General features: G+C 68.3%; 40 protein-coding genes. 25 read left to right on the top strand and 15 right to left on the bottom strand.

The window, feature by feature from the left end; all coding sequences use genetic code 11:
* Positions 1-1,709, top strand: a 1,709-nt coding sequence (recD, locus tag C662_RS15705; protein ID WP_037984827.1) for an exodeoxyribonuclease V subunit alpha, incomplete at its 5' end; no start/stop codon positions are given.
* A 7-nt stretch (positions 1,710-1,716) separates the two neighbouring features.
* Here recD and modC read toward each other — a convergent pair.
* Genes modC through C662_RS15685 form a run of 4 tightly spaced genes read right to left on the bottom strand, consistent with a single transcriptional unit; the run spans position 1,717 to position 6,597 of the window.
* A complete protein-coding gene (gene modC / locus C662_RS15700) occupies positions 1,717-2,931 on the bottom strand; it encodes a molybdenum ABC transporter ATP-binding protein (RefSeq protein ID WP_232433294.1) in 1,215 nt (404 codons plus the stop codon).
* A gap of 1 nt (position 2,932) precedes the next feature.
* Positions 2,933-3,622, bottom strand: a complete 690-nt coding sequence (gene modB, locus C662_RS15695; RefSeq protein ID WP_002931227.1) for a molybdate ABC transporter permease subunit — start codon at positions 3,620-3,622, stop codon at positions 2,933-2,935.
* An 18-nt stretch (positions 3,623-3,640) separates the two neighbouring features.
* Positions 3,641-4,402 carry a molybdate ABC transporter substrate-binding protein gene (gene modA / locus C662_RS15690; RefSeq protein ID WP_002931226.1) on the bottom strand — a complete coding sequence of 254 codons (762 nt, stop codon included), beginning with the start codon at positions 4,400-4,402 and terminating at the stop codon, positions 3,641-3,643.
* Complete coding sequence (locus C662_RS15685; RefSeq protein WP_002931225.1) at positions 4,399-6,597, bottom strand: OsmC domain/YcaO domain-containing protein; 2,199 nt, start codon at positions 6,595-6,597, stop codon at positions 4,399-4,401. The genes modA and C662_RS15685 overlap by 4 nt, the downstream gene beginning before the upstream one ends.
* A 221-nt stretch (positions 6,598-6,818) precedes the next feature.
* On the opposite strand from C662_RS15685, the gene C662_RS15680 reads away from it, so the two are divergent.
* The 5 genes from C662_RS15680 to C662_RS15660 all read left to right on the top strand — a co-directional run bounded on the left by C662_RS15680 (position 6,819) and on the right by C662_RS15660 (position 11,307).
* Positions 6,819-7,718: an LOG family protein gene (locus C662_RS15680; RefSeq protein ID WP_002931224.1), complete on the top strand. Its 900-nt coding sequence runs from the start codon at positions 6,819-6,821 to the stop codon at positions 7,716-7,718.
* 114 nt (positions 7,719-7,832) lie between these two features.
* Entirely contained in the window at positions 7,833-8,846 is a 1,014-nt protein-coding gene (locus tag C662_RS15675; protein WP_002931223.1) for a TRAP transporter substrate-binding protein, read from the top strand.
* 3 nt (positions 8,847-8,849) lie between these two features.
* Entirely contained in the window at positions 8,850-9,377 is a 528-nt protein-coding gene (locus tag C662_RS15670; protein WP_002931222.1) for a TRAP transporter small permease, read from the top strand.
* A complete protein-coding gene (locus C662_RS15665; RefSeq protein ID WP_002931221.1) occupies positions 9,374-10,639 on the top strand; it encodes a TRAP transporter large permease in 1,266 nt (421 codons plus the stop codon). The genes C662_RS15670 and C662_RS15665 overlap by 4 nt, the downstream gene beginning before the upstream one ends.
* A gap of 86 nt (positions 10,640-10,725) precedes the next feature.
* Positions 10,726-11,307, top strand: coding sequence for an alpha/beta fold hydrolase (locus C662_RS15660; RefSeq protein ID WP_198291908.1), 582 nt, complete (start codon positions 10,726-10,728; stop codon positions 11,305-11,307).
* Here C662_RS15660 and C662_RS15655 read toward each other — a convergent pair.
* Positions 11,300-12,094 carry a caspase family protein gene (locus C662_RS15655; RefSeq protein WP_002931219.1) on the bottom strand — a complete coding sequence of 265 codons (795 nt, stop codon included), beginning with the start codon at positions 12,092-12,094 and terminating at the stop codon, positions 11,300-11,302. The two genes, C662_RS15660 and C662_RS15655, sit on opposite strands and share 8 nt — an antisense overlap.
* 297 nt (positions 12,095-12,391) lie before the next feature.
* Here C662_RS15655 and C662_RS15650 point away from each other — a divergent pair, with 297 nt between their 5' ends.
* The 3 genes from C662_RS15650 to C662_RS15640 all read left to right on the top strand — a co-directional run bounded on the left by C662_RS15650 (position 12,392) and on the right by C662_RS15640 (position 18,584).
* Positions 12,392-14,125: a diguanylate cyclase gene (locus C662_RS15650; RefSeq protein WP_002931218.1), complete on the top strand. Its 1,734-nt coding sequence runs from the start codon at positions 12,392-12,394 to the stop codon at positions 14,123-14,125.
* Positions 14,126-14,182: 57 nt separating this feature from the next.
* Entirely contained in the window at positions 14,183-16,450 is a 2,268-nt protein-coding gene (locus C662_RS15645; RefSeq protein WP_002931216.1) for an ATP-dependent helicase, read from the top strand.
* 136 nt (positions 16,451-16,586) lie between these two features.
* On the top strand, positions 16,587-18,584 hold the full coding sequence (locus C662_RS15640; RefSeq protein WP_002931212.1) for an acyl CoA:acetate/3-ketoacid CoA transferase: 1,998 nt from the start codon (positions 16,587-16,589) through the stop codon (positions 18,582-18,584).
* Between the two features lie 17 nt (positions 18,585-18,601).
* Here C662_RS15640 and C662_RS15635 read toward each other — a convergent pair whose 3' ends face one another.
* Complete coding sequence (locus C662_RS15635; RefSeq protein WP_002931209.1) at positions 18,602-21,484, bottom strand: AMP-binding protein; 2,883 nt, start codon at positions 21,482-21,484, stop codon at positions 18,602-18,604.
* A gap of 292 nt (positions 21,485-21,776) precedes the next feature.
* Between C662_RS15635 and C662_RS15630 the strand changes: the two genes are divergently transcribed.
* The 3 genes from C662_RS15630 to C662_RS15620 are packed head-to-tail and all read left to right on the top strand — an operon-like array spanning position 21,777 to position 24,761.
* Positions 21,777-22,655 carry an alpha/beta fold hydrolase gene (locus C662_RS15630; protein ID WP_002931208.1) on the top strand — a complete coding sequence of 293 codons (879 nt, stop codon included), beginning with the start codon at positions 21,777-21,779 and terminating at the stop codon, positions 22,653-22,655.
* The gene (locus tag C662_RS15625; RefSeq protein ID WP_002931207.1) at positions 22,652-23,524 is read left to right on the top strand and encodes a methyltransferase domain-containing protein; all 873 of its coding nucleotides are present in this window, start codon (positions 22,652-22,654) and stop codon (positions 23,522-23,524) included. The genes C662_RS15630 and C662_RS15625 overlap by 4 nt, the downstream gene beginning before the upstream one ends.
* Entirely contained in the window at positions 23,517-24,761 is a 1,245-nt protein-coding gene (locus C662_RS15620; protein ID WP_002931206.1) for an Eco57I restriction-modification methylase domain-containing protein, read from the top strand. The genes C662_RS15625 and C662_RS15620 overlap by 8 nt, the downstream gene beginning before the upstream one ends.
* Before the next feature lie 12 nt (positions 24,762-24,773).
* Here C662_RS15620 and C662_RS15615 read toward each other — a convergent pair whose 3' ends face one another.
* The gene (locus C662_RS15615) at positions 24,774-25,826 is read right to left on the bottom strand and encodes a patatin-like phospholipase family protein (RefSeq protein WP_002931205.1); all 1,053 of its coding nucleotides are present in this window, start codon (positions 25,824-25,826) and stop codon (positions 24,774-24,776) included.
* Positions 25,827-26,112: 286 nt separating this feature from the next.
* On the opposite strand from C662_RS15615, the gene C662_RS15610 reads away from it, so the two are divergent.
* The 4 genes from C662_RS15610 to C662_RS15595 all read left to right on the top strand — a co-directional run bounded on the left by C662_RS15610 (position 26,113) and on the right by C662_RS15595 (position 32,765).
* A complete protein-coding gene (locus tag C662_RS15610; RefSeq protein ID WP_002931203.1) occupies positions 26,113-27,684 on the top strand; it encodes a PAS domain-containing sensor histidine kinase in 1,572 nt (523 codons plus the stop codon).
* A complete protein-coding gene (locus C662_RS15605; RefSeq protein WP_002931202.1) occupies positions 27,681-28,322 on the top strand; it encodes a response regulator in 642 nt (213 codons plus the stop codon). The genes C662_RS15610 and C662_RS15605 overlap by 4 nt, the downstream gene beginning before the upstream one ends.
* Positions 28,323-28,474: 152 nt before the next feature.
* Complete coding sequence (locus C662_RS15600) at positions 28,475-30,100, top strand: methyl-accepting chemotaxis protein (protein WP_157354573.1); 1,626 nt, start codon at positions 28,475-28,477, stop codon at positions 30,098-30,100.
* Positions 30,101-30,110: 10 nt separating this feature from the next.
* Entirely contained in the window at positions 30,111-32,765 is a 2,655-nt protein-coding gene (locus C662_RS15595) for an EAL domain-containing protein (RefSeq protein WP_002931200.1), read from the top strand.
* A gap of 31 nt (positions 32,766-32,796) precedes the next feature.
* Here C662_RS15595 and C662_RS15590 read toward each other — a convergent pair whose 3' ends face one another.
* The 7 genes from C662_RS15590 to putA all read right to left on the bottom strand — a co-directional run bounded on the left by C662_RS15590 (position 32,797) and on the right by putA (position 42,749).
* Positions 32,797-33,699, bottom strand: a complete 903-nt coding sequence (locus tag C662_RS15590) for a DMT family transporter (RefSeq protein ID WP_002931199.1) — start codon at positions 33,697-33,699, stop codon at positions 32,797-32,799.
* A gap of 94 nt (positions 33,700-33,793) precedes the next feature.
* Entirely contained in the window at positions 33,794-34,507 is a 714-nt protein-coding gene (locus C662_RS15585; RefSeq protein WP_002931198.1) for an ABC transporter ATP-binding protein, read from the bottom strand.
* Entirely contained in the window at positions 34,507-35,340 is an 834-nt protein-coding gene (locus C662_RS15580) for an ABC transporter ATP-binding protein (RefSeq protein WP_002931197.1), read from the bottom strand. The genes C662_RS15585 and C662_RS15580 overlap by 1 nt, the downstream gene beginning before the upstream one ends.
* The gene (gene livM / locus C662_RS15575; RefSeq protein ID WP_002931196.1) at positions 35,337-36,677 is read right to left on the bottom strand and encodes a high-affinity branched-chain amino acid ABC transporter permease LivM; all 1,341 of its coding nucleotides are present in this window, start codon (positions 36,675-36,677) and stop codon (positions 35,337-35,339) included. Before livM ends, C662_RS15580 begins: the two co-directional genes overlap by 4 nt.
* A complete protein-coding gene (locus tag C662_RS15570; RefSeq protein WP_002931192.1) occupies positions 36,677-37,591 on the bottom strand; it encodes an ABC transporter permease subunit in 915 nt (304 codons plus the stop codon). The genes livM and C662_RS15570 overlap by 1 nt, the downstream gene beginning before the upstream one ends.
* 132 nt (positions 37,592-37,723) lie before the next feature.
* Positions 37,724-38,818, bottom strand: a complete 1,095-nt coding sequence (locus C662_RS15565; protein ID WP_002931191.1) for a branched-chain amino acid ABC transporter substrate-binding protein — start codon at positions 38,816-38,818, stop codon at positions 37,724-37,726.
* Between the two features lie 205 nt (positions 38,819-39,023).
* Positions 39,024-42,749, bottom strand: a complete 3,726-nt coding sequence (putA, locus tag C662_RS15560; RefSeq protein WP_002931190.1) for a trifunctional transcriptional regulator/proline dehydrogenase/L-glutamate gamma-semialdehyde dehydrogenase — start codon at positions 42,747-42,749, stop codon at positions 39,024-39,026.
* Between the two features lie 176 nt (positions 42,750-42,925).
* On the opposite strand from putA, the gene C662_RS15555 reads away from it, so the two are divergent.
* The 8 genes from C662_RS15555 to C662_RS15520 all read left to right on the top strand — a co-directional run bounded on the left by C662_RS15555 (position 42,926) and on the right by C662_RS15520 (position 50,457).
* Positions 42,926-43,390 carry an Lrp/AsnC ligand binding domain-containing protein gene (locus tag C662_RS15555; RefSeq protein ID WP_002931188.1) on the top strand — a complete coding sequence of 155 codons (465 nt, stop codon included), beginning with the start codon at positions 42,926-42,928 and terminating at the stop codon, positions 43,388-43,390.
* A gap of 133 nt (positions 43,391-43,523) precedes the next feature.
* Entirely contained in the window at positions 43,524-44,822 is a 1,299-nt protein-coding gene (gshA, locus tag C662_RS15550; protein WP_002931187.1) for a glutamate--cysteine ligase, read from the top strand.
* Between the two features lie 193 nt (positions 44,823-45,015).
* A complete protein-coding gene (gene gshB, locus C662_RS15545; protein WP_002931186.1) occupies positions 45,016-45,975 on the top strand; it encodes a glutathione synthase in 960 nt (319 codons plus the stop codon).
* Between the two features lie 80 nt (positions 45,976-46,055).
* Positions 46,056-47,054, top strand: coding sequence for an FAD:protein FMN transferase (locus tag C662_RS15540; RefSeq protein ID WP_002931184.1), 999 nt, complete (start codon positions 46,056-46,058; stop codon positions 47,052-47,054).
* A gap of 25 nt (positions 47,055-47,079) precedes the next feature.
* Positions 47,080-47,838: a YhcB family protein gene (locus C662_RS15535; RefSeq protein WP_002931183.1), complete on the top strand. Its 759-nt coding sequence runs from the start codon at positions 47,080-47,082 to the stop codon at positions 47,836-47,838.
* 127 nt (positions 47,839-47,965) lie between these two features.
* Positions 47,966-48,838, top strand: coding sequence for a DUF6279 family lipoprotein (locus C662_RS15530; RefSeq protein WP_002931180.1), 873 nt, complete (start codon positions 47,966-47,968; stop codon positions 48,836-48,838).
* An 89-nt stretch (positions 48,839-48,927) separates the two neighbouring features.
* Positions 48,928-49,812 (top strand): DMT family transporter, encoded by an 885-nt coding sequence (locus C662_RS15525; RefSeq protein ID WP_002931178.1) that lies wholly within the window; start codon positions 48,928-48,930, stop codon positions 49,810-49,812.
* Between the two features lie 39 nt (positions 49,813-49,851).
* Positions 49,852-50,457, top strand: a complete 606-nt coding sequence (locus tag C662_RS15520; protein ID WP_002931175.1) for a 2-hydroxychromene-2-carboxylate isomerase — start codon at positions 49,852-49,854, stop codon at positions 50,455-50,457.
* An 8-nt stretch (positions 50,458-50,465) separates the two neighbouring features.
* Here C662_RS15520 and C662_RS15515 read toward each other — a convergent pair whose 3' ends face one another.
* Positions 50,466-51,188: a hypothetical protein gene (locus tag C662_RS15515; protein WP_002931173.1), complete on the bottom strand. Its 723-nt coding sequence runs from the start codon at positions 51,186-51,188 to the stop codon at positions 50,466-50,468.
* Positions 51,189-51,274: 86 nt separating this feature from the next.
* Here C662_RS15515 and C662_RS15510 point away from each other — a divergent pair.
* On the top strand, positions 51,275-52,852 hold a 1,578-nt coding region (locus C662_RS15510; protein ID WP_037984829.1), incomplete at its 3' end, for an ATP-binding cassette domain-containing protein.

Here is a 52,852-nt window from a genome sequence, read left to right as displayed (position 1 = left end):
CGTTGGCGCGCGCCACGGCCGCCGGCCACGTCTGCGTGCCGCTGGCGGCGCTTGGCGCCTCACCGGCCCCGCCGGCCGCGGCGGACGACCTGCCCAGCCTGCGTGCGGCATTGCTCGACAGCGGCGTGGTGGCAGAGGCGCAGGTAGCGCGCACGGGGGCGTCGGCGCACCCGCTGGTGCTCGACGCCGACGGCCGCCTCTACCTGCGCCGCCACTTCGACCAGGAGCGCGCGCTCGCTGCCGCACTGCGCGCCCGTGCCGCTGCGCCATCGGCGGCGGTGGTGGACCGTACGCTGCTCGACAGCCTCTTCCCGCCGCGCGCCGACGGCCGCCCCGACCAGCAGAAGCTGGCCGTGGCGCTTGCCCTTGGCAGCCGGCTCACCGTCGTGAGCGGCGGCCCCGGCACCGGCAAGACCACCACCGTCGCCGCCCTGCTGGCCTGCCTGCTCGACACCGACCCGGCGCTGCGCATCGCGCTCGCTGCGCCCACCGGCAAGGCCGCGGCGCGCATGCTCGAGGCCTTGCGCCGGCGCGCGGATGCGCTGCCGCCCCACCTGCGCGCCTTGCTGCCGGGCGAGGCCTACACGGTTCACCGCCTGCTCGGTGTCACCCCCGAGCCTGGCCGCTTCCGCCACCACGCTGGCAACCCGCTCGCACTCGACGTGCTGGTGGTGGACGAGGCCTCGATGCTCGACCTCGCCCTTGCCGCCCGCCTGGTAGACGCCCTGCCCGCGGGGGCGCGCCTGGTGCTGCTCGGCGACAAGGACCAGCTCGCCGCGGTGGAGGCGGGCGCGGTGTTTGCCGACCTGTCGGCACAGCAGGTGTTCGGGGCCGGCCTGCGCGCGCGTTGCGCAGCGCTTGGTTTGGCGCTGGCCGAAGAGGCTCCGGCGCCGGCTGCCCCGCTGCAGGATTGTGTGGTGTGGCTCACCGAGAGCCATCGCTTTCGCGCCGACTCGGGCATCGGCCGCCTCGCTGCCGACATTCGTGCCGGCCGCGGCGAGGGGGCGCTCGAATGGCTGCGTGCCGCCGCCGACGCCGATGCGCGCTGGATCGAGGATGAAGATGAGCCCCCGGCCGCGCAGACCGTGGCCGCGATCGAGGCCGGCTATGCCGCCTTTTTTGCCGCTGTCGGGGCGTTGGGCGTGAAGGGCGGCGCACCCGAAGCCGTGTTTGCCGCCTTCGACCGCTTCCGCGTGCTGGTCGCCGTGCATGCGGGCGGGCGCGGCCTGGCAGCGCTCAATGCGCACCTCGAACGCCGCCTGCGCGCAGCGCTCGGCCTGCCGCCCGAGGCCGGTGCCGCCTCGCCCTGGTATGCCGGCCGCCCGGTGATCGTGCTGCGCAACGACTACCTGCTCGGGCTCTACAACGGCGATGTCGGCCTGTGTCTGGCGGACGACAGCGGCGAGCTCGCAGTGCATTTCCCCCAGGCCGATGGCAGCTACCGCCGCGTCGCGCCCTTGCGCCTGCCCGAGCACGCGCTCGCCTTCGCGCTTACGGTGCACAAGAGCCAGGGCTCGGAGTTCGACGAGGTGCTGATGGTGCTGCCCGCGCAGTCGGTCCGCGTGCTCAGTCGCGAGCTGCTGTACACCGGCGTCACCCGCGCCGCGCGCCGGGTCACGCTGGCCGGGCCGGGCGCGGTGTTCATCGACGCCTGTGCGCGGCCGACGCAGCGCAGCTCGGGACTGCGCGCGCGGCTGGAGGGGCGCTGAAGGCGATTCAGCCCAGCAGCGCCACCGACTTGATCAGCGCATAGACCTGCTGCCCCGGCGCGAGGCCGAGCTGCGCGACCGACCACGGTGTGACTTCGGCAAGCAGCAGCTGGCCATCGGCCATGCGGCAGGAGACCAGTGCCCGACCCGGTGCATGGGTGTCGATGCGCTCGATGGTGACGCGCAGGTGGTTCTGGATGCTGATGCGGGTGGGGTCGTCGAGGGCCAGGCTGACGTCGCGTGCCAGGATGCGCAGGCGCTGCAATCTGCGCGGCGACGGCGCGGCCGTACCGGCCGCCGGCGGCTGGTCCGAGAAGGCTTCGTCCGCCTGTCCCTCGCCGGCTACCGCAGCGCTCGCCGACAACCACAGGCGCGCGTCCTCGGGGCCGAAGGCGCGCAGGCCGTGGGCGCCGGCTGCGCCGGGCAGACCTTCGAGCACCGATACCGCGCCCGCGTCGGCGAACAGCGGCGAGTCGGCGCGTGCGAGGGCCTGGCGCAGGGTTTCGATGCGCTCGATGCGGCCGGCGTGCATGAACACTACGCGGTCGGCGAGGCGCTCGACCTCGTCGGGGGCATGGCTGACCATCACGATCGGCATGCCGGCCTCGGCCGCCAGCCGCGACAGGAAGGGCATGATCTCGCGCTTGGTCGCCGTATCCAGGGCTGACAGCGGTTCGTCGAGCAGCATCAGGCGCGGGCTGGTGAGCAGCGCGCGTCCCAGCGACACGCGCTGGCGCTGGCCGCCCGAGAGCCTGTCGATGCTGCGATCGAGCAGCTCGCCGATCTCCAGCATGTCCACCACCTCCTGCAGGTGCAGGCGGCGTTCGGCGGGCGGGGTGCGCCGATAGCCGTAGAGCAGGTTGTCGCGCACGCCCAGGTGGGGGAGCAGGCTGTGCTCCTGGAACACCAGCCCGATGCGGCGGCGGTGCAGCGGCACGAAGTGGCGCCCGTACTGCCAGAGCGCGTCGCCAAAGCGCACTTCGGCGCCTGCGGCGCGGTCGAGTCCGGCGATCACGCGCAGCAAGCTGGTCTTGCCACAGCCGGAGCGCCCGAACAGTGCGGTGACGCCGGCAAGCGGCAGTGCGGCGTCGACATCGAGGGTGAGTCCGGTGCGCTGCAGCAGGGCGCGCACGGACAGCATGGCCGACGCCGGCTGCGTGCAGGGGGCTTCTGCAGGGGCGTTGGCGGGGGCAGCGGCGGGAGCAGGTGAGGTGGTGCTCATCTCAGCCCACCCTGGCGACGCGGAACCTGCGGTTGATGGCATACACCACGAACAGGGTCAGGAAGGAGAACACCAGCAAGCCGAGTGACAGCCGATGCGCGGCGTCGTAGTTGAGCGCTTCGGCGTGGTCGTAGATCAGCACCGACAATACCTTGGTCTCGCCCGGGATGCTGCCGCCCAGCATCAGGATCACGCCGAATTCGCCCAGCGTGTGGGCGAAGGTGAGTGTGAAGGCGACCACGAAACCGCCGCGGGTCAGTGGCAACACCACGGTCAGGAAGCGGTCCACCGCGTTCGCGCCCAGCGCGCTGGCCACCTCCACGGGGCGACGGCCCAGCTGGCTGAAGGCCTCGTGCAGGGGTTGCACGGCGAAGGGCATCGAGTACAGCACCGAGGCCAGCAGGATGCCCTCGAAGGAGAAAGCCAGGTGCGTCAGGCCGAGGTCTTCCAGCGTGCTGCCCACGAAACCGCGCGGGCCGAGCGCGACCAGCAGGTAGAAGCCGAGCACGGTGGGCGGCAGCACCAGCGGCAGCGCAACCACCGCCTGTACTGCGGTGCGCAGGTTGGAGCGCCCGGCCGCCAGCCACCAGGCGAGCGGCGTGGCGATGACGAGCAGGATGAGGGTGGTGTACAGGCAGAGCTTGAAGGTGACTTCGATTGCCTGCCAGTCCTGGGGGCCGAGTCCGAGCATGGGGCGGGAGGGAAAGGTTCAGCGTCCGGGCATCACGAAGCCGTAGCGTTCCATGATGGCGTGTGCAGCGTCGGTCTCCATGAAGTCGGCGAAGTCCGTCACCGCCGGCTTGCGCGCGCCGCGGGTGGTGACCACATAGCCCTGGGTGAGCGGTGCATGCAAGGCATCGTCGATCAGGTGGTGGCGGTGCTCGGCCAACGCGGGAAATCTTGCCAAAGATAAGGCGATGATGCCCACCTCGGCGGCGCCCGACTCCACCATCTGCGCGGTGTGCGCGATGTTCTCGCCGAACACCAGCTTGCCCTGCACCGCCTCCCACACGCCGGCTGCCTGCAGCGCTTCCTGGGCACGCTGCCCGTAGGGTGCATGGGCGGGCTGGGCGATGGCGATGCGGCGGATGCGGGGGTGGGTGGGCAGGTCGGCCAGGGTCAGCGCCGAGGCGTCCACGGTGTTGCTCCACAGCACGATGCGACCGAGCGCATAGACCGCTGGTTCGGTCGCGGTGAAACCCTGCGCGTGCAGGCGCTGGGGGAAGGCGATGTCGGCGGAGAAGAAGATGTCGAAGGGCGCGCCGTTGATGATCTGCGTGCTCATCTTGCCCGACGAGCCGTAGATCACTTCGACCTGATGCGCAGGATGGGCCTGGCGATAGAGTGCGATGATGTCGTCGAGCGCAAAGCGCAGGTCGGATGCCGCGGCAATGGTGAACTTTTCCGCCTGTGCCACGCCCGTGCTCGCCAGCATGACGAGCACGACCAACAGACTCCGGAGCCACTTCATGCTGCCGCCACCGCGGCGCGCGCCGCGTGCAGCTTGCGGTAGCTGTCGATCAGGCGCTGGTGGCGGTCGAGCCCTTCGAGCTTCATGCTCGTCGGCGTCAGGCCGTGGAAGCGCACGCTACCATCCACCGAGCCCAGCACCGCATCCATGCGTGCGTTGCCGAACATGCGGCGGAAATTGGCCACGTAGTCGTCCAGTTCCAGTTCGTCGTCCAGCACCACCTCCAGCACCACGTCGAGGGCGCGGTAGAACAGCACGCGATCGACCGTGTTCTCGTTGTACTGCAGCAAGGCCTCGACGCACTCCTTCGCCTCGTCGAACTGCTGCAGGGCGAGGTGGATCAGCAGTTTCAGCTCCACAATCGTCAGCTGCCCCCACACCGTGTTCTCGTCGAACTCGATGCCGATCAGCGTGATGATGTCGGTATAGTCGTCGAGTTCGCTCTCTTCCAGGCGTTCGAGCAAGGCTTCGAGCGCGTCGTCGTCGAGGCGGTGCAGGTTCAGGATGTCGGCGCGGAAGCGCAGCGCCTTGTTGGTGTTGTCCCAGATCAGGTCTTCCACCGGATAGACCTCGGAATAGCCCGGCACGAGGATGCGGCAGGCGATGGCGCCGAGCTGGTCGTGCACCGCCATGTACGCCTCCTTGCCCAGGTCCGCGAGGATACCGAACAGGGTCGCGGCCTCGTCGGCGTTGGAATTCTCCCCATGGCCTGAGAAGTCCCACTCGACGAAGTCGTGCTCGGCCCTGGCGCTGAAGAAGCGCCACGACACCACGCCACTGGAGTCGATGAAGTGCTCGACGAAGTTGTGCGGCTCGGTGACTGCAGCGGTTTCGAAGGTGGGCGGGGGCAGGTCGTTGAGGCCTTCGAAGCTGCGCCCCTGCAGCAGTTCGGTCAGACAGCGCTCGAGCGCTACCTCCAGGCTCGGGTGGGCGCCGAACGAGGCGAACACGCCACTCGTGCGCGGGTTCATCAGGGTCACGCACATCACCGGATAGACCCCGCCCAGCGATGCATCCTTCACCAGCACGGGAAAGCCCTGCCGCTCCAGCTCCTCGATGCCGGCCATGATCCCAGGGTACTTGGCCAATACTTCCGCCGGCACGTCGGGCAGCGCGATCTCGCGCTCGATGATCTCGCGCTTCACTGCGCGCTCGAAGATCTCCGACAGGCACTGCACCTGCGCCTCGGCAAGCGTGTTGCCGGCGCTCATGCCATTGCTGAGGAAGAGGTTGTCGGTGAGATTGGTGGGGAAATACACCACTTCGCCGTCGGACTGGCGGACATAGGGCAGGGCGCAGATGCCGCGCTCGATGTTGCCCGAGTTGGTGTCGTAAAGGTGCGAGGCGCGCAGTTCGCCTTCGGGGTCGTAGATCGCCCGGCAATAGTCGTCGAGCAGGCCGGCCGGCAGCGCGTCCCTGCGGCCGGGCTTGAACCAGCGCTCGTTCGGGTAATGCACGAAGGCCGCATTGGCGATGTCTTCGCCCCAGAACTGATCGTTGTAGAAGTGGTTGAAGTTGAGCCGCTCGATGTATTCGCCCAGCGCCGAGGCGAGCGCGCTTTCCTTGGTCGCGCCCTTGCCATTGGTGAAGCACATTGGCGAGTGCGCGTCGCGGATGTGCAGCGACCACACGTTGGGCACCAGATTGCGCCACGACGCGATCTCGATCCTGATGCCCAGGTCCGCCAGCACCTTCGACATGTTGGCGATGGTCTGCTCGAGCGGCAGGTCCTTGCCGAGGATGTAGGTGTGGGCGTCCGCATCCGGCTTCAGCGTCAGCAGGGCCTGGGCATCGGCGTCCAGGTTCGCCACCTCCTCGATCACGAACTCCGGCCCGGTCTGTACCACCCGCTTGACGGTGCAGCGCTCGATCGAGCGCAGGATGCCCTGGCGGTCGGCGGCGGAGATGTCCTCGGGCAGTTCGACGAGGATCTTGAAGATCTGCTTGTAGCGGTTTTCCGGATCGACGATGTTGTTCTGCGACAGGCGGATGTTGTCGGTGGGGATGTTGCGCGTCTCGCAGTACAGCTTCACGAAGTAGGCCGCACACAAGGCTGACGACGCCAGGAAGTAGTCGAAGGGGCCGGGCGCCGAGCCGTCGCCCTTGTAGCGGATCGGCTGGTCGGCGATGACCGTGAAGTCGTCGAACCTGGCCTCCAGGCGGAGCTTGTCGAGAAAGTTGACCTTGATTTCCATGGGGGAGCCCTGCAGCGGCGCGCAAAAACGAAATGGCCGTCATTATCGCGGGTTTCCCCGGGATAGGGACTGCGGGAGCGCGTCGGGACCGAGGTGGCCTGCTCGATGGGCTCTGCCGCCGCCCGGGTTGCGGCGCTGCGCTCGGGTGAATTGCCCAGCTCGATGGCGCGCGCCCCTTGCCCGGTGCGAAGATGGCGGTCCCTCCACACCAGGATCGCCACATGACCGACAAGTCGCCCATCCGTGCCCGCAACTTTCCGTCCGCCGAGGACGAGGCGCGTGCCGTCCAGCCGCATGGCCGCTACGACGGCCCCGGCAGCGCCTTCCGCATGGCCTTCACCGACACCGAGTTCCTGCTGCGCGACGAGCTGCGCCCGGTGCGCCTTCAGCTCGAACTGCTCAAGGCCGAGCTGATCCAGCAGGAGCAGGGCGTGGAGTCGAGCGTCGTGGTGTTCGGCAGCGCGCGCTTCAAGGCGCCGGACGTGGCGGCGAAGCTGCTGGAGGAAGCCCTGGCGGGCGGCGACGAGGCTGCGATCGGGCGCGCTCGGCAGATGGTGAAGAATGCGCGCTGGTACGAGGAGGCGCGCCGTTTCGGGGAGCTGGTCACGCGTGAGCCTGACGCGCTCGGCGAGCCGGTGATCGTCGCTACCGGCGGCGGGCCGGGGATCATGGAGGCGGGCAATCGCGGCGCCTTCGAGGCCGGCGGGCGCAGCATGGGGATGAGCATCTTCCTGCCCTTCGAGGAAGCGCCCAACCCCTACATCTCGCCCGAGCTGTGCTTCCAGTTCCACTACTTCGCCATCCGCAAGATGCACTTCCTGATGCGCGCGGTGGCGCTGGTGAGCTTTCCCGGCGGTTTCGGCACGCTGGACGAGCTCTTCGAGGTGCTGACGCTGACGCAGACGCGCAAGATCCGCCGCCGCCCGATCATCCTCATCGGCCGCGACTTCTGGCAGCGCCTGCTCGATTTCGACGTCCTGATCGAGCACGGTGTGATCAGCCCCGAGGACGTCGGCCTGTTCCACTACGCCGAGACCGCAGAGGAGGCCTGGGATGCGATCAAGGCGGCCTACAGCGGCGATAATCCCGGGCTGACGGCGCGCCAGGTGAAGGGCGGCTGATGTGCGTCTGGCGCGGCGCACGGCTGCTGCGCTCCGGAGGCTTCGTGGTATTTTGGTCGGCCGCCACGCGCTGAGCGGGAAGCAACCCCGAAACACTAGAAGGAGAACAATTGCATGAAGAACAAGATTTTCGGAAGCCTTGCGGCATTCGGGTTGTCGGCTGGCGTCCTGTTCGGCGCCCCCCAGGCCGCGGCATCGCCCGAGGCCTTTGCCGGCATGAAGCCGGCCACCATCAAGCTCGCGCACGTGGTGAACGAGCGTGACAGCTTCCATCTGTCGGCCGTGCGCTTCAAGGAGATCGTCGAGGAACGCAGCGGCGGCAAGCTCAGCGTCGAGCTGTTCCCGAATGCCGTGCTGGGCGATGAGCGCACCCTGCTCGAAGGCATGCAGATGGGCACGGTCGACATGGGCGTGATCACCAACGGCCCGGTCGCCAACTTCGTCGAACAGATGGCGGTGTTCGAACTGCCCTTCCTGTTCCCGACGCCCGAGGCCGCCTACAAGGTGCTCGATGGCGAGATCGGCCAGGAGCTGCTTGGCCGGCTCGAGCGCGTCAACCTCAAGGGCCTGGCATATGCCGAGCGTGGCTTCCGCAACCTCACCAACAGCCGCCGTGCGGTGCATGGCCCGGCCGACGTGCAGGGCATGAAGATCCGCGTGATGGAGAACCCGGTGTACATCGACACCTTCCGTGCGCTGGGTGCCAACGCCGTGCCGATGGCTTGGACCGAGGCGCTGACGGCGATGCAGCAGGGCACGATCGACGGCCAGGAGAACCCGGTCAATGTCATCCACTCGTTCAAGCTCTCCGAGACGCAGAAGCACATGTCGCTGACGCGCCATACCTACGCGCCGGCCATCTTCGTGATGGGCCTCGACCGCTTCAAGCGCCTGCCCGAGCCGGCCCAGGCGCTGGTCAAGAGTGCCGCCCAGGAAGCGGCCGAGCATGGCCGCCGCATGAACGCCGAGATGCAGGCTGCGCAACTGGCCGAGCTGCGCGCCGCGGGCATGCAGATCGATGAGTCGCCCGACGTCGCTGCCTTCCAGAAGGCGATCGAGTCGGTGTACGCGAAGTACGAGTCACGCTTCGGCGACTACCTGCCGCGTATCCGGGCTGCCCTGCAGTAAGCCGTGTTCGGCCATCTCAAACGCACCGAAAAGCTGATCGACGCGATCGTCCAGCGAGCCGCCTTCGTGGCGCTCGCCGGGATGATCGCGGTGATCACGCTGCAGATCGTCTCGCGCGTGTTCTTCAATGCGGTGAGCTGGTCCGAGGAGTTGGCGCGCTACCTGCTCGTGTGGACCAGTTTTCTCGGCGCGGCGATGGCCTGGCAGCGCGGGCGCCACATCGCCGTCGACTTCGTGGTCAATGCGCTACCGGGGCCGCTACGCCTGGCAGTGAAGGCGCTGGCCATCGTGGTGGCGATCGGCTTCTTCGCGCTGATCATCTTCTACGGGCTGCGCTTCATGCAGATGCAGAGCTTCCAGGTGTCAGCCTCGCTGCGCATCCCGATCCGCTATGTGTTCTCGATCATCCCAGTGTGCGCGCTGCTGATGCTGTACTACTCGCTGCTCGACCTGGCCGAGCTCTTTTCCGCGTCGGCCCGTCGCGAGGCCGAGGCCATCGAGGCGGGCACGCGCGCAGGTGAGGCGCCATGACGCTGGTGCTGTTCGGCCTGTTCTTCCTGTTCCTGCTCGCCGGTGTCCCGGTGGCGGTGACGATCGGCGCCAGCACGGCCGTGGCGCTGTTCGTCGACGATGTTCCCCTGATGCTGGCGGCGCAGCGCATGTTCGCCGGCATCGATTCCTTCGCGCTGATCGCCGTTCCCTTCTTCATCCTGGCCGGTGACCTGATGGCGCAGGGCAAGGTGAGCGAGAAGCTGGTGGCGCTCGCCGACGCCGTGCTCGGCTTCCTCAAGGGCGGGCTGTCGGTGGTGTCGGTGCTCGCGGGCATGTTCTTCGCCGCCATTTCCGGCTCGGGTGCGGCGACCACGGCGGCGGTGGCCTCGAGCATGGTGCCGGAGCTCAGGCGCAAGGGCTACGACGCCTCGTCCGCGGCGGCTCTGATCGCCGCCAGCGGCACCATCGGCGTGGTCATCCCGCCTTCGGTGCCGATGATCATCTACGCGGTCATCGCCGCGCAGTCGGTATCGGCGCTGTTCATCAGCGGCTTCCTGCCCGGCGTGGCGATGGGCGTGGGCCTGATGGCGATTGCGGTTCACCAGGCTTACCGGCGCAACTACCCCAAGGGTGCGCCGTTCTCGGCGGCGACCATCTGGCGCACCTTCAAGGGGGCGATCTGGGGCCTGCTGACGCCGGTGATCATCCTCGGCGGGATCTTCTCGGGGGCATTCACGCCGAGCGAGGCTGCGGTGGTGGCGGTCAACTACGCGCTGCTGGTGTCACTGTTCGTGTATCGAGACCTCGGTTTTCGCGACGTCTATCGCATCATGCTGCGCTCGGTGATCACGACCGGGGTCATCATGTTCGTGATCTCCACCTCCGCCATCCTGAGCTGGGCGATGGCCAACTGGCAGATCCCGGGGACGATCGCGCAGTGGGTGCTGTCGATCTCCGACAACGTTTATGTCGTGCTGCTGTTGATCATGCTGCTCATCCTGCTCACCGGGGTGTTCATCGAGACCGCCGCGGCGCTGATCATCCTCACTCCGGTGTTCCTGCCGCTGGTGACCCTGCTGGGCATCGATCTGGTGCATTTCGGCCTGATCATCGTCGTCGGCCTGGCGATCGGCATGGTGACCCCGCCGGTAGCGATCAACCTGTACGTGGCCTCGTCGGTGACCGAGCAGCCGCTCGAGCGTATCAGCCGCGCGGTGCTGCCCTACCTGGGCGCGCTGCTGGTGGTGTTTGCGCTGGTCGTCTACCTGCCGGTATTGCTCGGCTACTCTGGCGCGCGGTGAGCCTCGCGCGGCCCGGCCTTCCCGGAATCCTCTTCGTCCATGGCTTGTGGATGCATGGCTGGGTGTTCGGGTTGCAGCGGCGGCGAGTGGCATCCCTGGGGTGGTCGAGTCGCAGCTACTCCTACCCCTCTGTGCGCGCCGCGCTGGATGAGGTCGCCGACGGCCTTGCGGCTGCGATCGCGAGCGCGGGCGAGCGCCCGCTGCATGTGGTGGGGCATAGCCTGGGCGGCTGCGTCGTGCTGCACATGCTCGCCCGCCACCGTCCCGCTGCACTTGGGAGGGTGGTGGTGCTGGGCTCGCCGCTCTGCGGTTCCGCGTCGGCGCGGGTGATCCTCCGGGTACCGCTGCTTCGTCACGCGCTCGGGCGAGCACTGCCTGCCTGGCTGGAGCAGCCGCTGCCTTGCATCGAGCCTCATCGCGAGGTCGGCGTCATCGCCGGCGACCGCCCGATCGGGCTTGGTCGCCTGGTGCCGAGCATGGCGCAGCCCAACGACGGCATGGTGACAGTGGCCGAGACGCGCTGGCCGGGGGCGCGCGATCACATCGTTCTGCCCGTCACCCACATGCAGATGCTGTGGTCGTCCGCATGCCTGCGCCAGACGCTCCACTTTCTCGATCACGGGTTCTTCGAGCGCCCCGCCGCGGCACCCGGCGCGTCGTTCAGGTGAAGATCGGCATCTTCCGAACCGTGCGCGTGCCGGCGATCTGAGGTTCCTGCGGCAGTCGCGTCGACGGCAGGTACTTGCGGATGGCGGCATGCCACTGCTCATAGTTGCCCGGTTTCTGTTCGCGCAGGGTCTTGAGCGCGTAGAAGGTGAAGGCGCCGTTGGGGCGGCCGCCGAAGCTGGTGTCCCAACTGAACTCCTCGTCGCGGCAACCGGCCAGCAGCAGGTCGCCGCCGGCGCGGCGCATGCCGCCGACGAGGGTGAGCGCTGAAGCGCGTGGTGCTTGCGGCAGGTCGGCAGCCTTCATCCATACTTCGGGAGGCATGAAGCGCGGGCGCGGGCCGCCGGCGTCGAGCGCGCTGTCGTCGCCACGGTGCACCGAGCCAGAATGGCAGCTGTCGGCGATCAGGACGAGGCGTACGCCGGCAGCGCGGCGGTCGAAGAGCGCGCGCAGGTCGTCGTCGAGCAGCGGGCCGGCGGTGCCGATGTCGTAGGGGCAGAGGCCTTCGTCGCGGCCATCGGGTTCGTCGCCGTCTTCGTCCTCCACCCAGGTGCCGTGGCCGGAATAGGTCAGGACCACGGTGTCTCCACTGCGGGCAGCGGCGACGAGGGTCTCGATGGCACCGTGCATCGCAGCGCGTGTGGCCTGAGCGTCGAGCAGGGTGCTCACGGTGAAGCCGCGCGCCTGCAGCATGGCACCCCAGTCATGGGCGTCGTTGACGCAGCCGGAGAGGTCGCTGTCGGTGCCGGGATAGTCGTTGATGCCGATGCAGAGTGCGCGCCGTGCCATGAGCCTATCCTCCGGAAAGGCGGGGCGCGCTGCCGCAGGAGCGCGGTCAGGCCGCTTTGTTCCCCGGTTCCAGCATAGAGTGCGGGTGCCGCTTGTGCCAGTTGCTTTGGGTACAGGCGTGATGCGCTGCGACAGAGGTGCGGATTCGTGTGCGCCCGTCCTAGAATGAGCGTATCGGCGCCCCCGTACGCCATGCGAGCCCACACTCATGCCTTGCCGACGTCCGTCGATCCTGTTGCAGCGCAGCGCCCATGCGCCGGCTGCGTTCGCACACGGCCTGCGGTCGGAGCATGGCGCATGATGGCGCTCCGTGTCCGCGAGCTGGCGCTGATCGTGCTGGCGGCGCTGTTGTTGCTGTGCGGTGCCGCGCCGGTACGCGCGGAGGTGGAGGCTACGGCGGCTGGCATCGTCCTTGACGAGCCAGGCTCGGCTTACCTCGGGCGCGCCAGCTCAATGATGATCGAGATCGGTGGCGCGCTGGAAGCCGAGCGTGCGCTCGCCCTCCAGCGCGCCGGGCGTTTCAGCCCGGTGGGCGCGGACGTGCCCAAGTTCGGCATCGGCTCGCCCGCGGTCTGGCTGCACCTGCGGGTGGATAGCCGTTATAGCGAGGCGCAAGCGCGCCGCGTGCTTGTAGGTACTTCGTGGATCGACCGCATCGACTTGTTCGTGGTCCGCGACGGCCAGGTGGTCGGCCGCATGCAGGCCGGTGACGGTGGGCCGGGATTGCGCGCGGCCAAAGGCAACCTGGGTTTTGTCTTCGAGCACGTCTTCGAACCGGGCGTCACCGAATTGCTGGTCCGTGCCGAGACGCCCGACCCGCTCGTGTTGCCGCTGCGGGTGTTCGACGACGAGTGCTACCAGTTTGCGATGCGGGTGCACGACTTCACCTATGGGCTGCTGTACGGCTTCCTGCTCGCCCTGATCGCCTACAACGCCATGCTGTACGCCGGCCTGCGCGACCGCGCGCATCGTGACTACGTGCTCTACCTCGGCTGTTTCGTGCTACTGAGCATGGGTTACGCAGGGCACGGCTACAACTGGCTGTGGCCGGGGATGTACGGCGTGCAGCGCTACATCATCCTGGTGCTGATGGTGGTGCTGGGCTATCTCGGCCTGCGTTTCGCGTCCAGCTCCCTGGGCCTGGCCGTGGCCGCGCCCCGTGCGCATCGGCTGGCCCATGGCTTCGGCGTGGCGGGCATGGTGGCGATCGGCGCCTGTGTGGTGCTCGACCAGCAGGCGGCAGCGGCCGTCGTTGCCTTCGTCTTCGTGCTGCTGTTCTCGGTGGCCATGGTGTGGCTGGGTTTCTCGCGCCTCGATGGCGATCGCATTGCCGCAGGCTACTTCCTGGCGGGCTCGCTGGCGGCGATGGCAGGGGCGGCGACCACCTCGCTTGCGGTGTGGAACGGGCTGCCGTACTCGAACTGGACCTTCCATGCCGCGGAGGTGGGCATCGCCATCGATGGTGCGATCCTGTCGCTTGCACTCGCCTACCGGGTGCGTCGCATCCGCCGCGAGCGCCTGCAGGCAGAGCAGCTTTCGAGCCTCGATCCGCTCACCGGACTGCGCAACCGCCGCGCCTTCGCAGTGCTGGGCGAGAGCGCATGGAGTACGGCAGTCCGCCGCCAACGACCACTGTCGGCGGTGGTGCTCGACCTCGATCACTTCAAGTTGATCAATGACGTGCGCGGTCATGCGGCGGGTGATGCTGCGCTCAAGGCCGTGGCCGGCGTGATCGAACGCAACTGCCGGGCGGCCGACGTCGCCGCGCGTTGGGGCGGGGAGGAGTTCGTGGTGCTTCTGCCCGAGACCACGGCGGCCCAGGCGGGGGTACTGGCCGAGCGCCTGCTGCACGACATCCGCGGCCTGGATCTGACGCTCGATGGCGGCGCGCTGAGCTTGAGCGCGAGCATCGGCGTGGCCGAGCGCACGACTCAGCCCGATCTCGAAGCCCTTGTCCGCGAAGCGGATCAGGCCATGTACGCCGCCAAGCAGGGGGGGCGGGACAGGGTGGTGCTGGCGCTACCGGCCTGAAGCGGGAGGCTGCACAGCGGCTATCGCATGCGGGATGGACTGAATACAATTACAGCCATGTACGCCCCCCCGTCTCCCGAATCACCCGTTTCCGCCACGTCTTCGCCGCTGGACGCGCTCAACCCGGCGCAGCGCGAGGCGGTCTGCCATGCCGGTGCCAGCGGGCCGGCCGCTCCGCTGCTGGTGATTGCTGGCGCCGGTTCGGGCAAGACCAATACCCTGGCCCACCGTGTGGCGCACCTGATCGAGAACGGTGCCGATCCCGCACGCATCCTGTTGCTCACCTTTTCGCGCCGCGCCGCGGACGAGATGGGGCGGCGGGTGCGGCGCATCCTGGCCCAGGCCTCTGCCGGCCGGCCCGGCCTGGCGCAGGCCGAGCTGCGCTGGTCCGGTACCTTCCACGCCATTGGCGCACGCCTGCTGCGCGACTACGCCGGCCGCATCGGGCTCGACCCAGGCTTCACGATCCACGACCGCGAGGACTCGGCGGACCTGATGAACCTGGTGCGCCACGAGGCGGGGCTGTCGACCACCCGGCAGCGCTTTCCGCAGAAGGGCACCTGCCTGGCGATCTATTCGGCGGTGGTCAATACCCGCGCGCCGCTGGCCGAGGTGCTGCAGGCGAGCTTCCCATGGTGTGCGGAGTGGGAGGACGAGCTCAAACGCCTGTTCCGGGCCTACGTCGAGGCCAAGCAGGCGCAACAGGTGCTCGATTACGACGATCTGCTGCTGTACTGGGCGCAGATGGTGGCCGAGCCGGCGCTCGGGGCCGAGATCGGCGGCCTGTTCGACCATGTGCTGGTCGACGAGTATCAGGACACCAACCACCTGCAGGCGGCGATTCTGATGGCGATGAAGCCCGATGGGCGTGGCCTGACCGTGGTCGGCGACGACGCGCAGTCCATCTACGCCTTCCGTGGCGCGACGGTGCGCAACATCCTCGACTTTCCGGCCGCCTTCGATCCGCCAGCGCACGTGGTGACGCTGGAGCAGAACTACCGTTCCACCAGGCCAATCCTGGAGGCGGCCAACGCGGTGATCGCGCTCGCCGCCGAGCGCTTCACCAAGAACCTGTGGTCGGAGCGCCAGTCCGCCCAGCGCCCACGCATCGTGGCAGTCAAGGACGAGGCCGACCAGGCGACCTTCGTCGTCGATGGCGTGCTGGCGCGGCGCGAGGAGGGGCTCAAGCTCAAGCAGCAGGCGGTGCTGTTCCGCGCTTCGGCGCACAGCGCGCGGCTGGAGATGGAGCTCACCCGGCGCAACGTGCCCTTCGTGAAGTTCGGTGGGCTCAAGTTCCTCGAGGCCGCCCACATCAAGGACGTGCTTGCCGTGCTGCGCTGGGCCGAGAATCCGCGCGACCGCGTTTCGGGTTTTCGCGCCATCCAGCTGCTTGCCGGCGTCGGGCCCAAGACCGCGGGCCGCGTGCTCGACAATGTGTGTGCCGCTCCCGAGGGCTGCGCGCTGCTTGCCGAGCAGCCCGTGCCGGAGGCCGCGCGCGCCGGCTGGCTGGAATTTGCCGCGCTGATCGATTGCCTCGCAGGCAGAATGCCGCCCTCCGAATCTGCCGCCGCCGCTGTGGGAGCGGCGCGAGCCGCGAGCCTTTCGGCAACGCCGCCAGACCACACCGCCTTCGACCCCTCGCGGCTTGCGCCGCTCCTACGGGGGCGACCCGAGGGGGGGGGTGTAGGCGCGGCGCAAGCCGTGAGCCTTGCCGCCGGTCCGCAGTGGCCGGCGGATTTCGAGCTCGCCTGCCGCTGGTACGAGGCGCAGATGCCACGCCTGTACGACGACTTCGCGGTGCGCGTGCTCGACATCCAGCAGCTCGCCCGCATCGCTGCCACCAGCCCGAGCCGACAGCGTTTCCTCACCGAGCTCACGCTCGACCCGCCCAGCGCCACCAGCGGCGAAGCCGGCATGCCGCTGCTCGACGAGGACTACCTGATCCTGTCGACCATGCATTCGGCCAAGGGCCAGGAGTGGAACGCGGTGAGCGTGCTCAACGTGGTCGACGGCTGTATCCCGTCCGATGTTGCCACCCGCAACAGCGCCGAGGTCGAGGAGGAGCGCCGCCTGCTCTACGTGGCGATGACGCGTGCCCGGGACAGCCTGGACCTGATCGTGCCGCAGCGTTTCTACGTCACCCAGCAGGCCGGCATGGGCGATCGCCATGTGTATGCCGGGCGCAGCCGTTTCATTCCCAACCGCCTGCTCGGGCACTTCGAGCAGCTGAGCTGGCCGCCCCCTCAGCCGCAGTTGCAGGGCTCGCCCGCCTCGCGCCAGGCGGCGGTCGACCTCGCGGCGAAGATGCGCGACATGTGGCGCTGAGCTGCGCGCAGAGGCGGGTCCCGGCCTGGCCTGGGGCGACGATGCTGCGCCGCCGCGTTGCGGTTGCGGCCGCGACACGGCATGCTCGATGTCCGTTTCATGCCCACGCCATCGTGCTTGCCGAGGAGAAGGAAAGATGACCAGCGCCCGCCACCCCATGGCCGCCTCTTTGCGTGCGTCCGATACCGGCAAGGTGGTGTCGGCGCGCGATGCGGTACGCCTGATCCGCAGCGGCGACACCGTGGCCACCGGGGGCTTCGTCGGCATTGGCTTCCCTGAGAGCATCGCGGTTGCGCTCGAGCGCCGCTTCCTCGACAGCGCTGCGGGGGACGCTGTCGCGCCGCGTGACCTGACCCTGGTCTACGCTGCCGGCCAGGGTGATGGCAAGGAGCGCGGACTCAACCACCTCGGTCATGACGGCCTGGTGGCGCGCGTGATCGGCGGCCATTGGGGGCTGGTGCCCAAGCTGCAGGCGCTTGCAGTGGGCAACCGCATCGAGGCCTGGAACCTGCCGCAGGGGGTGATCTCGCATCTGTTCCGGGACATCGCTGCGGGCAAGCCGGGCACGCTCACCCGTGTCGGCCTGGGGACCTTCGTCGATCCGCGCTTCGGTGGCGGCAGGCTCAATGCGCGCACCACGGCTGAGCTCGTGCGGCTGATGGAGATCGACGGCGAGGAATACCTGTTCTACAAGGCCTTTCCGATCCACGTCGGCATCATCCGCGGCACCACCGCCGACCCCGACGGCAACCTGACGATGGAGAAGGAGGCGCTGACCCTGGAAGCGCGCGCCATCGCGATGGCGGCGCGCAATTCGGGCGGCATCGTCATCGCCCAGGTCGAGCGCATCGCCGAGCGCGGGTCGCTCAACCCGCGCCATGTGCAGGTGCCTGGGGTGCTGGTGGACTGCGTGGTGCTCGCCGAGCGGCCCGAGCACCACATGCAGACCTACAGCGAGCAGTACAACCCCGCCTTCTCCGGCGAGATCCGTGTGCCGATGTCGGCGATTGCGGCGATGGGCATGAGCGAGCGCAAGGTCATTGCTCGCCGCGCGGCGATGGAGATGCGGCCTGACGCCGTGGTGAACCTGGGCATCGGCATGCCCGAGGGGGTGGCTAACGTGGCCGCAGAGGAGAAGATCATCGACCTCCTCACCCTCACTGCAGAGCCCGGTGTGATCGGCGGCATTCCGGCCGGCGGGCTGTCTTTCGGCGCTGCCGTGAACACCCAGGCCATCATCGACCAGCCCAGCCAGTTCGATTTCTACGACGGTGGCGGCCTGGACATCGCCTTTCTCGGCCTGGCCCAGGCCGATCGCGAGGGCAACCTCAACGTTTCGCGCTTCGGGCCGCGCCTGGCCGGGGCGGGCGGCTTCATCAACATCTCGCAGAACGCCAAGAAGGTGGTCTTCGTCGGTACCTTCACCGCCGGCGAGCTGAAGGCGGTGGTCGACAAGGGGCGCTTGCGCATCCAGCAGGAGGGCGCCGCGCGCAAGTTCGTCGATGCAGTCGAGCATCGCACCTTCAGTGGGGTGCAGGCGGTGCGTTGGCAGCAGGAGGTGCTCTACGTCACCGAGCGCTGTGTGTTCCGCCTGTGCGCGGAGGGGCTTGAGTTGATCGAGATCGCACCCGGTGTCGATCTCGAGACCGACATCCTCGCCCAGATGGACTTCGTTCCGGTGATGCATCAGGCGCCGCGGCTGATGGATGCGCGCATCTTCCGTGACGAGCCGATGGGGCTGCGCCGCGACCTGCTCGAGCTCCCGCTCGAGCAGCGCCTGTCCTACGATGCCCAGGAGGGGCTGTTCTTCGTCAACTTCGAGGGCCTCGCGGTGCGCACGGAGGCCGATATCGCACGCATCGAGCAGGCGGTTGATGCTGCGCTCGCCAGCGTGGGCCATCGCGTCGATGCGATCGTCAACTACGACCGCTTTTCGATCGTGCCCGAGCTGGTCGACGACTACATCGAGATGGTCAAGCGCCTGGTCAAGCGCCACTACCGCGCGGTGACGCGCTACACGGCGAACAGCTTCATGCGCATGAAGCTTGGTCAGGCACTGGAGAAGCACGAGGTCGTACCGCACATATACGGCAGCGCCGAGGAGGCCCAGGGGCGCGTGCGCCCGCTGGCCTGACGGTCGGGTGTAGCGGTTCAGTCCTGCAGTGCGTCGTGCTCGCCGCAGTGCGCAAGAATGCGCGCGCGTACCGCATCGCGCAGCGCGAGCAGGTCGTGCCAGTCCTCGCCTGCCGGTTGCAGTGGCGCGCAGATGCTCACGCCCAGCCGCCCGCGCTGCGGCTGCCAACCGCCGCTGCGCAGTACGGCGCGCGTGCCCGCGAGTGCGACCGGCACCACTGGCAGGCCCTGGCGTGCAGCGACCTGGAAGGCGCCGAGGCGGAAGGCGCGCAACCCCTCCTCGGGCCCGAAGGTGCCTTCGGCAAAGAACAGCAGCGGCACGCCGGCTTCGGCATGTGTGGCGAGCGTGCGTGCATCTTCCAGGCTCTGCCGGGTGTCGAAGCGGTCGACGAATACGGTGCCCATGCGCTCGAGCAGGGTGCGCAGCAGCGGCTGGGCGCGCAACTCGGTCTTGGCGATGAAGCGCACCGGATGTGGCAGCGTGGCGGCGAGTACGAAGCCGTCGATGTAGCTGGCGTGGTTGGCGACCAGGATGCAGTTGCCCGCGGGCAGCTTGTCCAGGCCTTCGATCCGCAGCGGGCAGGCGCATAGCCAGCGGTAGAGGCGGGCGAGGCGGTGGGCGAGCGCCCAGCGCTGACCGAGGCCGGGCAGGCCGATGATGCCGATGGCGGCGAGGGTGGCCAGCGGCGCGACCCAGGCCCAGGCCCAGACGGCGTAGAGAACGCCCGGCAGCGCGCGTGCCCGCTTGCCGATGCGGCCGGCCAGGCTGGCGGTGTGCAGGCGTAGCACCTGCAGCCACGCCGCACGCACCGGCTCACCCAGGCGCCCGGCCAGCCAGGCCTCGCGCACCGCGGCGCGGCGGATCTTGCCACTGGAGGTCTTGAGGACCGCATGCGGGGGGGCGAGCACGATGGCGTCGGGGGCGAGGTCGAGTTGGGTCATCGCCGCGGCGACGATGCCGGCCTCGAGCGCCTGGCGTTCGGCTTGGTCCTCGAGCCGGGTTTCGGCGACCACCACCAGGCGCTCCTCGCCGCTGGTCGGGTCCGATACGCCGAACACGGCCACGCAGCCCTTGCGTACGCCCGGCAGGTCGCCGATTGCCTGCTCGAGGTCGTAGGGGTAGAGGTTGCGGCCGGCGCGGATGATGAGCTCCTTCGCCCGGCCAGTGATGTAGAGCTCGCCGTCGGCGAGGTAGGCATGGTCGCCAGTCACCAGCCAGCCGTCGTGGAACAGGGCGGCGCTCGCCGCCGCGTTGCGGTAATAGCCGGCGGTGGCTGAGGGGCCGCGGAACTCCAGTTCGCCGACATGGCGTTCGGGCAGCGGGCGGCCCTCTGCGTCCACGATGCGCAGTTCGTGGCCGGGCAGCGGAGGGCCGCAGGACACCAGGCGCAGTACCTCGCCACCGTCATCGTGTGCGCCCGTTCCTGCCGCGCCGTCAGCTGCAAGTGCATGCCCCTCGCGGGTCAGCGGCGTGCGCTCGACGCGGTCGATACGTACGCCGCGGCCGGGGGGCGGTACGCACAGGCCGACCGAGCACTCGGCCAGGCCATACACCGGTGTCAGGCTGCCGGCGTTCAGACCATAGGGGGCAAAGGCGTGGGCGAAGCGTTCGAGCGTGTCGGGGTTGACCGGCTCGGCGCCGTTGGCCGCCAGCCGCCAGCTCGACAGGTCGAGGCCCGCCAGGTCGGTACCGGCGAGGCGCTTGACGCACAGTTCATAGGCGAAGTTGGGTGCGGCGGTGACCGTCCCGCGGTAGTGGTGGATCGCCCACAGCCAGCGCTCGGGGCGGGCGAGGAAGTCGAGTGGCGACATCAGCACCAGCGTGCAGCCATGGTAGAGACTGCCGAGCCACGTGCCGATCAGGCCCATGTCGTGGTACAGCGGCAGCCAGCTCACGCACACGTCGCGCGCCTCGACCTTGGCGGCCAGCCCCCAGGCGCGGATGTTGGCGAGCAGGTTGGCGTGGCTGAGCGCCACGCCCTTGGGGTCGCCGGTGGAACCCGAGGTGTACTGGATGAGCGCGAGTTCGCGTGCGCGCGCCGGATGGCGCGGCGCCGAGGCCACGGCGGGCGCGCTGGCGGCAGGGGACGCCGCCAGCGCTGCGGGCGTGGTGACATGCACGAGCTCGGGCGCCAGCCCGGCGAGGGCGCTGGCCAGGGGGCGCACACGGTCGAAGGTGATCAGCACAGGGGCCGCGCAGTTGCGCAGGATGCCGGCCTGGCGGCGCAGGTGCTCTTCGATCTGCGCCGGTCGTGCGGGCGGGTACATCGGCACCGGCACCGCGCCGGCGAACAGGATGCCGAAGAAGCTGCGGAAGAAGTCCAGCCCCGTTGGCAGCATCAGCGCGACACAGTCGCCCGGTTGCACGCCCAGGCCGCGCAGCGCGGCGGCGACCTTGCGCGCGCCGTTGGCGAGTTCGGCATGGCTCAGGGTCTCGACCTCGTCGTCGCCGGCCAGGAAGCGTACGTGGCAGCGCTCCGGGTGGCGGGCGAGATGCCAGTCGAGCACCTCGAGCAAGGTGGCCGCGCCTGAGGGCATGCCGGCCGAAGGTTCGCTGACTGGATCCGTGACGGTTGAGGTGGAGGCTGGCGCGTCACCGGTTGCGCGCCGTGTGGCCTGGGACAGCGGCGAGCCTGCGGGCGCATCGGCGAGGGCGGCAAGCAGGTCGCGCGGCGTTTCGGCGCTGTCGAGCACCGTGGTTGGCAGGCGTACGCCGTAGTGGCGCTCGATGCGGGCCAGCAGCTCGACCCGGCTGAGACTGTCGAGCCCGAGGTCGCGGTCGAGCGCGCAGTCGAGCGTCGCCCTGCGCATTGCGCCGGGATGCAGCTCGCGGACCAGTGCGTCGACCAAGGCCAGCAGCTGCGCGGCATCGTGCGGGTCGGCCAGGTGAGGCGTGGGCATCGCGGGACTCCTCGTGCTTGCCAGGCAGACGGCCAAGGTAACGCCGGGACACCGACACGGCAAGCCATGAAGCTCCAACGGGAGGGCGGGCCGCGTTTGTTCCCGCCGTGGGAGCGGCGCGAGCCGCGAGGGGTTGAAGGCGATGTGGTGCGGGGGGGCGACAAAAGGCTCGCGGCTGGCGCCGCTCCTACAGGGGAGCGCGCCGCGTTTGTTCCCGCCGTGGTAGCGGCGCGAGCCTTTACAATGCACGCCCGTTCGTTTGTCGTCCGTGCGCAGCGTTTGCGCCCAAACCATGACTGCAGCCCCCATCGAGACCCCTGTCGTGTCCGCGCCGGCCCGCGCCGCTGCGTCCGCATGCGCGGGTGTTGCTGCGGAAATCGCCCTGGTGCATGGCTGGGCGATGTCGCCACGGGTGTACGCTGCGCTCGAAGCCAGTCTGCATGGGCAGGTGGTGCGCACCCTGGCACTGCCGGGACATGAAGGGGCGCCTCCGATCCGAGCCGCCAGGCTGGAGGATTGGGCGGATGCCCTCGCCGCAGGCCTTGCCGACGCTTCGGTGCTGGTGGGCTGGTCGCTCGGGGCGATGCTCGCGCTCGACATCGCCTGCCGCCATCCGCACAAGGTGTCGCGCCTCGTCCTGCTTGCCGGCACGGCGCGCTTCGTGGCAGACGACACGGGTTGGCCCGGGCTGCAGGCCGAAGTGGTAGACGCCTTTCAGCGCGACTACGCCTCGGCCCCTGCGGCAACACTGGCGCGCTTCCTGGCCTTGCAATGCATCGGCGAGCCACGACGCCGGGTGGTACAGCAGGCGCTGGCGCAGTGCCTCAGTCCGGGCGCGCAGGAGGGCCTCTGCGCTGGCCAGGCGGCCGACGACGGGCTACGCCCTGGCGTCGGCAGGTCCGCCGCGCCGAACCCATTCGAAGACGGCCTGGCGATCCTAGCCGCGGCCGACCTGCGTCCGCTGCTGGGCGGGATCCGTCAGCCGGTGCTGCTGCTGCACGGCGACCAGGACGCGCTGATGCCCGTGGCTGCGGCCTACAGGTTGGCACAAGCCCTGCCGCAGGCGCGCCTGCAGGTGCTGGAGGGCAGCGGCCATGCGCTGCCGGTGTCGCGTGCGGCGGACTGCGCAGGCCACATCCTGGCCTTCGTCGGCGCAAGGGGGGACGCATGACGGCGACGACGAAGGGCGTCGATCACGCCCATGCGCATCGGCGGCGCGACATCCGCGCAGCCTTCGAGCGCGCCGCGCACAGCTATGACCAGGCCGCGATGATCCAGCGCGAGATCTGCGCCCGGCTTGCCGCCTTTGGCGAGGGGCTCGTGCCGGGCGGGGGCGACGCGGACGGCTGGGTGCTCGATGCCGGCTGCGGTACCGGCTTCGGCGTGGAGAGCCTGCGGCGGCTGCGCCCGGGCGGGCGCATCGTCGGGCTCGACCTGGCCCCGGCCATGCTGGGGCGGGCGCGCATGCGCGCAGGACGCGACGGCGGCTTCGAGCCGGTGTGCGCGGACCTCGAGCACCTGCCGCTTGCCGCCGCCAGCATCGACCTCCTTTGGTCCAGCCTGGCGGTGCAATGGTGCCGCCCAGGGCGCGTGTTCGAGGAACTGGGCCGGGTGCTGGCACCCGGTGGTATCGGCCTGGTTGCAACCCTGGGCCCCGACACGCTGTGGGAGTTGCGCGACGCCTTCGCCAGCGTCGACGATGCGCGCCATACCATCGATTTCCATACCGATGCGCAATGGGTGGAGGCGGCCCGCGCGGCGGGGCTCGAGGTCGAACGGCGCGAGCGTTGCGCCCTGCATGCGCGTGCCGCCGACCTGCGCGGCCTGCTGCGCGACATCAAGGCCATCGGTGCGGCGACCATCGACGGCGGCCGCCGCCGCACGCCGCTGGGGCGCCAGGCCTGGTTGGCGGTGAGCGCACGCTACGAGCGTCATCGACTCGCCGACGGCCTGCTGCCGGCCACCTACGACACCATACTGCTTGCCGTACGCAAGCCGGGCCTTGTGTCCGCCGAGCCTGGAGCGCCCCGAGATGAATGACCAGCTTGTGCTCGGCCTGCGCGACGTGGCTGCGCTTGGTCAGGTGTTCACCCCCGACGCCGTGGTGCGCGCCATGCTGGCGTTGCGCCGTCGGCGCGGCCGGGTGCTGGAGCCCTCCTGCGGCGATGGCGCCTTCCTGCGTCATCTGCCGGATGCAGTCGGCCTGGAGATCGACCCCGACCACTGTCCGCCGGGCGCTCAGGCGATCGACTTCTTTGCCTATCCCGAGCGCGAGCGCTTCGATACCATTATCGGCAACCCGCCTTACGTGCGTTGCCAGGACATTCCGGCCGCCACCCAGGCGCTGATCGCACGCGGCCGCCATGGCCAGTGCCTGGATCGGCGCGCCAACCTCTATCTGTTCTTCATCGACAAGTGTCTGCGCCACCTCGAGCCGGGCGGCGAGCTGATCTTCATCACGCCGCGGGACTTCCTCAAGGCGACTTCGGCGGTCAAGCTCAACCGCCTGCTGTTCGAGGCCGGCAGCATCACCGACGCGATCGAGCTGGGTGACGCGCGCGTGTTCGCCGACGCGGTGCCGAACTGCCTGATCTGGCGTTTCGAGAAGGGCTGCACCAACCGGCAAACGCGTTATTGCGAGATCGGCGTCGGCGACGACGTCGACGCGGCGCTTGCCGCACCGGCCTGGGAAACGCGCCACTTCATCGAATGCGCCGGCCACCTGATGTTCGCGCGTGGCGACTACCCGCTGCGCCTGGCGGACATCGCCTTCGTCAAGGTCGGTGCGGTATCGGGCGCGGACGAGCTGTATGCCGACCCGGCGCATGGCAACCGCGATTTCGTGTGCTCATCCACGGTGAGCACGGGCCTCACCCGGCGCATGATCTGGAGTGAGCCGGGCGAAGCGCCGCCGACCGTGCTCCTGCCGCACAAGGCACGCCTGCTGCAGCGCAAGGTCACCCGCTTCGACGAGTCGAACTGGTGGATGTGGGGACGCATGCACCACCGCAGCGCGCAGCCGCGCGTGTATGTGAATGGCAAGACGCGGGTGGCGAAACCCTTCTTCACACACCCCTGCACCGACTACGACGGCGCGGTGATGGCGATCTTCCCGCGCCGGCCGGATGTGGACATCGAGGCCTTCCGCGACACGCTCAATGCGGTCGACTGGGCCGATCTCGGCTTCGTCTGCGATGGCCGCTTCCTGTTCACCCAGCGCAGCCTGGAGAACGCGCCGCTGCCGGCCAGCTTTGCGGCCTTTCTGCCAGTGGGCTGAGTGCGCGCGGCATCACAGGAACAGCGCGTCGACCGCAGCGGTTTCGCGCCGGCCGATGTCTGCGCCGTGTGCCTGCAGCCAGGCCTCGGCGCGGGCGCGGCCAAGGTCGCGCAGTTGCATGAGGAAGCCACTGGCCGCGTTGAGCTTGCTGGCCGTGCCGGCGTCACCCAGCTCGACCGCATCGATGAGGTGGAAGCGCTCGTCCATGAGCTTGCGCTCGAAGCGGCCGCGCCGCCACGCGGGTCCGCTGTCGGCGATGAAGCGGCGGGCATGGGCGACCATGCGCATCTCGCGCAGAAAGGTGGTGGAGAAGCCCAGCTCCATGCTGCGCGCGGCGATGTCGTCGGCGCTGCGCGGCGCTGCTTCGCGACGCAGCGGGTTGAGCAGCACGAGCAGGATGTCGGACGAGTGGCATTCATAGAGCAGCGGATAGATCGCAGGGTTGGCGGTGAAGCCACCGTCCCAGTAATGCTCGCCGTCGATTTCCACCGCGTGGTGCAGGGTCGGCAGGCAGGCGGAGGCAAGCAGCGCGGCCTCGCTGAGCTCGCCGGTGTGGAACAGCCTGACCTTGCCGGTGCGCACTGCGGTGGCGGCGATGAACAGCTTGAGCGGGCAGTCGCGGCGCAGGCGTTCGAAGTCGAACTGGGCGCGCACCACGTCGCGCAGGGGATTGAGCTCGAAGGGGTTGAGCTGGTAGGGCGAGAACATGCGCGTGAAGCCGAGCATCAGGCTCATCGGCGCGGGCAGGCTGCCGTCGCTCGCCGGATTGAGGCTGTGCAGAAGTTCGAGGTGGAAGGGCACGCTGTCGCCGACCGCTGACCAGAAAGCCGCCAGGCTGGCGCGCGCGCCTTGTGCACCGCCTTCGGTCCAGCCCTGGGCGAGGGCGACCGCGTTCATCGCGCCCGCGCTGGTACCACTCACGCCCTCGATGCCGATGCCGTGCTCGAGCAGGCGGTCGAGCACGCCCCAGGTGTAGGCGCCATGGGCGCCACCGCCCTGCAGCGCGAGGTTGAGCGTTGGGGTACGTGCGTCGTGGCGCTTTCCCGACCACGGCAGCTGGAACATGGCTTGGTCCTCCTCGTCCGGCGGGATGGGTGCAGTCCGCCAAGGTGCGCCATCCGGAAGGGATGTTGCAATGCACAAAAGAGATTAACACGCAGCCATGAGCGCAAGTGTGTCGACGCCCAAGGGGAGCCAGGTCATCTCGTCTTCCGCCGGCGTTCGGGTGCGCCGCGCCCGGAAACCCTGGTGCTGACATGGAAATGGGTATACTTCCGGGGTTGTCGTCTGCCCGCGTAGCCTAAGTAGCGGTGGGCAGGCGGCTTGCCCGACATCCGAGAATGAAAGATACATGATGATGCTGGCTGTCGATGCGGATGAAGGCCGCAAGCCTGCGCTCCGGGAGGGGCGTGAAGGTGGGGGCGGCGACCCGAGCCTCGATGTGAGCCTGGCGACGCTCTTCGAGTGCCTGCCGGCCATGATCAGCTATTGGGATGCGGAGCAGCGCAATGTGTATGCGAACCGCGCCTACCTGACTTGGCTTGGGCTCGGAGCGGCCGACCTGCGCGGCCGTCGGATCGTGGATCTCGCCCCCGCGGCGCTGTACGCGAGGATCCTGCCCTTGGTCGAACGCGCCTATCGGGGTGAGGCGCAGTCCGACGAGCAGGTCATCGAGTCGCCCGGCGGCGGTCGGCGCTACTGGGTGGTCAACTATGTTCCGGACCTGCGCAAGGGTGTCGTCGCGGGCATCGTCGTGATCCTGTGCGAGGTCTCGGCCCTCAAGGAGACCGAGCAGGCGCTGCGCGAGAGCGAGCGGCGTCTGAGGAGCATCCTGGGTGGGCAGACCGAGGCGATCTCGCGCCTGGGGGCAGACGGCCGCTTCCTGTTCGTCAACGATGCGTACTGCGCGCTGTCGGGGCGTGCGCGCGAGGAGCTGCTCGGCCAGCGCTGGCAGCCGGTGGCACATCCCGACGACGTTGCGCGGGTCGAAGCCTCCTTGCGCACCTTGTCGCCGAGCAATGATGTGGTGATCGAGGAGAACCGCGTCGTCTGCGGCAACGGCGAGTTGCGCTGGGTGCAGTTCATAAACCGCGGTTTCTTCGACGAACTGGGGGGCTTGTGCGAGATCCAGTGCGTCGGACGTGACATCACGGCGCAGAAAGTGGCCGAGCTGGCGCTGCAGGAGGCCAATGCCAATCTCGAACGCAGGGTGGTCGAGCGTACCCGGCAGTTGCAGGAGCTTGCGGTGCAGATCACCCTGGCCGAGGAGAGCGAGCGCAAGGCGATCGCGCGCGACCTGCACGATGATCTCGGCCAGTTGCTGCATATCGCCCAGATGCGGCTGGACCAGGTGCAGCGCTCGGTCGGCGATGACGCGCTCGTTGCTGCCCTGGTGCAGGTAGGAGGGCTGATCCGTGACGCGAGCCGGCGGGTGCGCTCGATGACGGCACAGCTCAGTCCGCCGGTGCTGCGGACGCTGGGCCTGGTGTCGGCACTGCACTGGCTGGCCGACGAGATGGGGCGCGAGTTCGGGCTCGATGTCGAAGTGGACGTCGAGCCTGTGGGCACGGATACGGATGGGGGCAAGGCGATCGCCCTGGGCGAGGCGCAGAGCCTGATCCTGTTCCGCGCGGTGCGCGAGCTGCTGCTCAACGTGCTCAAGCATGCGGGTACTTTCTGGGCGCAGGTCAGGGTCGAGCATGCGGCGCATTTCTTGCGCATCACGGTGCGTGACGAAGGGCGGGGGATCGAGGACCTTGCCGCCGCGCTCGACCAGCGCGAGCGCTTCGGGCTGGCCAGCCTGCAGGAGCGCATCGGTTATCTCCATGGGACGGTCGTCATCGACTCGGCACCCGGGCGAGGGACCTCAGTGCGGCTGCAGGTGCCGCTCGGCAGCAGTCGTGGCTCGGGGAGGCGACGATGAGCATCAGGGTCATGCTCGGCGACGACCATCGGATCTTCATCGAGGCCCTCGCCGGCATCCTGTCGGACGAGCCCGACATCGTGGTGGTGTCCTGCGTCGGCAGTGCGGCCGAGATCTTCGCCGAGATCGGGCGCGTGCGTCCGGATGTACTCATCCTCGATGTCGGCCTGCCCGATGAGAATGGCATCGAAGTCATGCGGCGCTTGCGACGCGAGCATGCAGGCGCGCGCGTGCTGGCACTCTCGGGCTATGCCGATCGAACCTTCGTCGAGGAGATGCTCAAGGCCGGCGCCTCTGGCTATGTGGTCAAGACGGCCAGCACCCAGGAGCTCATCAACGGCGTGCGCGCGGTCGCCGAAGGCAAGCACTTCCTGTGCGCGGAGGCAACCGCGCGCATGCTGAACCGCTTTCTGCCGCGTGCGGACAGTTGCCCGCCGGTCAGCCTGTTGAGCCAGCGCGAGCGCGAGGTGCTGGTGCTGCTGGCCAATGGCAAGCGTGCGGCGGAGATGGCAGCCGAGATGGGGATCACCGTGTCGACGGTGGAGGTCCATCGGCGCCACCTGAAGGACAAGCTCGGCCTGCGCACGTCGGCCGACCTCACGCGCTATGCGATCCGTGAGGGCCTGGTTGCGCCCTGAGGGCGATGTACGCATTTCTTGGTAGCGGGGTCATCGTTGCTGTGAATGGAACGGAATGCGCAATTCCGTAACATCGGTTGCTACGCGCGTCGTGCCATTTCGAATGCACGCTGCAGCCGCCGCAAGGGACCCAGCCCATGAGCTTTGCCACGATGACCCTGAGAACACGCCTCGTTCTGGCCTTGCTGGCCGTGATGGCGGGTTTTGTTTCCATCGGCCTGGTCGCCCTCTTCGACCTCCGCGCCAGCATGGAAGAGGACCGCCGCGAACGCGTACGTGCGGTGACTGACAGTGCGATGGCAACCCTGAGCTATTTCCACTCGCTCCAGGCGGCAGGCGCCCTCGGCGAGGATGATGCCAAGCGCCAGGCGCTGGCCTCGCTGCGTGCCTTGCGTTTCGACGGCGACAACTACGTTTTCGTGGTCGATACCCGGTACGAGTTCAAGCTCAACCCGGCCAGGCCCGACATCGAGGGGACATCAGGGCGCGAACTGCGTGACCCGGGAGGCCGCGCCTTCGTGGTGGAGATGGTGGATGTGGCCTCGGGCAGTGCGCAAGGCGGCTTCGTCGACTACGTGTGGAACAAGCCGGGCGCTACCGCCCCGGTTGGCAAGGTGTCCTATGCGCGTCTGTTTGCGCCGTGGCAATGGGTCATCGGCGCAGGGGTGTACCAGGACGACGTCGCACAGGCGTTCCAGGACCAGGCGGTGAAGATCGGGCTGATTGGATTGCCCATCGTGCTTGCCATCGTTGCGATTTTCGGTCTCATCAGCCGCAGCATCTTTGGCCAGCTGGGCGGTGAGCCCGCGGCGGCGGTGTCGGTCGTGCAGCAGATCGCGCGTGGCGACCTGAGCGCGGCGGTTGCTCGGCCCGGCATGCGGGCCGGCAGCATGCTGCATGCCGTCGATGAGATGCGCGACAAGCTCGTGGGCATGCTCAGGGACATGACGCGCATGGCCCATGCGCTCGATGGCCGTGCACAACAGATTGCCAGCGCGGCTGGCCAGGTCGCAGCGGCGAGCGGGGATCAGGCGCAGGCCACGAGCACGACTGCGGCCGCACTGCAGCAGGTGACGGCGAGCATTGGCGCCGTGTCCGGGATTGCGGCGACGACCGAGCGGCACGCGGTTGGAACGGCCGAGCGTGCGGGTGAAGGGACTGCGGCGGTGATGCATGCGTCGGCCGAGGTGGAAAAGGTCGAGCGCCTGATTGCCTCGTCGGCCCAGAAGGTCGAGGGCCTCAAGGTACGCTCCGGCGAGATCGGCAGTGTCGCCGTCGTGATCAAGGAGATTGCCGAGCAGACCAACCTGCTCGCGCTCAACGCGGCGATCGAGGCCGCCCGCGCAGGTGAGCAGGGGCGGGGCTTTGCAGTGGTGGCCGATGAGGTGCGAAAGCTTGCGGAGCGGACCGCCGAGGCGACCACCCGCATCAGCCGGACGGTCGAAGCGGTGCAGCAGGAAACCGAGACCGTGGTCGTCACGATGCACGAGACGGTGCCGCAGGTGCAGGCGAGCCTCGTCAAGGTACGGGAAGTTGCCGGCATCCTGCAGACCATCCGCGGGCAGGCCGAGGACTCCCTCGCCAAGGCGCGCGACGTGGCGCTTGCGACGCGGGAGCAGGGGACGGCCGCCAACGAGATCGCGGCCAATGTCGAGCGTATCGCGGGCATGGCCGAGGAGGTGAGCCTCACCATGAGTGGCAATGCCGACGCGGCCCGAGAGATGCAGGACATGGCCGTTGAGCTGATGCGGTCGGTGCGCCGTTTCAGCCTGCCCTGAGTACGAGCGCATGCAGACGGGGCTCGGTGGGTCGGTGATGAAGCTGCTGCTGGTGGCGCCGCAGGGGGGCGTGCGGGCGCAGCTCGTGGATATGCTGGATGAATTCTGCGGTGAGCTGTACGTCGTTGATCATGACGATGAAGCCTTGGCTGGCCTGCTGCCGGCGACGGCGGTGGGGCGTGCCAGACAGGGTGCGGTGTCCGCGCGCCACGGCGCATTCAGCCTCGAGCGCTGCGATCTGGTGCTGCTGTGCCTGGATGGATCAGGACTCGAGGGCGGACGCGCGCTGATCGAAGGTTTCCACGCGGCCGGCGGCGGCAATGCACCAGCCATCCTTGCCGTCGTCGGCGGGGATGATCTGGCCGATCGCGCCGCCTTGTTCCGCTGCGGGGTGGATGACTACGTCGCCGCGCCGCTGGTCCGGGAAGAGCTTCTCGCGCGCATCTTCAACCTGGTCGGCAGGCATCGTTCGTTCGACGATGCGCGGCGTGCCAGGCGCCAGGATTTCGATCGCGTCCTGCTGCAACTGGCACGCAGCGTCCTCCCGGGCAGTGGCCGCCTGCAGCAGGCGCTGGAAGAGATTGCCGGCCAGTCGGCGCGGGTGCTCGACGCGAAGGCTTCGATCTGGCTGCTGGATGCGGCGGGCCAGCTGCGTTGCGTAGCGCACGGCGGCACGGACGGCGAGAAAGCTTGCGAGTGTGCTTGCCCTGTGCTCGCCGACGTCGATTTCCCGGCTTACTTCGCGGCCTTGAGAGGCAGTCGCGTGTTGAGCGTGAACGATGCTGCCGTGCACCCGGCGACGCGGGAGCTGTCGCGGGCGCATCTTGCCGCTCACGACATCGTATCCCTGCTCGATACGCCGATCCGCCAGGGTGACCGCCTGCTGGGCGTGGTATGCCATGAGCAACTTCACTTGCCGCGGGTGTGGACGGTTGATGAGGAGGCGTTTGCGGCGGGTGTGGGTGAGCAGGTGGCGCGTGTGCTTGCGGCGCATGAGCACTGGTGCGCGAACCAGGAGTTGCATCTTGCCAAGCGCGTGATGCAGCTCGCCCCGGTGTCGATCATGATCACCGACGCACAGCGAGCGATCGTGTTCGTGAACGAAGCATTCGAGCAGATGAGCGGCTATCTTGCCCACGAGGTGATGGGGCAGTCGCCGCGGATCCTGTCTTCGGGGATGCATGGTCCCGACTTCTACGAGGCGATGTGGCAGAGCATCGACCGCACCGGCTTCTGGCAGGGCGAGATCTGGGACCGGCGCAAGAGCGGGGAGCGCTACCCGAAGAGCCTGATGATCAAGCGGCTCGCGAATGGTCATGGCGAGACCTCCCATTACGTAGGCCTGGCCTTGGACGTTTCGGTGGAGCGTGCCCAGCAGAGCCAGATCGAGTTCCTCGCCTACCACGACAGCCTCACCGGCCTCGCCAACCGCAGCTTGTTTGCCGACCGCCTGCGCCAGGCGGTGGCACGCGCTGAGCGCAACGGATCGCGGGTAGCAGTGCTCTACCTGGACGTCGATCGCTTCAAGGTCATCAACGACTCCTTCGGCCATGAAGCGGGCGACCGCATGCTCAAGGAGGTCGCGCAACGCATCCACGCGTCGATCAGGGATGGCGACACGCTGTGCCGGCAGGGTGGCGATGAGTTTCTCGTCATCGTCGATGACGTGGTCGATGTCGACAGCCTGTCGTGCGTTGCACGCCGCATCCTGGATACGGTGAGCCTGAGCTTCGAGCACGAGGGGCGGGACTTTTCACCGACGCTGTCGATGGGGATCTCGATCTTTCCGGACGATGCCCGTGACGAGTCCGAACTGGTCAAGAATGCCGACATGGCCATGTACCAGGCCAAGGACAGCGGACGCAACCGTTACCAGTTCTTCACCGCCGAACTCAATCGCATCACGCGCCGCAAGGCCGAGATCGAGAGCAGCCTGCGCAGCGCGCTGGCAGTGAAGCAGGGCCTGTTCATGGTCTACCAGCCCAAGATCGCACTGGAGTCGGGCGCCTTGATCGGCTTCGAGGCGCTGGTGCGCTGGTCGCCCTCGGCGGGGACGTTGGTGCCACCAGCGCTGTTCATCGAGATCGCCGAAGAGTCGCACCAGATCGTGGCGCTGGGCGATTGGATCATCGACATGGTGCTCGACCAGGTTGCGCACTGGCAGCGTGGGGGCTGCACGGTGCCGCCGGTCGCCATCAACGTGTCGCCCGTTCAGCTCAGGTATCCGGGCCTGGTGGAGCGCCTTGCCCATGCGTGTGATCGGGCCGGCGTCGACAGGCGGCTGATCGAGATCGAGATCACCGAGAGCGTTTTCGTCGGCGACATCGACGCCGCGCGCGGGCTGCTGCAGCAGGTCAAGGCTGCAGGGTTCAAGCTGACGCTGGACGATTTCGGCACCGGCTATTCCAGCTTCAGCTATATCGCGATGCTGCCCTTCGATGCGATCAAGGTCGATCGCTCCTTCGTCTCCAGGTTGGGCGAGAACCTCAAGGCCGCGTCGGTTCTCAAGGCGGTGATTGCACTTGCCAAGGAGCTTGGCCTCGAGCTGGTTGCCGAGGGCGTCGAGACCGAGGCTCAGGCAGCGTGGTTGCGCACTGCCGGGGCGGAGGTCGCGCAGGGGTACCACTTCGGCATCCCGGCCAAGGCAGCGGACCTGATCCTCTAGCCCTGCTGCCTGCGCCCGTGCGGCGCGAGACTCAGCCCTTTTCGCCCTTGGCCGCCAGATAGATCCCCACCAGCAGCAGGCTGAAGCCGACGAATTGCAGTGGCGCGAAGCCCTCGCCGAAGATGATGAAGGCCATCAGCGCGCTGCCGACCGGTTCGCCGAGCGTGACCACGGCAACGAAAGTGGCGGACACGTAGCGCAGCGACCAGTTGTAGGCGGTGTGGCCGAGCAGTTGCGGGCCGAGCGCCATCGCCAGCAGCACCAGCCAGGCGGTACCCGAGAGCGCGAACAGCTCGACCCCGCCTGCGCCGCTGGCCGCGAACAGGAACAGCGCTGCGGCGCCGTAGGCGAGCCAGATGTAGGCCGGCAGCCCGAGCCCGGCGCGCAGCCGGCGGCCGATCAGCAGGTAGGCGGAGAAGCACCAGCTGCCGACCAGCGCCAGCAGGTTGCCGAACATGGGGTCGCTGCCGGCGCCCGCGTTCTGGCTGTCGCTCCAGAAGATGAACAGGCTGCCGGCAAAGGACAGCGCGATGCCGCCGATCATCATGCGCGTGGGCGTCTCGCGGAAGATCAGGAAGGAGGCCAGGCCGATCCACAGCGGGTTGGTGGTGACGAGGGCGGTGCTGGATGCGACCGAGGTGTATTCCAGCGAGCTGATCCAGGTGGCGAAATGCAGGGCGAGGAAAAAGCCCGCCGCCAGCGCCATGCCGATCTGCCGGCGGGTGAGCCGCGCCAGTTCGCGGCGCGACTGCATCAGCGCGACCGGCGTGATGATCAATGCGGCGAGCCCGAGCCGCCAGGTCGCCACGGTGAGCGAGCTCACCCCTTCGGCCTGCGCCAGGCGGGCGAAGATGGCGCCGAAGGAGATCGCGGTGAGGCCAATGCCGAGGACGACGAAGGGGAGCCAGCGGGCGGGTTGGGTGGTTTGGGACATCGAGCTTGGGGCGTCGTTGGGGGTGTTGCGCTTGAGGGACAGAGTGCCCGGCCTTGTGCTGGTCGAGCTTTGGGCCGGTGTCGATGATCGCCGATCAGGCGTGCCCGCCCTCCAGATACGCCGCGCGCACCTCCGGACTCGCCAGCAGTTCCGCCCCCGTACCGGCGAGCGTGATCTCGCCGTGCTGCAGCACGTAGCCACGATCGGCTACACGCAGGGCCTGGTTGGCATTCTGTTCGACGAGCAGGATGGTCATGCCGTGGTCGCGGTTGAGCTCGCGGATGATCTGGAACACCTTGCGGATGTAGATCGGCGCCAGCCCGAGCGAGGGCTCGTCGAGCAGCAGCAGCTTGGGCCGGCTCATCAGTGCGCGGCCGATGGCGAGCATCTGCTGCTCGCCGCCCGACAGCGTGCCGGCGCGCTGCGACTTGCGCTCGTCGAGGATGGGGAACATTGCGAACACGCGCGCGATGTCGGCGTCGTAGTTGGCGGGGTCGGCGTGGGCCGTGCCCATCTGCAGGTTCTCGATCACCGTCATGCGCGGGAAGATGCGCCGGCCCTCGGGGACGAGGGCGATGCCGCGGCGGGCGATCTCGTGGGTATGGACGCGGGTGATGTCCTCGCCGTCGAACACGATGCGCCCGGCGCTGGCCTTGGGGTTGCCGAACAGGCTCATCATCAGCGTCGATTTGCCGGCGCCGTTGGCGCCGATCAGGGTGACGATCTCGCCGACCTGCACCTCGACGTCGATGCCGCGCAGTGCGTGGATGTGGCCGTAATGGGCGTGTACACCCTCCATCGTTAGCATCATGCTGCGGCCCCTCCCATCGCTTCTTCTTCCTCGTCTTCGCCCAGGTAGGCCTTGATCACCTCCGGGTTGTTGCGCACCGATTCGGGCGTGCCTTCGGCGATCTTGCGCCCGTAGCTGATCACGCCGATGTGGTCGGACACGTTCATCACCACGCTCATGTCGTGCTCGATGAGCAGAATGGCGATACCCAGCTCGCCGCACAGGTAGAGCAGCAGCTCGTTCAGTTCCGCCGACTCGCGCGGGTTGAGGCCGGCCGCGGGCTCGTCCAGGCACAGCAGCACCGGGTCGACGCACAGCGCGCGCGCGATCTCGATGCGGCGCTGAATGCCGTAGGGCAGGTCCCCCGCGGCGTCGTCGGCGAGGTGGGTGAGCTTGAGACGCTCGAGCCACATCGCTGCGCGCTCCACCGCCTTGCGCTCGGCCGCACGGTAGCCCGGCAGCTTGAACAGGCCGGCGATCGAGAACATCGAGGCGCGTTGCAGCACGTTGTGCTGGGCGACGATGAGGTTCTCCAGCACCGTCATCTTCGGGAACAGGCGGATGTTCTGGAAGGTTCGCACCACCTGGGCGTCGCGCGCGACGCGGTGGCTGGGCAGCTTCTCCAGCAGCATTTCGCCGCGCGTTGGATGTGCCAGGCGCAGGGTGCCGGTCGTGGGCTTGTAGAAACCGGTGAGGCAGTTGAACAGCGTGGTCTTGCCGGCGCCGTTGGGGCCGATGATGCCGGTGATCTTGCCCGCCGGCACCTCCAGCGAAAGGTCGTCGATCGCGGTCAGGCCGCCGAAGCGCATGGTCAGGTTGCGCACCGAGAGCAGGGTGGCGGGCGTGTTCATTGCGCCACCTCCGTGCCGGCGGCGGCCGGCTTCGAACGCTGCAGGGGCTTCAGGCGTACCGTCGGTTCGCGGTGCGAGAGCAGGCCGCCCGGCTTCCAGACCATGATCAATACCATTGCGGCGCCGAACAGCAGCATGCGGTACTCGGCAAAATTGCGCCCGAACTCGGGGATCAGCACCAGCAGCGTGGCGGCCAGCACCACGCCCATCTGCGAGCCCATGCCGCCGAGCACGACGATGGCGAGGATGATCGCCGATTCGGTGAAGGTGAAGCTCTCGGGCGAGATGAAGCCCTGGCGCGCGGCAAAGAACACCCCGGCGAAGCCGCCCAGCATGGCGCCGATGGCGAAGGCCGAGAGCTTGATGTTGGTGGTGTTCATGCCCATCGCCTTGCACGCGATCTCGTCTTCGCGCAGGGCCTCCCAGGCCCGCCCCACGGGCAGCTTGCGCAGCCGCGACACGAAGGCGTGGGTGAGCAGGGCGAGCACCAGGATCAGGTAGTAGAGGAAGATCAGCCGGTGCATGGCCGAGAACTCCAGCCCGAAGAAGCTGGCGAAGCTGTGCCCGCCCTCGGGTGCGCTGCGGGTGAACTCGAGGCCGAAGAAGCTCGGCCGCGGGATCGAGCTGATGCCGTTGGGGCCGCCGGAGAACTCGGTCCAGTTCACCAGGATGACGCGGATGATCTCGCCGAAGCCGAGGGTGACGATGGCAAGGTAGTCGCCGCGCAGGCGCAGGATGGGGTAGCCGAGCAGGATGCCGAAGCTCGCTGCCAGGGCACCCGACACCGGCAGTGCCTCCCAGAAACCCCAGCCGTACTGGGTGGACAGCAGCGCGTAGGAGTAGGCGCCGACGGCGTAGAAGGCGACATAGCCGAGGTCGAGCAGGCCGGCCAGGCCCACCACCACGTTCAGCCCCCAGCCCAGCATCACGTAGATCAGCACCGTGGTGGCGATGTCGACCACGTAGCGGTTGTCGGAATACACGATCGGCAGTGCGATCGAGGCGCCGAGCGCGATCCAGCCCAGCACGTTGACCACGCGCTGTGCGCCGTGGGCGCGGTCGGCAGCGGTGGCGGTGCTGACCCGGTCGCGGGCGAGCTTGCGGTTGCGCATGTTGTCGATCGACCAGCGCAGCAGCAGGCGGCCGGCGAACACGGCGGCGACGGCGGCGAGGAGCAGGCCGAAGCGGGTCTCGACCCCCAGCCGGCCGCCCACGTCGACGGTGGTGAGGCCGATCAGCGGCACGCCGAGGATGAGGCCGACGAAGGCCACCCAGCCGGCGTCGCGCAGACGCTCGGTGGGGGTCATCGCGTGACGGGCGAAGACGATGGCGCTCATCACACTTTCTCCACTTCAGGCCGGCCGAGCAGGCCGGAGGGGCGCAGCATCAGCACCAGGCACAGGATGCTGAAGGTGGCGACGTCCTTGTATTCCGCCCACAGGTAGGCCGCCCAGAAGGACTCGATGAGACCGATCAGCAAGCCGCCCAGCATCGCGCCCGGCAGCGAGCCGATGCCGCCCAGCACCGCAGCGGTAAAGGCCTTGATGCCGGCGAGGAAGCCGATGAAGAAATCCACCACGCCGTAATACACCGTGACCATCACCCCGGCGACCGCAGCCAGCGCTGCGCCGAGCATGAAGGTGAGCGAGATGGTGCGGTCCACATTGACGCCGAGCAGCGAGGCCATGGTGCGGTCTTGCTCGCAGGCGCGTTGCTGGCGGCCGAAAGGGGTCTGCGTGATCATCCAGGTGAAGGCGATCATCAGTACCACGGTGGTGACGATGATCAGCATCTGGGTCCAGCCGATCTGTACGGTGAAGCCAGGGGCGTCCCACAGCACCACGCCGCCCTCGAGCACCGGCGGGATGGGTTTGACGCGTGCGCCCTGGGTGAGCTGCACGCTGTTCTGCAGGAAGATCGACATGCCGATCGCCGAGATCAGCGGCGCCAGCCGGGTCGAGCCGCGCAGCGGGCGGTAGGCGGTGCGTTCCACCGCCCAGCCGTAGGCCGAGGTGAAGAAGATCGACACGATCAGCACGAAGGTCAGTGCGAGCGGGATCGAGGTCACGTCGGCGGCGGCAAGGATGGTGAAGGCGGTGACCGCGATGAACGCGCTCACCATGAAGATGTCGCCATGGGCGAAGTTGATCATGCCGATGATGCCGTACACCATCGTGTAGCCGATGGCGATCAGGCCGTACATGGCGCCGAGCGTGAGCCCGTTGATCAGTTGCTGGAGTGCGTAGGCCACGATGTCTCCTGCGGTGGCGGCGCACGACGGCCGACGGTGGTGGACCGTCGCCGTGCGCGGGGGATTCTTGTTTGCGCGGCCGGCGCGCAGTGTCAGGCGCGCGCCGGCCGGGTGTTGCGCTGCAGGGCGCGATTACTGCGCGTAGTCGTACTGGCCGCCCTGCCAGCGATAGACCACGAAGCCCGGCGCCTTCTGGTCGCCCTTGGCGTCGAAGGACAGCTCGCCGATCACGGTGTTGAAGCTGCCGCCACGCATCGCCTTCTCGAGGTCGGCGTACTTGGTGCTCTTGGCTGCCGTTGCGGCCTGCTCGAAGAGCTGGAAGGCAGCGTAGGCGTAGAGCACATAGCCTTCGGGCTCGACCTTGGCGGCACGGAACTTCTCCACCACCGGGGCAGCGTCGGCGTTCTTGCGCGGGTCGGGCGAGAAGGTGAACAGCACCTTGTCCGCAGCCGGGCCGGCAGCGGTGACGAGCTCGGAGTTGGTCATGGTGTCGCCACCCATCACGGTCAGGTCGAGGCCGGCGGCCTGGGCCTGGCGCAGGATGAGCGCAACCTCGGTGTGGTAGCCGCCGTAGGCCATCACCTCGACGCCGGCCTGCTTGAGCTTGGTGACCAGGCCCGAGTAGTCCTTCTCGCCGGCAGTGATCGCCTCGCGCAGCGTGGGCTTGAGGCCCTTGCCTTCCATCGCCTTGGCCATCTCGTCGGCCAGGCCCTTGCCGTAGGCGCTCTTGTCGTCGACCACGGCGACCTTCTTGCCGGCGAACTTGTCGGCAATGTAGCTGCCCGCCACCATGCCCTGCTGGTCGTCACGGCCCATGATGCGGAAGATGTTGTCCAGGCCGCGCTCGGTCACTTGCGGGTTGGTCGACACCGTAGCCATCGGGATGTCGGCCTCGTTGTAGACCTCGGAGGCCGGGATGGTCGAGCTCGAGCACCAGTGGCCGTGCATGAAGACGATCTTGCGGTTGACCATGGTGTTGGCCACCGACACCGCTTGCTTGGGATCGCAGGCGTCGTCGCCGACTTCCAGCTTCAGCTTCTCGCCGAGCACGCCGCCGCGGGCGTTGATGTCGGCGATGGCCATCTCCGCGCCCTTGCGGATCTGGTCGCCGGCCGAGGCGTACTGGCCGGTCATCGGGCCGGCGATGGCGACCGACAGGTCGGCCAGGGCCGCGTTGGAGAAGCCGCCGAGGGCGAGGACGGCGGTGGCGAGCAGGGTTTTTTTCATGAAACGTCTCCTTCGTGGCTGTGTGTCGTTTGCGATTGCTGCTTGGCCCAGCGTTGCAGGCCGTTGATGCGGGTTGCCACCGTACGGTGGCGTGTGCGCCCGGCAAAGGTAAGCGAATTTTTCAGTCTTGCCATCCGTGATGCCCCTAGCTGCGTGATGCCGGTCTGGATCGGGGCTCATCCGTACCGTGTTCTGGAGCCTGGTGCTAGGCACCCATGGCCATCAGGCTGGCGTTGCCGCCAGCTGCGGCGGTATTGATCGACAGTGTGCGCTCATGCACCAGGCGGCCGAGGTCATAATCGGGCGTGGGGCGCAGCAGTTGCAGGATCGGGCCCTCAAGTGCCGCCAGGCGCTGCTGCAGCTCATTGGCGCCGCGGTCGTCACCATCGAACAGCAGGGCGCCGATCGGTTGTTCGATCCAGTTGGCGTTCACCGCCACGGCGGGGCCAAGGTCCGACGGTAGCGCAGCCACGGTGCTGCGGGCGGCCGGGGTGTCAGCGAGCAGCAGCCGGTTGCCGCTGGCGAGTGCGGCCATGACCTGGTGCAGTACGGCGGCAGCGGTGTGCGCGACGCCGGCGATCAGGCCGCGCGCGGTAAAGCGCAGGCTGTCGTCCTCGCCGGTGGGGCCGGGCAGCGCCAGACGCAGGCCGCTGATGCGGCGGGCGCGGCAGGCGTCTGCGCGGTCGCGCAGTACGGTGAATTCGTCACCCTCCACGAGGCCACGACCAGCGCCGTCCAGCCAGGCGAGGAAGCCGTCGAGCGCGGTGTCGGCAGCGCGCGTCTCCTTGCCTTCGCTGACCGCGAGTGCGCCGTCGAGCAGCGCCGGACCCGGCGTGCGCGCCAGCAGGCGGTGCAGGTAGAGCGGCCCGCCCGCCTTCGGTCCGGTGCCCGACAGGCCTTCGCCACCAAAGGGTTGTACGCCCACGACGGCGCCGATGATGTTGCGGTTCACATAGAGGTTGCCGACGTGGGCGCTTGAGGCGATGCGCTCGACGGTCTCGTCGATGCGGGTGTGCACGCCCATGGTCAGGCCGTAGCCGCTGGCGTTGATGGCGTCGATCAGCCCATCCAGCGCGGCTGCACGGTAACGCAGTACGTGCAGGATGGGGCCGAACTGCTCGCGGCCGAGTTCGGACAGTGCGCCGATCTCGATGATCGTCGGCGCGACGAAGTTGCCGCGTGCGCAGTCCGCGGGCAGCGGCAGGCGGGTGACGCGTGCGCCGCGGCCCTGCATCGTCGCGACATGGGCTTCCAACCCTGTGCGCGCCTCGGCATCGATCACCGGGCCGATGTCGACCCGGACGTCGGCCGGGTCGCCCAGGCGCAGTTCGTCGAGTGCCCCGCGCAGCATGTGCAGCACGCCGTCGGCGATGTCGTCCTGCAGGCACAGCACGCGCAGTGCCGAGCAGCGCTGGCCGGCGGAGTCGAAGGCGGAGGCGAGCACGTCGGCGACCACCTGCTCGGGCAGGGCGGTGGAGTCCACGATCAGGGCGTTCTGGCCGCCGGTCTCGGCGATCAGCGGCACGTTGCCGCCGCGTTCGGCGAGCTTGCGGTTGATGAGCGCTGCCACCTCGGTGGAGCCGGTGAACATCACGCCGCACACGCGTGCGTCCGCCACCAGCGCGGCGCCGACGGTCTCGCCGCGCCCGGGCAGCAGCTGCAGCGCCGCGGCCGGTACGCCGGCCTCGTGCAGCAGGCGCACCGCGTAAGCGGCGATCAGCGGTGTCTGTTCGGCGGGCTTGGCGAGCACCGGGTTGCCGGCGGCGAGCGCGGCCGACACCTGGCCGGTGAAGATGGCAAGCGGGAAATTCCACGGGCTGATGCACAGCACCGGCCCGAGCGGGATGTGGCTGGCAGCGTCGAAGCCGCGTGCCTGCTGGGCGTAGTAGCGCAGGAAATCGACCGCCTCGCGCAGTTCGGCCACGGCGTTGGCCCAGGACTTGCCAGCCTCGCGCACTGCCAGTGCGATCAGGGTGTCGGCATCGCGCTCGAACAGTTCAGCGGCAGTCTGAAGTCGTGTGCAGCGCATGGCCGCCGGTTGGCCCGCCCAGTCGGGCGCGGCGGCACTGGCGGCGGCCAGGGCGCGCTCGATGTCCGCGGCGGTGGCCTCGGCGACACCGCCGACTGTTTCGCCGCGATTGGCCGGGTTGGTGACCGGCTGCACCTCGGCAGGCACGGCAACGCTGCCGGCAACGATCGGGCTGGCTGCGAAGGGCATGCTGCGCGAGGCCTCGATGGCGGCGGCGATGCGCGCGCGCACCGGCTCGCTGGCGAGGTCGATGCCCGCGGAGTTGGTGCGCAGCGCACCGAACAGATCACAAGGCAGCGGGATGCGCGGATGCGGCGCACCGGCGAGCGCTGCGGCCTGCTCGACCGGGTCGGCGATCAGCTCCTCGACTGCCACGCGCTCATCGACGATGCGATTGACGAAGCTGGTGTTGGCACCGTTCTCGAGCAGGCGACGCACGAGGTAGGCGAGCAGAGTCTCGTGGCTGCCCACCGGGGCGTAGATGCGCACCATGCGGTGACGGCCGGGCTGGCCGACGAGCTGGTCGTAGAGCGGTTCGCCCATGCCGTGCAGGCACTGGAACTCGTAGTCGCCAGGTTGCCAGGCACGGCCGTCGGCGGCGGCGAGGTGGAAGATGGCCGCCAGCGAGTGGGCATTGTGGGTGGCGAACTGAGGGTAGATCGCGTCGCGTGCGGCGAGCAGCTTCTGCGCGCAGGCGAGGTAGGCGACGTCGGTGTAGACCTTGCGCGTATAGACCGGGTAGCCGGCCAGGCCGTCGATCTGCGCGCGCTTGATCTCGGCGTCCCAGTAAGCGCCCTTGACCAGGCGCACCATCATGCGCTGGCCGCTGCGCCGTGCGAGGTCGATCACGAAGTCGAGCACGAAGGGCGCGCGCTTCTGGTAGGCCTGCACGACGAAGCCCAGCCCGCTCCAGCCGGCGAGTGCGTCGTCGGTAGCAAGCGCTTCGAGCAGGTCGAGCGAGATGTCCAGGCGGTCGGCCTCCTCGGCGTCGATGTTGAGGCCGATGTCGTAGCCTTTGGCGAGCAGGCACAGCGCCTTCAGCCGGGGCAGCAGCTCGCCCAGCACGCGTTCGCGTTGCGACCAGGTGTAGCGCGGATGCAGGGCGGAGAGCTTGACCGAGATACCGTTGCCGTCGACCACGCCACGGCCCTTGGAGGCCTGGCCGATGGCATGGATGGCGCGCTCGTAGTCCTTGAAGTAGCGCTCGGCGTCGGCGGCCGTCATGGCGGCCTCGCCCAGCATGTCGAAGGAGTAGCGGTAGCCCTGTTTCTCGTGTTCGCGGCCGCGCTTCAAGGCCTCGTCGATGTCGCGGCCGGTGACGAACTGTTCGCCCAGCATGCGCATCGCCAGGTCCATGCCCTTGCGGATCAGTGGCTCGCCGCCGCGCGCCACCAGGCGGGTGAGCGCTGCGGACAGACCTTGCTCGCTGCTGGTCGATACCAGCCGGCCTGTGATCAGCAGGCCCCAGGTCGCGGCATTGACGAACAGCGAGGGGCTGTTGCCAATGTGCGCGCGCCAGTCGCCGTCGGCGAGCTTGTCGCGGATCAGGCGGTCGGCGGTGGCCTTGTCGGGCACGCGCAGCAGGGCTTCGGCCAGGCACATCAGTGCCACGCCTTCCTGGCTGGAGAGCGAGAACTCCTTCATCAGGGCGTCGACGCCGGACGAGCGCGTACGCGTGGCGCGCAGGCCGGTGACGAGGTCGTGGGCGAGCGTATGCACCGGCTCGCGCAGCGCGTCGGGGAGACGTGCGGCGGCGATCAGGGCAGGCACGCAGATCGGTTCCGGCTGGCGCCAGGCGGCATCGATCCGTTCGCGCAGCGCACTGCGCCGGGGCGCGGGCAGGGCCGCGGCAGCGCACGATTCGGGAGCCAGCTGGGGGGGCGACGAGGGCAGCGAGATCACGGCCGGATACTCCTGGGAAGGCGTCCGTATGGGGTGGGGAGGGGCGTTCGGGAGCCCGTAGAGCTGGAGCGAATTTTTTGCCAAAAACAAAAGTTAATGGCTCCAAAATTTGCATTTATAAAGTCATAATTCCCGTTTCAACCAGCCGATGCAGGCGAATAGTCTGCTGCACTGCAATGGATCGTATCGATCAGAAGATCCTCGTCGAACTGCAGGCCGATGCGCGCCTGTCGATCGTCGAGCTGTCACGCCGCGTGGGGCTGACGAAGACGCCTTGTGCCGAGCGCGTGCGCAGGCTGGAGAAGGCGGGGGTGATCCGCGGCTACCACGCCGACCTCGACCCCGATGCGGTGGGTGCTGGCCATATAGTCGTTGTCCAGGTCCTGTTGACCAGCACCGCCGAGCTGGATCTGCGCCGCTTCAACGACGCGGTCCGGCGCATTCCGGAGATCGAGTCCTGCCACATGATCGCGGGCGATTTCGACTACCTGCTCAAGGTGCGCACCCGTGACATCAACGAATACCGCCGGGTGATGGGCGACCAGATCTCGGGGCTGCCGTGCGTCAAGCAGACGCATACCTACGTGGTGATGGAGGTGGTGAAGGACGAGCGCAACCTGCCGGTACGCCCTTCGTCCTGAGCGAGGCCGATGCGGCAGGATTTTCGCGCGCCGGGCTGGGCTGCGCGCAGGCGGTGTGCGGGGGGCTTGGTGTAACATTCCGGCCAAAGCTTTCGCCCCTGCCACCCGGCAGCCGGCCCTCCCGAGAGACACCATGGTCCCGCACCTCACCACCGCACTCACCGGCCCTCTGCTCGAGCTCGAGCGCCAGTTCCTCGACAATGCCTGCGACATCGAGAAGTGGTTCCGTACCCAGTGGCAGGATCACATGCCCCCCTTCTACGGCTCCACCGATCTGCGCAACTCCGGCTTCAAGCTCGCGCCGGTCGACCTCAACCTGTTTCCGGGTGGCTTCAACAACCTCAACGATGCCTTCATGCCCTTGTGCGTGCAGGCGGCGCAGGCCGCGATCGAGCGTATCTGCCCGGATGCAGGCAAGCTGCTGCTGATCCCCGAGAACCACACCCGCAACCAGTTCTACCTGCAGAACGTCGCCAAGCTGGTGTCCATCCTGCGCCTGACCGGGCTCGATGTGCGCATTGGCAGTCTGCTGCCCGAGATTGCAGAGCCGACCGTGCTCGAGCTGACCAATGGCGCCACCCTGACGCTGGAGCCGCTGCGTCGCCGTGGCGGCCGCGTTGGCCTGGACAACTTCGAACCGTGCGCGGTGCTGCTCAACAATGACCTGTCTGCCGGTGTCCCCGACGTGCTCAAGGGGCTCGACGAGCAGTGGCTGATCCCGCCGCTGCACGCAGGCTGGCACTCGCGCCGCAAGTCCAGGCATGCAGCCGCCTATGACCGTGTGGCGCGCGCCTTCGCGGAAGAGATCGGCATCGACCCCTGGCGCATCAACCCCGAGTTCGGCGTGTGCGGGCAGATCAACTTCCAGGAGCGTACCGGCGAGGAGTGCCTGGCGGCCCAGGTCGATTCGCTGCTCACCCGCATCCGCGCCAAGTACAAGGAATATGGCGTGACCGACCAGCCCTTCGTGGTCGTCAAGGCCGATGCCGGCACCTACGGCATGGGCGTGATGACGGTGAAGGATGCGTCCGAAGTCGTTGGCCTCAACCGCCGCCAGCGCAACAAGATGGCGGTGGTCAAGGAGGGACTGCAGGTGCACGAGGTGATCATCCAGGAGGGCGTGCACACCTTCGAGACGGTGGAGGACGGGGTCGCCGAACCGGTGGTCTACATGATGGACCACTACGTGGTGGGCGGCTTCTACAGGGTGCATACGGAGCGCGGCCGCGACGAGAACCTCAACGCCCCTGGGATGCACTTCAAGCCGTTGGCGTTCGAGACCTGCTGCACCCTGCCCGACGCTGCCCAGGGGCCTGACGCTCCGCCGAATCGTTTTTATGCCTACGGCGTGGTCGCCCGCCTGGCGCTGCTGGCTGCCTCGGTGGAGATCGAGGAGACCGCGCCGGTGGAGGAGGAAGTGCTGGCCGTGTGATGCTCCCCGGCCCTGTAGGAGCGGCGCCAGCCGTGAGCCTTTCGGCCTGGCTCCGGCTGGCCGCGTCGCCTTCAGAACCTCGCGGCTTGTGCCGCTCCTGCAGGGGGGCGAGCGGCGCGTCGCGCAATCGATCGCGGCGCTTGCCGCATCTGCAGCCCGTCGACGGGCAGTGAATGGAACCTGTGATCAAGTCATGACCCGCAAGCTCAAGCTCCTCTTCATCCTCGACCCGCTCGAGGGTCTCAAGGCCTACAAGGATTCCAGCGTTGCGATGATGCGCGCAGCGGCCAGCCGTGGGCACGAGGTGTGGTCCGTGCAGCGCGCCGGACTGGCCTGGCGCGACGGCGTGGTGCTCGGCACCGGCTGCGTGCCGCTCGAAGTCTTCGAGGACGATGCCGCCTGGTACCGCGCCGGGCCGGCCAGGGCACTGCCGCTGGCCGCCTTCGATGCGGTGATGATGCGCCAGGACCCGCCCTTCGACTTCGAGTACGTCACCGCCACCTGGTTGCTCGAGGATGCGATGCAGGCTGGTGTGCGCGTCTTCAACAACCCGCGCGCGATCCGTGACCATTCCGAGAAGCTGGCGATCACCGAGTTCACCCAGTTCATGGCGACTTCGCTGGTCGCGCGCGACGCAGCGGACATCAACGCCTTCATCGACGAGCTCGGCGATGTCATCCTGAAACCGCTCGATGGCATGGGGGGAAGCCAGATATTCCGCGTGCGCAAGGACGACCCCAACCGCAACGTCATCATTGAGACGCTGACCGGGAACGGTGCGCGCACCATCATGGCGCAGCGCTACCTGGCGCAGATCGCCGATGGTGACAAGCGCGTGCTGATCATCGGCGGCGAGGTCGTGCCCTTTGCACTGGCGCGCATTCCGCAGGCAGGGGAGACGCGCGGCAATCTTGCAGCGGGCGGGCGCGGAGTGGCGATGGCGCTCACCGCGCGCGAGCGTGAGATCGCCGAGTACCTGGCGCCGATCCTGTGGCAGCGCGGCCTGCTCATCGTCGGCCTGGATGTCATCGGCGGCCACCTCACCGAGATCAACGTCACCAGCCCGACCTGCATGGTCGAGATTGCCGCCCAGCAGGGCTTCGACGTTGCCGGACTGGTCATCGACAAGCTGGAGCAGGCGTGCGCTTCCTGAGCTCGGGAAATAGGGGACAGACCCCAATTTTGAGGAAATTGGGGTCTGTCTCCTATTTCCCTCTTGCATGCGCGCTGCTGGTGCTGCTGTCGCTGGCCGCTTGTTCGCGGTCGGAGGTGTTCCGCCACGAGGCTTTCGTGTTCGGCACGCGGGTCGATGTCGCGGTGTATGGCAAGGACCAGGCCGAGGCCGACGCGGCGGCGGCGGCGGTGCTGCGCGAGTTCGACCGCCTGCATCGTGCCTACCACGCCTGGGAGCCGTCGGAGCTCACGGCGCTCAACGCAGCCATTGCGCGCGGCGAGGCGGCGGAGGTGTCGGCCGAACTGGCCGCGCTGCTCAAGGACGCGCAGCACATCGCTGCCGTGGGTGACGAGTTGTTCGATCCCGCGCTTGGCGCGCTGGTCGCGCTGTGGGGCTTCCATACCGACACCTTCGTGCCCACGCGTCCCGATCCGGACAAGCTGCAGGCCCTGCTTGCGGCGCGGCCGCGCATGGCCGACCTGGTGATCGAAGGCAATCGCGTCGAGAGCCGCAATCCGGCGGTGCAGATCGACCTCGGCGGCTATGCCAAGGGCTATGCGCTCGACCGCGCGGCGGCCATCCTGCGCGAAAAGGGCGTGGCCAATGCGCTCATCAACATCGGCGGCAACGTGATGGCACTCGGGCGCAAGGGGGACCAGCCGTGGCGCGTCGGCATCCAGCATCCGCGCGAACCGGCGCCGATCGCGACCTTGCCGCTCTACGACGGCGAGGCGGTGGGCACCTCGGGCGACTACCAGCGCTTCTTCGAACTCGACGGCGAGCGTTATGCTCATCTGCTCGACCCGCGCACTGGCCAGCCTGCGCGTGGCACGCAGTCGCTCACCATCCTGATCACGGCGCAGCCCAATGCCGGCACGCTCTCCGACGGGCCGAGCAAGCCTGCCTATCTCGCTGGCGACCAATGGCGAGAACATACGCGCCGTTTTGGTATCGAACACGTGCTGCGCATCGCCGAGGACGGCAGCGTCGAGGTAACGCGGGCATTGCGCGCCCGCTTGCAGTTCGTCGGTTCGGTGGCGCCAAAGCTCATCGATTGAACCAAGAAGAGGGGAGGGAAGAAAAATGACTGCACAAACCGCATGGCTGGTCGCCATCTTTGCCGTGGTGATCACGGGCGTCGTCGGCTTCTTTGTCGGCCGCCAGTTCGGCGCCGGCAAGGCGCGTATCGAGGAGCTCGAGTCCGAGGTCGCGCGCCAGAAGGGCGAGATCGAGGCCTACCGCCAGGAGGTCGCCACCCATTTCGACAAGACGGCGACCCTGTTCGTGTCGATGGCGGGCTCCTACAAGGAATTGTTCGAGCACCTGTCCTCGGGCTACGAGAAGCTGTCCTCGGGTTCGGCGCGCGAGCTGTTCCAGCAGCGCGTGGACGCATTGCTGGTGGGCAATGACCGTGACGGTGGCAGCGACAAGCTGCTGGCTGCTACCGGTCTGGCCGCCGCGGCCGGTGCTGCAGGTGTGGCAGCGGCCAGTGTGCAGACAGGCGAGGCGGCATCCGCAGCGCCTGACGAGGGCTCCGCCCCGGCTACAGCCGTTGCCGAAGATGCCGCTGCCGAGCCGGTGCCGGTCACCGACGGTGCTGACGAGCTTGCAACTCCGGACCCGAGCGTGCAGCCCGCTGCGGCGGCGTCGCCCGCGGGCGAGCGCGCTGACGACGGCGTGCCGATGGTGGCGGCCGATGTGCCTGCCGAGTCGGCGGAGACGGACACGACGGCGGAAGCAAAGCCGGACGCGCAGGCCGAAGCGCCTGCACTCGTCGACGATCCGCTCGCCGAGGAGGTCGTCGGTCATCATGCCGAGCTGCGGCGCGAGGACGTGAAGTAGCCGAGGATCGAGGACGCCCACTCAGGGGGCAAGGGCGCGGGCTGGCCTTGCCCCCTGAGTGGGCGCGTGGCATCCAGCGCGGGTTGTCGGCCGTGAACTTTGGCGGCGCCCTTGCGTCTGAGCGCACATGCTGTCTCTTGCGCGCATCCTGCTTGCCGGACTGTTCGCCGCCTTCGTGCTGGGCGGCTGCAGCGTTCGCATGGCGTATTCCCAGCTCGACTGGCTGGTGCCCTGGTACCTGCGCGACTATGTGATGCTTGATGCCGGCCAGCGCAACCTGCTCGACCGCCAACTGTCGGCGCGTCTCGACTGGCATTGCCGCACCCATCTCGCCGAGTACGCCGCCACGCTGCGCGAGGCGCAAAACACGCTGGCTGCAGACCGTATTGGCAGCAGCGACCTGTTGCCCTATCTCGAGCGTGGCGAGGGGTGGTGGCGGGAGATCCTTGCCGCGCTCGAGGACGATGCCCGCGTGCTGCTGCCAGCGCTGTCCGACGAGCAGGTCGATGAGTTGCAGCAGGCCTTCGAACGTCGTCAGCGCGAGGCGCGCAAGGAGTTCCTCGGCGGTGACGACGCCGCCCAGCGCGAGGCTCGCATCGCACGCATGGAGAAGCGCTTGCAGCGCTGGTTCGGGCGCCTGACCACCGAGCAGCGCGTGCTGATCGGCGTCTGGAGCGATGCCCTCGAGCCGACGACCGAGGCCTGGCTGGACGAGCGTGCGCGCTGGCAGGCGGACGTGCTCGACGCGCTCCGCGTACGGGCAGATGGGGCAGCGTTCGCACCACGGGTCGCCGCCTTCATGGCGCCCGTGCAGGACGAGCCCACGCCAGGTTATCGCGCGCGACAGGCGCACAACCGGGATCGCAGCCTCGTCTTGCTTGCCGAGGTGTTCAATACGGCCACGCCGGCTCAGCGCCAGCGGCTGCAGCGTGAGCTCGAAGGGCTTGCGGCGCAGTTCGAGCGCCTGGCATGCGCAGCGCCGCAGGCCGCCGCGGGTTGAGCCGAGCGCGGCGATGCAGCTTCGGTGCCGCGCTCGCCTTTAGGGATCGCCCGGTCGATAATCGCGGGTTCTGATTCTGGCGACTACGCATGCAAAAGACCGAACTCGACCGTCTCGCCATTGGCATGATGGTGTTGTTCTGCACGATCTGGGGTGTGCAGCAGGTGGCGATCAAGCTCGCCAGCACGGGCATCTCACCGGTATGGCAGGCCGGACTGCGCTCGATCGGGGCGACGGTGATCGTGCTGTTGTGGGCCCACCTGCGCGGAGTGCGACTGGGGGAGCGGGACGGCACGCTGGTGCCGGGTGTGCTCGCCGGACTGCTGTTCGCCGCCGAGTTTGCGTTGATTTTCCTCGGGCTGGAGTACACAACGGCCTCGCGCGGGGTCATCTTCCTCTACACAGCACCCTTCTTCGTCGCCCTCGGCGCGGTCTGGCTGCTGCCGCAGGAACACATGCGCCGGGCGCAGTGGGTGGGCATGGCGCTGGCGTTCGGCGGTATTCTGGTGCTGTTCGGCGAGCATCTGTTCATGCCCACCGACCGCGCCTGGATCGGTGACCTGATGATCATGCTGGCGGCGGTGTTCTGGGCCGCGACCACGTTGACCGTCAAGGCCAGCGCATTGGCGCGGGTGTCGGCTGAAAAGACCCTGCTGTACCAGCTTGCGGTGTCGGCGCTGGTGCTGCCGCTGCTTTCGGTCGCGCTCGGCGAGCCCGGCGTGTTCGCGCCGACGCCGCTGGTGTGGGCGAGCCTGTTCTTCCAGACCTTCATCGTTGCCGGGATGTCCTACCTGGGCTGGTTCTGGCTGGTGCGCCAGTATCCGGCAACGCGGCTGTCGTCCTTTTCCTTCCTGACGCCGGTGATGGGCGTGCTCGCGGGCGGGCTGCTGCTGGGCGAGGCGATGACACCTGCCGTGTTCGGTGCGCTTTTCCTCGTGGGGGCGGGCATCTGGGTGGCGAACCGGCCACGTTGATGTTCTATAGTGGCGGAGCCAATCAACGGAGTCAGCGCCATGCCCCGCCCCGCCGTCGAGTTCTGGTTCGAGTTTGCCAGCACCTATTCCTACTTGTCTGTGATGCGCATCGAGCGTGTGGCCGAGGCCGCTGGCGTGGAGGTGGCATGGAAGCCCTTCCTGCTCGGGCCGGTGTTTCTCGCCCTGGGCTGGAACGACTCGCCCTTCAATATCTACCCCCCCAAGGGGCGCTACATGTGGCGCGACCTCGAACGGCTGGCGATGAAGGAGGGCTTGCCCTTCCATCGCCCCAGCCGTTTCCCGCGCAATGGCCTGCTGGCGGCGCGGGTCGCGCTGGTCGGGGTCGAGGCCGGCTGGGTCGCGCCTTTCGCACGCGCAGTGATGACGGCCAATTTCGCCGAGGACCGCGAGATCGGCGAAGCGGCCGTGATCGAGGACATCCTGCGCGCGCTCGGCCTGCCAGCCGATGAAGTCATGGCGCGAGCCCAGGCCGATGCCAACAAGCTGGCGCTGCGTTGCCAGACCGAGCGCGCGGCCGAACTGGGCTTGTTTGGTGCGCCGAGCTTTCGCGTCGGCGAGGAGCTGTTCTGGGGCAACGACCGCCTCGAGGACGCGCTGGCATGGGCGTGCGCCGGAGCGGCCTGAGGTACTTGCTACTTCTTCTTCTGCGCCTGTTCTTCCTCGTAACGCCGCTGGCGTTCCTCGTAGCGGTCGCGGTCGCGTTCGGCTTGCTGCGCGCGGCGGGAGGCCTCCTCGGCAGTGCGCTGGCGCGCTGCATCGCGTTCGGCATCGGCGGCAGCGCGTCGGCGGACCGCGTCGGCCGCAGCCTCCTCGCTACGCGTCTCGCGCTCGGCGCGAATGCGTTCGCTCTCCGGCGATGGGGCGATGCGGGCATCCGGGCTGGGTGGGGTGGGCTGGAGCGCCGGCAGTTGCGGCAGCGCTGTCGGCGCTTCGGGCGATTGCATGCTGCCAACGGCAGTCGGCCGCGCGCCTTCGGCAAGCAGCGCTTCTGCCGTGCGCTGGCGTTCGGCCAGGGTCAGGCGGCGTGCCTCGGCTTCTACGGCGCGGGCGCGCTGGATGGTCTCGAGGCGCTCCTTGCGCGCCTGGTCGATGCAGCGATTGACCAGAAAACGCTCGTAGCAGGCCGCCTCGGCGGTGGCGAAGCGGGCTTCGGCCTCTGCGCGCAGGGCCTTGCCTTCTGCCTCCAGGGCGCCGATGCGGGCGCGGTCGGCGGTGCGCCGGGCATCGTCGGCCGGCGTCTGGGCGAGGGCGGACAGGGTGGTGGTGCCGAGCAGAGCGGCGAACAGGGCTCGGCGGAGGGTGGAGCGGAGCTCGGGCTTGAGCGTGCAGCGAGCGGGCAGGGTGAGGTGAGTCATGCGCACGGTGTTCCTGAGAGGATTCGGCTGGCGCGTAGAATAGCGCCTTTGCAACTGCCCGCGGCCCCGAAGCCGTGTATCCGTTCGTGATCAGTCTTCGCAATCTGCGCCTCGCTCGCGGCGCCAAGGTCCTCATCGAGGCCGCTACGCTGCAGATCCACCCCGGCTGGAAGGTCGGCCTCACCGGCGCCAATGGCAGCGGTAAATCCAGCCTGTTCGCCATGTTGCGCGACCAGCTCCACCCCGACCAGGGCGACCTCGACATGCCGCCGGGCTGGGTGATCGCCCACGTCGCGCAGGAAACGCCCGGTCTTGCACAGCCGGCAATCGACTACGTGCTCGATGGCGACGCCGAATTGCGGCGGATCGAGGCCGAGTTGGCCGCGGCCGAGGCGGCCCACGACGGATCGCATATCGGTGAGCTGCATGCGCGCTTGCACGAGATCGGGGGCTATTCGGCGCGCGCGCGCGCGGCGGCGCTGCTCGATGGCCTGGGTTTCCTGCAGTCCGATATCGAGCGTCCGGTCGCGGACTTCTCCGGCGGCTGGCGCATGCGTCTTAACCTGGCGCAGGCGCTGATGTGCCGCTCCGACCTGCTGCTGCTCGACGAGCCCACCAACCACCTCGACCTCGATGCCGTGATCTGGCTGGAGGCGTGGTTGCGCGATTACCGCGGTACCTTGCTGCTCATTTCTCACGATCGCGAGTTCCTCGACGCCTGCGTCACCCATATCGCCCACATCGAACAGCAGAAGCTCGCGCTCTACACCGGCGGCTACTCCGACTTCGAGCGCCAGCGCGGCGAGCGCCTGATTCAGCAGCAGGCGATGTTCGAGAAGCAGCAGCGCGACATCGCGCATATGGAGGACTACATCCGCCGTTTCCGCGCCAAGGCCACCAAGGCGCGCCAGGCGCAGAGCCGGATCAAGGCGCTGGAGCGCATGGAGCGCATCGCCGCGGCGCATGTGGACACGCCCTTCAGCTTTGCCTTCCGTGACGCGCCGCCGGCGCCCGATCCGCTGCTGCAGATCGAGGACGGTGCGGTGGGCTACGGCGACAAGACCGTGCTTGAGCGCATCACGCTGACCCTGCGCCCGGGCGAGCGCGTCGGTCTGCTGGGGCGCAACGGTGCGGGCAAGTCGACCCTGATCAAGCTGCTGGCACATGAACTGCAACTGGCCGGTGGCCGCCGCCTGGAGGGCAAAGGTCTCGCTACCGGCTACTTCGCCCAGCATCAACTGGAAACGCTGCGCCCGGACGAGTCGGCGCTGCAGCACATGGTCCGCCTCGATCCGCAGACGCGCGAGCAGGAGTTGCGCGACTACCTCGGCGGTTTCGACTTCCGCGGCGATGGTGTGGGCGGCACCTCCACCCCGGCGACCACGCCTTGCGGCCCGTTTTCGGGCGGCGAGAAATCAAGACTCGCGCTCGCGCTGCTGATCTGGCAGCGGCCCAATCTGCTGCTGCTCGACGAGCCCACCAACCATCTCGACCTCGAGATGCGCCACGCGCTGACCATGGCGCTGCAGGACTATGAGGGGGCGATGGTGCTGGTCTCGCACGACCGTGCGCTGCTGCGCGCCACCTGCGATCGCTTCCTGCTGGTCGATGGCGGATGCATCCAGCCCTTCGACGGCGACCTCGACGACTACCGCGACTGGCTC

The organism is Thauera sp. 28 (assembly GCF_000310145.2).
Classification (GTDB): Bacteria; Pseudomonadota; Gammaproteobacteria; order Burkholderiales; family Rhodocyclaceae; genus Thauera; species Thauera mechernichensis.
Note: the sequence above shows the minus strand (reverse complement) of the source record. Positions and strands in the feature narration are given on the sequence as shown.

Coding starts and splice junctions, on each gene's coding strand:
- C662_RS15605 (WP_002931202.1), top strand. CDS start 27,681: ATGAGCATCAGGGTCATGCTCGGCGACGACCATCGGATCTTCATCGAG.
- C662_RS15590 (WP_002931199.1), bottom strand. CDS start 33,699: ATGTCCCAAACCACCCAACCCGCCCGCTGGCTCCCCTTCGTCGTCCTC.
- C662_RS15635 (WP_002931209.1), bottom strand. CDS start 21,484: ATGCCCACGCCTCACCTGGCCGACCCGCACGATGCCGCGCAGCTGCTG.
- C662_RS15645 (WP_002931216.1), top strand. CDS start 14,183: ATGTACGCCCCCCCGTCTCCCGAATCACCCGTTTCCGCCACGTCTTCG.
- C662_RS15680 (WP_002931224.1), top strand. CDS start 6,819: ATGACCGACAAGTCGCCCATCCGTGCCCGCAACTTTCCGTCCGCCGAG.
- C662_RS15580 (WP_002931197.1), bottom strand. CDS start 35,340: ATGAACACGCCCGCCACCCTGCTCTCGGTGCGCAACCTGACCATGCGC.
- C662_RS15600 (WP_157354573.1), top strand. CDS start 28,475: ATGACCCTGAGAACACGCCTCGTTCTGGCCTTGCTGGCCGTGATGGCG.
- C662_RS15555 (WP_002931188.1), top strand. CDS start 42,926: ATGGATCGTATCGATCAGAAGATCCTCGTCGAACTGCAGGCCGATGCG.
- modA (WP_002931226.1), bottom strand. CDS start 4,402: ATGAAGTGGCTCCGGAGTCTGTTGGTCGTGCTCGTCATGCTGGCGAGC.
- C662_RS15610 (WP_002931203.1), top strand. CDS start 26,113: ATGATGATGCTGGCTGTCGATGCGGATGAAGGCCGCAAGCCTGCGCTC.
- C662_RS15595 (WP_002931200.1), top strand. CDS start 30,111: ATGCAGACGGGGCTCGGTGGGTCGGTGATGAAGCTGCTGCTGGTGGCG.
- C662_RS15655 (WP_002931219.1), bottom strand. CDS start 12,094: ATGGCACGGCGCGCACTCTGCATCGGCATCAACGACTATCCCGGCACC.
- C662_RS15520 (WP_002931175.1), top strand. CDS start 49,852: ATGCCCCGCCCCGCCGTCGAGTTCTGGTTCGAGTTTGCCAGCACCTAT.
- C662_RS15615 (WP_002931205.1), bottom strand. CDS start 25,826: ATGTTCCAGCTGCCGTGGTCGGGAAAGCGCCACGACGCACGTACCCCA.
- C662_RS15565 (WP_002931191.1), bottom strand. CDS start 38,818: ATGAAAAAAACCCTGCTCGCCACCGCCGTCCTCGCCCTCGGCGGCTTC.
- C662_RS15640 (WP_002931212.1), top strand. CDS start 16,587: ATGACCAGCGCCCGCCACCCCATGGCCGCCTCTTTGCGTGCGTCCGAT.
- modB (WP_002931227.1), bottom strand. CDS start 3,622: ATGCTCGGACTCGGCCCCCAGGACTGGCAGGCAATCGAAGTCACCTTC.
- C662_RS15630 (WP_002931208.1), top strand. CDS start 21,777: ATGACTGCAGCCCCCATCGAGACCCCTGTCGTGTCCGCGCCGGCCCGC.
- C662_RS15585 (WP_002931198.1), bottom strand. CDS start 34,507: ATGCTAACGATGGAGGGTGTACACGCCCATTACGGCCACATCCACGCA.
- C662_RS15650 (WP_002931218.1), top strand. CDS start 12,392: ATGATGGCGCTCCGTGTCCGCGAGCTGGCGCTGATCGTGCTGGCGGCG.
- C662_RS15685 (WP_002931225.1), bottom strand. CDS start 6,597: ATGGAAATCAAGGTCAACTTTCTCGACAAGCTCCGCCTGGAGGCCAGG.
- gshA (WP_002931187.1), top strand. CDS start 43,524: ATGGTCCCGCACCTCACCACCGCACTCACCGGCCCTCTGCTCGAGCTC.
- C662_RS15665 (WP_002931221.1), top strand. CDS start 9,374: ATGACGCTGGTGCTGTTCGGCCTGTTCTTCCTGTTCCTGCTCGCCGGT.
- modC (WP_232433294.1), bottom strand. CDS start 2,931: ATGAGCACCACCTCACCTGCTCCCGCCGCTGCCCCCGCCAACGCCCCT.
- C662_RS15515 (WP_002931173.1), bottom strand. CDS start 51,188: ATGACTCACCTCACCCTGCCCGCTCGCTGCACGCTCAAGCCCGAGCTC.
- C662_RS15675 (WP_002931223.1), top strand. CDS start 7,833: ATGAAGAACAAGATTTTCGGAAGCCTTGCGGCATTCGGGTTGTCGGCT.
- gshB (WP_002931186.1), top strand. CDS start 45,016: ATGACCCGCAAGCTCAAGCTCCTCTTCATCCTCGACCCGCTCGAGGGT.
- C662_RS15530 (WP_002931180.1), top strand. CDS start 47,966: ATGCTGTCTCTTGCGCGCATCCTGCTTGCCGGACTGTTCGCCGCCTTC.
- livM (WP_002931196.1), bottom strand. CDS start 36,677: ATGAGCGCCATCGTCTTCGCCCGTCACGCGATGACCCCCACCGAGCGT.
- C662_RS15535 (WP_002931183.1), top strand. CDS start 47,080: ATGACTGCACAAACCGCATGGCTGGTCGCCATCTTTGCCGTGGTGATC.
- C662_RS15625 (WP_002931207.1), top strand. CDS start 22,652: ATGACGGCGACGACGAAGGGCGTCGATCACGCCCATGCGCATCGGCGG.
- C662_RS15525 (WP_002931178.1), top strand. CDS start 48,928: ATGCAAAAGACCGAACTCGACCGTCTCGCCATTGGCATGATGGTGTTG.
- C662_RS15620 (WP_002931206.1), top strand. CDS start 23,517: ATGAATGACCAGCTTGTGCTCGGCCTGCGCGACGTGGCTGCGCTTGGT.